At 70.0% G+C, this 57,671-nt stretch carries 51 protein-coding genes (1 of these 51 only partly in view); 36 read left to right on the top strand and 15 right to left on the bottom strand.

Annotated features, from left to right (window positions below; all coding sequences use genetic code 11):
- The 10 genes from ACFXP5_RS13020 to prfA all read left to right on the top strand — a co-directional run.
- Positions 1 to 791: the 3' portion of a transglutaminase-like domain-containing protein gene (locus ACFXP5_RS13020; protein WP_394544924.1), read on the top strand. Its footprint begins 22 nt before the window's first position; only the last 791 of its 813 coding nucleotides appear in the window; its start codon lies off the left edge, out of view; its stop codon occupies positions 789 to 791.
- A gap of 156 nt (positions 792 to 947) precedes the next feature.
- The gene (locus ACFXP5_RS13015) at positions 948 to 2,324 is read left to right on the top strand and encodes an HNH endonuclease signature motif containing protein (RefSeq protein WP_394544923.1); all 1,377 of its coding nucleotides are present in this window, start codon (positions 948 to 950) and stop codon (positions 2,322 to 2,324) included.
- Positions 2,325 to 2,408: 84 nt separating this feature from the next.
- Positions 2,409 to 4,076, top strand: a complete 1,668-nt coding sequence (gene argS, locus ACFXP5_RS13010; protein ID WP_394544922.1) for an arginine--tRNA ligase — start codon at positions 2,409 to 2,411, stop codon at positions 4,074 to 4,076.
- A 5-nt stretch (positions 4,077 to 4,081) separates the two neighbouring features.
- Entirely contained in the window at positions 4,082 to 4,882 is an 801-nt protein-coding gene (locus ACFXP5_RS13005; protein WP_394544921.1) for an LmeA family phospholipid-binding protein, read from the top strand.
- 156 nt (positions 4,883 to 5,038) lie between these two features.
- On the top strand, positions 5,039 to 6,469 hold the full coding sequence (lysA, locus tag ACFXP5_RS13000; protein ID WP_394544920.1) for a diaminopimelate decarboxylase: 1,431 nt from the start codon (positions 5,039 to 5,041) through the stop codon (positions 6,467 to 6,469).
- The gene (locus tag ACFXP5_RS12995; RefSeq protein ID WP_394528835.1) at positions 6,466 to 7,806 is read left to right on the top strand and encodes a homoserine dehydrogenase; all 1,341 of its coding nucleotides are present in this window, start codon (positions 6,466 to 6,468) and stop codon (positions 7,804 to 7,806) included. The genes lysA and ACFXP5_RS12995 overlap by 4 nt, the downstream gene beginning before the upstream one ends.
- 1 nt (position 7,807) lies before the next feature.
- A complete protein-coding gene (thrC, locus tag ACFXP5_RS12990) occupies positions 7,808 to 8,896 on the top strand; it encodes a threonine synthase (protein ID WP_394528834.1) in 1,089 nt (362 codons plus the stop codon).
- Positions 8,893 to 9,849, top strand: coding sequence for a homoserine kinase (thrB, locus tag ACFXP5_RS12985; RefSeq protein WP_394544919.1), 957 nt, complete (start codon positions 8,893 to 8,895; stop codon positions 9,847 to 9,849). The genes thrC and thrB overlap by 4 nt, the downstream gene beginning before the upstream one ends.
- A gap of 164 nt (positions 9,850 to 10,013) precedes the next feature.
- Complete coding sequence (rho, locus tag ACFXP5_RS12980) at positions 10,014 to 12,164, top strand: transcription termination factor Rho (RefSeq protein ID WP_394544918.1); 2,151 nt, start codon at positions 10,014 to 10,016, stop codon at positions 12,162 to 12,164.
- A gap of 18 nt (positions 12,165 to 12,182) precedes the next feature.
- A complete protein-coding gene (prfA, locus tag ACFXP5_RS12975; protein WP_394545417.1) occupies positions 12,183 to 13,259 on the top strand; it encodes a peptide chain release factor 1 in 1,077 nt (358 codons plus the stop codon).
- 107 nt (positions 13,260 to 13,366) lie between these two features.
- Here prfA and ACFXP5_RS12970 read toward each other — a convergent pair whose 3' ends face one another.
- The 3 genes from ACFXP5_RS12970 to cysK are packed head-to-tail and all read right to left on the bottom strand — an operon-like array spanning position 13,367 to position 16,281.
- Positions 13,367 to 14,764: an amidase gene (locus tag ACFXP5_RS12970; protein WP_394544917.1), complete on the bottom strand. Its 1,398-nt coding sequence runs from the start codon at positions 14,762 to 14,764 to the stop codon at positions 13,367 to 13,369.
- Between the two features lie 7 nt (positions 14,765 to 14,771).
- Positions 14,772 to 15,341 (bottom strand): serine O-acetyltransferase EpsC, encoded by a 570-nt coding sequence (gene epsC, locus ACFXP5_RS12965; protein ID WP_394544916.1) that lies wholly within the window; start codon positions 15,339 to 15,341, stop codon positions 14,772 to 14,774.
- A gap of 1 nt (position 15,342) precedes the next feature.
- Positions 15,343 to 16,281, bottom strand: coding sequence for a cysteine synthase A (cysK, locus tag ACFXP5_RS12960; RefSeq protein WP_394544915.1), 939 nt, complete (start codon positions 16,279 to 16,281; stop codon positions 15,343 to 15,345).
- A 118-nt stretch (positions 16,282 to 16,399) separates the two neighbouring features.
- Here cysK and prmC point away from each other — a divergent pair, with 118 nt between their 5' ends.
- The 19 genes from prmC to ACFXP5_RS12865 all read left to right on the top strand — a co-directional run bounded on the left by prmC (position 16,400) and on the right by ACFXP5_RS12865 (position 36,089).
- On the top strand, positions 16,400 to 17,290 hold the full coding sequence (gene prmC / locus ACFXP5_RS12955; protein ID WP_394544914.1) for a peptide chain release factor N(5)-glutamine methyltransferase: 891 nt from the start codon (positions 16,400 to 16,402) through the stop codon (positions 17,288 to 17,290).
- Between the two features lie 74 nt (positions 17,291 to 17,364).
- The gene (locus tag ACFXP5_RS12950) at positions 17,365 to 18,114 is read left to right on the top strand and encodes an L-threonylcarbamoyladenylate synthase (protein ID WP_394544913.1); all 750 of its coding nucleotides are present in this window, start codon (positions 17,365 to 17,367) and stop codon (positions 18,112 to 18,114) included.
- On the top strand, positions 18,111 to 19,265 hold the full coding sequence (locus ACFXP5_RS12945) for an MraY family glycosyltransferase (protein ID WP_394544912.1): 1,155 nt from the start codon (positions 18,111 to 18,113) through the stop codon (positions 19,263 to 19,265). Before ACFXP5_RS12950 ends, ACFXP5_RS12945 begins: the two co-directional genes overlap by 4 nt.
- A complete protein-coding gene (locus tag ACFXP5_RS12940; protein WP_394544911.1) occupies positions 19,262 to 19,720 on the top strand; it encodes a Cg1360 family ATP-synthase-associated protein in 459 nt (152 codons plus the stop codon). The genes ACFXP5_RS12945 and ACFXP5_RS12940 overlap by 4 nt, the downstream gene beginning before the upstream one ends.
- Before the next feature lie 183 nt (positions 19,721 to 19,903).
- Positions 19,904 to 20,680 carry a F0F1 ATP synthase subunit A gene (gene atpB, locus ACFXP5_RS12935; protein ID WP_394544910.1) on the top strand — a complete coding sequence of 259 codons (777 nt, stop codon included), beginning with the start codon at positions 19,904 to 19,906 and terminating at the stop codon, positions 20,678 to 20,680.
- Between the two features lie 43 nt (positions 20,681 to 20,723).
- Positions 20,724 to 20,963 (top strand): F0F1 ATP synthase subunit C, encoded by a 240-nt coding sequence (atpE, locus tag ACFXP5_RS12930; protein ID WP_394517867.1) that lies wholly within the window; start codon positions 20,724 to 20,726, stop codon positions 20,961 to 20,963.
- Between the two features lie 31 nt (positions 20,964 to 20,994).
- Positions 20,995 to 21,561 carry a F0F1 ATP synthase subunit B gene (locus ACFXP5_RS12925; protein WP_394544909.1) on the top strand — a complete coding sequence of 189 codons (567 nt, stop codon included), beginning with the start codon at positions 20,995 to 20,997 and terminating at the stop codon, positions 21,559 to 21,561.
- Positions 21,561 to 22,352 carry a F0F1 ATP synthase subunit delta gene (locus ACFXP5_RS12920; protein ID WP_394528822.1) on the top strand — a complete coding sequence of 264 codons (792 nt, stop codon included), beginning with the start codon at positions 21,561 to 21,563 and terminating at the stop codon, positions 22,350 to 22,352. The genes ACFXP5_RS12925 and ACFXP5_RS12920 overlap by 1 nt, the downstream gene beginning before the upstream one ends.
- A 66-nt stretch (positions 22,353 to 22,418) precedes the next feature.
- Positions 22,419 to 24,059, top strand: coding sequence for a F0F1 ATP synthase subunit alpha (gene atpA / locus ACFXP5_RS12915; protein WP_394544908.1), 1,641 nt, complete (start codon positions 22,419 to 22,421; stop codon positions 24,057 to 24,059).
- A 20-nt stretch (positions 24,060 to 24,079) separates the two neighbouring features.
- Positions 24,080 to 24,976: a F0F1 ATP synthase subunit gamma gene (locus ACFXP5_RS12910; RefSeq protein ID WP_394528820.1), complete on the top strand. Its 897-nt coding sequence runs from the start codon at positions 24,080 to 24,082 to the stop codon at positions 24,974 to 24,976.
- Between the two features lie 23 nt (positions 24,977 to 24,999).
- Entirely contained in the window at positions 25,000 to 26,457 is a 1,458-nt protein-coding gene (gene atpD, locus ACFXP5_RS12905) for a F0F1 ATP synthase subunit beta (protein ID WP_394528819.1), read from the top strand.
- A gap of 33 nt (positions 26,458 to 26,490) precedes the next feature.
- Complete coding sequence (locus ACFXP5_RS12900; protein WP_394528818.1) at positions 26,491 to 26,751, top strand: F0F1 ATP synthase subunit epsilon; 261 nt, start codon at positions 26,491 to 26,493, stop codon at positions 26,749 to 26,751.
- A 66-nt stretch (positions 26,752 to 26,817) separates the two neighbouring features.
- Entirely contained in the window at positions 26,818 to 27,567 is a 750-nt protein-coding gene (locus ACFXP5_RS12895; RefSeq protein ID WP_394544907.1) for a YaaA family protein, read from the top strand.
- A 125-nt stretch (positions 27,568 to 27,692) separates the two neighbouring features.
- On the top strand, positions 27,693 to 28,457 hold the full coding sequence (locus ACFXP5_RS12890) for a DUF5684 domain-containing protein (protein WP_394528816.1): 765 nt from the start codon (positions 27,693 to 27,695) through the stop codon (positions 28,455 to 28,457).
- A 53-nt stretch (positions 28,458 to 28,510) separates the two neighbouring features.
- Entirely contained in the window at positions 28,511 to 29,491 is a 981-nt protein-coding gene (locus ACFXP5_RS12885) for an aldo/keto reductase (protein ID WP_394544906.1), read from the top strand.
- Between the two features lie 140 nt (positions 29,492 to 29,631).
- Positions 29,632 to 30,405 carry a PP2C family protein-serine/threonine phosphatase gene (locus ACFXP5_RS12880; protein WP_394528814.1) on the top strand — a complete coding sequence of 258 codons (774 nt, stop codon included), beginning with the start codon at positions 29,632 to 29,634 and terminating at the stop codon, positions 30,403 to 30,405.
- Positions 30,406 to 30,496: 91 nt separating this feature from the next.
- Complete coding sequence (locus tag ACFXP5_RS12875; RefSeq protein ID WP_394544905.1) at positions 30,497 to 33,286, top strand: FtsK/SpoIIIE domain-containing protein; 2,790 nt, start codon at positions 30,497 to 30,499, stop codon at positions 33,284 to 33,286.
- A gap of 32 nt (positions 33,287 to 33,318) precedes the next feature.
- A complete protein-coding gene (locus tag ACFXP5_RS12870; RefSeq protein ID WP_394528812.1) occupies positions 33,319 to 34,854 on the top strand; it encodes an APC family permease in 1,536 nt (511 codons plus the stop codon).
- 11 nt (positions 34,855 to 34,865) lie between these two features.
- Entirely contained in the window at positions 34,866 to 36,089 is a 1,224-nt protein-coding gene (locus tag ACFXP5_RS12865; RefSeq protein WP_394544904.1) for a saccharopine dehydrogenase family protein, read from the top strand.
- A gap of 7 nt (positions 36,090 to 36,096) precedes the next feature.
- Here ACFXP5_RS12865 and ACFXP5_RS12860 read toward each other — a convergent pair whose 3' ends face one another.
- On the bottom strand, positions 36,097 to 37,077 hold the full coding sequence (locus ACFXP5_RS12860; protein ID WP_394544903.1) for an asparaginase: 981 nt from the start codon (positions 37,075 to 37,077) through the stop codon (positions 36,097 to 36,099).
- Between the two features lie 39 nt (positions 37,078 to 37,116).
- Here ACFXP5_RS12860 and ACFXP5_RS12855 point away from each other — a divergent pair, with 39 nt between their 5' ends.
- On the top strand, positions 37,117 to 37,590 hold the full coding sequence (locus ACFXP5_RS12855; protein WP_394528809.1) for an OsmC family protein: 474 nt from the start codon (positions 37,117 to 37,119) through the stop codon (positions 37,588 to 37,590).
- A gap of 87 nt (positions 37,591 to 37,677) precedes the next feature.
- Here the strand turns inward: ACFXP5_RS12855 and glpK are convergent, their stop codons facing one another.
- From glpK to ACFXP5_RS12840, 3 genes are all read right to left on the bottom strand, one after another.
- A complete protein-coding gene (glpK, locus tag ACFXP5_RS12850; RefSeq protein WP_394528808.1) occupies positions 37,678 to 39,192 on the bottom strand; it encodes a glycerol kinase GlpK in 1,515 nt (504 codons plus the stop codon).
- Between the two features lie 104 nt (positions 39,193 to 39,296).
- Complete coding sequence (locus tag ACFXP5_RS12845; protein WP_394528807.1) at positions 39,297 to 40,052, bottom strand: MIP/aquaporin family protein; 756 nt, start codon at positions 40,050 to 40,052, stop codon at positions 39,297 to 39,299.
- A gap of 116 nt (positions 40,053 to 40,168) precedes the next feature.
- Entirely contained in the window at positions 40,169 to 41,929 is a 1,761-nt protein-coding gene (locus ACFXP5_RS12840; protein ID WP_394544902.1) for a glycerol-3-phosphate dehydrogenase/oxidase, read from the bottom strand.
- Between the two features lie 91 nt (positions 41,930 to 42,020).
- Here ACFXP5_RS12840 and ACFXP5_RS12835 point away from each other — a divergent pair, with 91 nt between their 5' ends.
- Positions 42,021 to 43,010, top strand: a complete 990-nt coding sequence (locus ACFXP5_RS12835) for a sugar-binding transcriptional regulator (protein WP_394528955.1) — start codon at positions 42,021 to 42,023, stop codon at positions 43,008 to 43,010.
- 3 nt (positions 43,011 to 43,013) lie between these two features.
- Here ACFXP5_RS12835 and dhaM read toward each other — a convergent pair whose 3' ends face one another.
- The 4 genes from dhaM to ACFXP5_RS12815 all read right to left on the bottom strand — a co-directional run bounded on the left by dhaM (position 43,014) and on the right by ACFXP5_RS12815 (position 46,173).
- On the bottom strand, positions 43,014 to 43,742 hold the full coding sequence (dhaM, locus tag ACFXP5_RS12830; protein WP_394544901.1) for a dihydroxyacetone kinase phosphoryl donor subunit DhaM: 729 nt from the start codon (positions 43,740 to 43,742) through the stop codon (positions 43,014 to 43,016).
- A complete protein-coding gene (dhaL, locus tag ACFXP5_RS12825; RefSeq protein ID WP_394544900.1) occupies positions 43,739 to 44,380 on the bottom strand; it encodes a dihydroxyacetone kinase subunit DhaL in 642 nt (213 codons plus the stop codon). Before dhaL ends, dhaM begins: the two co-directional genes overlap by 4 nt.
- Position 44,381: 1 nt before the next feature.
- Entirely contained in the window at positions 44,382 to 45,374 is a 993-nt protein-coding gene (gene dhaK / locus ACFXP5_RS12820) for a dihydroxyacetone kinase subunit DhaK (protein WP_394528803.1), read from the bottom strand.
- A gap of 97 nt (positions 45,375 to 45,471) precedes the next feature.
- Positions 45,472 to 46,173 carry a lysophospholipid acyltransferase family protein gene (locus ACFXP5_RS12815; protein WP_394528954.1) on the bottom strand — a complete coding sequence of 234 codons (702 nt, stop codon included), beginning with the start codon at positions 46,171 to 46,173 and terminating at the stop codon, positions 45,472 to 45,474.
- Positions 46,174 to 46,344: 171 nt separating this feature from the next.
- Between ACFXP5_RS12815 and ACFXP5_RS12810 the strand changes: the two genes are divergently transcribed.
- Positions 46,345 to 47,286 carry an FKBP-type peptidyl-prolyl cis-trans isomerase gene (locus tag ACFXP5_RS12810; protein WP_394544899.1) on the top strand — a complete coding sequence of 314 codons (942 nt, stop codon included), beginning with the start codon at positions 46,345 to 46,347 and terminating at the stop codon, positions 47,284 to 47,286.
- Between the two features lie 26 nt (positions 47,287 to 47,312).
- Positions 47,313 to 48,398, top strand: a complete 1,086-nt coding sequence (gene dxr, locus ACFXP5_RS12805) for a 1-deoxy-D-xylulose-5-phosphate reductoisomerase (protein WP_394544898.1) — start codon at positions 47,313 to 47,315, stop codon at positions 48,396 to 48,398.
- Between the two features lie 9 nt (positions 48,399 to 48,407).
- Here the strand turns inward: dxr and ACFXP5_RS12800 are convergent, their stop codons facing one another.
- From ACFXP5_RS12800 to ACFXP5_RS12790, 3 genes are all read right to left on the bottom strand, one after another.
- Positions 48,408 to 50,069 (bottom strand): Mur ligase family protein, encoded by a 1,662-nt coding sequence (locus ACFXP5_RS12800; RefSeq protein ID WP_394544897.1) that lies wholly within the window; start codon positions 50,067 to 50,069, stop codon positions 48,408 to 48,410.
- Between the two features lie 113 nt (positions 50,070 to 50,182).
- Positions 50,183 to 50,872, bottom strand: a complete 690-nt coding sequence (locus tag ACFXP5_RS12795) for a YcnI family copper-binding membrane protein (RefSeq protein WP_394544896.1) — start codon at positions 50,870 to 50,872, stop codon at positions 50,183 to 50,185.
- 109 nt (positions 50,873 to 50,981) lie between these two features.
- Positions 50,982 to 51,575 (bottom strand): hypothetical protein, encoded by a 594-nt coding sequence (locus ACFXP5_RS12790; RefSeq protein WP_394544895.1) that lies wholly within the window; start codon positions 51,573 to 51,575, stop codon positions 50,982 to 50,984.
- 93 nt (positions 51,576 to 51,668) lie between these two features.
- Here ACFXP5_RS12790 and ACFXP5_RS12785 point away from each other — a divergent pair, with 93 nt between their 5' ends.
- Positions 51,669 to 52,991, top strand: coding sequence for a M50 family metallopeptidase (locus tag ACFXP5_RS12785; RefSeq protein WP_394544894.1), 1,323 nt, complete (start codon positions 51,669 to 51,671; stop codon positions 52,989 to 52,991).
- Between the two features lie 7 nt (positions 52,992 to 52,998).
- Here ACFXP5_RS12785 and ACFXP5_RS12780 read toward each other — a convergent pair whose 3' ends face one another.
- Positions 52,999 to 54,909: an anthranilate synthase family protein gene (locus ACFXP5_RS12780; RefSeq protein ID WP_394544893.1), complete on the bottom strand. Its 1,911-nt coding sequence runs from the start codon at positions 54,907 to 54,909 to the stop codon at positions 52,999 to 53,001.
- A 181-nt stretch (positions 54,910 to 55,090) separates the two neighbouring features.
- Between ACFXP5_RS12780 and ispG the strand changes: the two genes are divergently transcribed.
- Both ispG and ACFXP5_RS12770 read left to right on the top strand, forming a co-directional pair.
- The gene (gene ispG / locus ACFXP5_RS12775) at positions 55,091 to 56,242 is read left to right on the top strand and encodes a flavodoxin-dependent (E)-4-hydroxy-3-methylbut-2-enyl-diphosphate synthase (protein WP_394528795.1); all 1,152 of its coding nucleotides are present in this window, start codon (positions 55,091 to 55,093) and stop codon (positions 56,240 to 56,242) included.
- Between the two features lie 75 nt (positions 56,243 to 56,317).
- A complete protein-coding gene (locus ACFXP5_RS12770; protein WP_394544892.1) occupies positions 56,318 to 57,523 on the top strand; it encodes a benzoate/H(+) symporter BenE family transporter in 1,206 nt (401 codons plus the stop codon).
- Positions 57,524 to 57,671: the final 148 nt, after the last annotated feature.

Genomic DNA, 57,671 nt, shown 5'->3' with positions numbered 1-57,671 from the left:
AACTCGATCTCGAGCTCGCAGCATCCGCCGATCTCATCTTCCAGATCGCGACGGCGTCAGGGGTGCCTGTCGCGACCGAGCGACTTGTCTTCGCGCAGGGCGATCACCTCTACTCCCCGACAGAGATCGTCGACGTGGCGGGCAATCGCCTGCACCGCTTCACGGGGGAGAGTGGGCTCCTCACCGTCCGGTACACCGCGACCGTCTCGGGCGCCGCCGCGCCGCTGCAGACGAGCGAACTCGACACCATCACCTACCTCCGCCCGAGTCGCTACTGCCAGTCCGACGAGGTGTTCGCCCAGGCCCGGCTGCAGTTCCGCGGACTCGCCGGACGGGAACTGATCGCCGCGGTGTCGGAGTTCGTCGCATCGAGCGTCGCCTACGCGCCGGGGCTCAGTCTGGGCACCGATAGCGCCGTGACCACCCTCATGAGCGGCCAGAGCGTGTGCCGCGACTATGCGCACCTGGTCATCGCGCTGCTGCGCGCGATGGACATGCCCGCGCGGTACGCCGCGTGCTATGCCCCGGACCTCGAGCCGATGGACTTCCACGCGGTCGCCGAGGCCTACCTCGACGGCGCCTGGTACGTGATCGACGCGACGCGGCTCGCCGACCGCCGATCGCTGGTGCGCATCGCGACGGGGCGGGATGCTGCCGACTGCGCCTTCCTGAGCTACCACGGCGCGAACCTGGTGCTCGATCGCCTACACGTCGATGCGTCGGTCATCCCCGGCGAAGCCGTTGACGCGTTCGGTGCGGATGACCCGATCGCGCTCGTGCAGCTCGCCTGAGCAGTCGGCCCGGGCAGAGTCTTGTTCGCCGTGAGCGAACGCCGACCTGGCCGGCTCCTCCACCGAGGACCGGGGGCCCGCCGCACGGTTTTGGCCTGACGAGCGGTTCATTCCGCGAACCCTCCGATGTCGGAGGCCCCCCGTAAAATCGAACACATGAACCAACCTCTCGACCGCCTCACCGAAGCGCTGGCGGCGCTGCGGCAGGCCGGCGGCGGGCGCGCTGCGGAGTCGTTGACCCCCGGTGAGCTCATGGCCGTGAACGAGGCGTTCGGCAAGCTCCGACGGCAGATGGATGCTGCGTACCTCCCCATTGCACGGGAGATCAACCGGCAGTCCCGGCCCGAGCTGGGAAAGGACTCGTTCGCGAAGAAGCAGGGTTTCCGTACCCCGGCCACGCTGATCTCGGCCACCACGGGCACGAGCGTCGGCGAGGCCGTGCGCATCGTGACGGTGGGCGACGCGACGGCGCCGAGGATGACGCTGACGGGCGAGTCCACCCCGGCGAAGCATCCTTTCGTCGCCGCCGCGGTCGACGCCGGCCGGATGGGCATGGCCGCGGCATCGGCGATCATCACGATGCTCGATCGGGTGGCGTTCCGAGCCGACCGCGCGGCGCTCGAACGGGCTGAGCAGACCCTCGCGAACGCCGCTCCGGGGCTGACGCTCGACCAGTTGCAGAAGCTGGTGCAGCGGGCGGAGGCGCACCTCGATCCGGACGGCGTCGCACCGCATGAGGCCGAGCTGCGCGCGGGGCGTTCTCTGGTCATCCGCGAAGACCAGTCCGGATGGGTCGTACTGACCGGTCGCTTCGATCCTGAAACCGGCGCGCCCATCAAGGCCGCGGTCGAGGGTCTGGTGGCGGGGATGCTGCGACGACGCGACGAGAAGTCTGCGGCTGCAGCAAACGAATCCGGCGACGGAGCCGACGCCGCGTCGGCGGCGGGCGACGTCCGCTCGGTGAAGCAGATGCAGGCCGACGCCCTCTCCGAACTGTGCCGGCACGGGCAGGCGTGCGAACAGGTGCCCACCGGAGTTTCCACCACCGTCGTGGTGCGCATGAACCTCACCGATCTCGAATCGGGCGTCGGATTCGGCACCATCGACGGCATCACCCAGCCGGTTTCGGCCGCGACGGTGCGGCGGATGGCCGCCGACGCGCAGATCATCCCGTGCGTGCTCGGTGGAGACAGCGAGATCCTCGACTGGGGGCGCGCGAAGCGCCTCTTCACCCCCGCCCAGAAGCTCGCCTCGGTCGAACGCGACGGAGGGTGCGCCGGATGCGGGCTCCCGCCCTCGATGAGCGTGGTCCACCACATCCGCTGGTGGGCCAGGGACGGCGGGCCGACCGACCTCAGCAATGCCGTCGTGCTGTGCACGTCGTGTCATCACCGAATACATGACGACGGCTGGGATATCCATGTCGATGGAGCGGGAACGACGGCTGGTGTGTGGTTCATCCCGCCGCCGTGGCTCGACCCGTCTCGAACGCCGCGGCTCGGCGGCCGAGCACGGTACGACTTCGCCGCCTGACTCCGCCCCCTGACTTCCCCGCCCAAGGGAGGTGCGGGTGCGCACTCGGGCCGGAACGGCGCTCAACCGTAGACTGGAGAGGTTATGGATCCTGAAGCCCTCTCCGCCGCCCTGCTCGCCGTCGTGACCCCGCTCGCGGAGGCGCGACGCCAGGGATCGAGCGAGGGACTGACCGCGGCCGACCTGCCCCTCGAACGCCCGAAGAACCGCGACCACGGCGACTGGTCCTCCAACGCCGCTCTCAAGCTCGCGAAGAAGATCGGCGCGAACCCGCGGGAGCTGGCGAGCGAGATCGCGGCGGGTCTGGAGAACGTCGACGGCATCGCGAGCGTGGAGGTCGCGGGCCCGGGATTCATCAACATCCGCCTGGATGCTGCTGCGGCGGGCGCGCTCGCGAAACTCATCGTCGAGGCCGGAGCCGCCTTCGGTTCGAATGAGACCCAGCGCGGCAACACGATCAACCTCGAATTCGTGAGCGCGAACCCCGTGGGGCCGCTCCACATTGCGCATACGCGGTGGGCGGCCCTTGGCGACGCCATTGCGCGTCTGCTCGCGTTCAGCGGGGCGACGGTTGCCCGCGAGTATTACATCAATGACGCCGGTGCGCAGATGGATCGCTTCGGCGCTTCGATCGTCGCGTCGCTGAGAGGCGAGGAGAAGCCGGAGAATGGCTACTCGGGCGAGTACATCGACGCCCTCGGCCGAAAGGTGCTAGCAGAACGGCCGGACATCCTGGCGTTGTCGAGCGACGAACAGGTGAAGCTAGCACGCGACCTGGCTTACCCGCATCAGCTGGCCGAGATCAAGCAGTCGCTGGCGAAGTTTAACGTTGACTTCGACGTGTGGTTCTCGGAGCGCACTCTGCACGCACCCGGCGAGAACGGGGAGCCGAGCCTGATTGATCAAGCCGTCGACCGCCTCCGCGAGCAGGGGCACGTGTTCGACGAAGAGGGCGCGGTGTGGGTGCGCACGACCGACTTCGGCGACGACAAGGACCGCGTCATCCGCCGATCGAACGGCGAGTACACCTACTTCGCCGCTGACGCCGCGTACTACCTGAACAAGGGGGACCGCGGCTTCGCACACAAGATCTACCTGCTCGGCGCCGACCACCACGGCTACGTGCACCGTCTCAAGGCCCTTGCCGGCGCCGCCGGCGACGATCCGGACAAGGACGTCGAGGTGCTTATCGGCCAGATTGTATCGATCAACGGCGCGAGGCTGTCCAAGCGTGCCGGCAACATCATCGAGATGGACGACATCATCGAATGGATCGGCACGGATGCGCTGCGTTATTCTCTCGAGCGTTCGCCCGCAGATTCGCCGCTGGATTTGGATCCGGACTTGTTACGCAAGCGCACGAACGACAACCCCGTGTTCCACGTGCAGTACGCCCACGCGCGCACCCACAATGTCGCGCGCAACGCCGCAGCATCCGGCGTCGACCGCTCGCAGTTCGCCCCCGAACTGCTCACCCACGAGACCGAGTCCGCCCTGCTCGGTGCTCTGCAGGAGTTCCCCCGCACGGTCGCGTTCGCCGCCGAGGTGCGCGAACCCCACCGTGTCGCGCGCTACCTCGAAGAACTCGCCGGCCTGTATCACCGCTGGTACGACAACTGCCGCGTCATTCCGCTCGGTGACGAGCCGGTCGAGGCGCTCCACCGCACGCGCCTGTGGCTGAACGACGCGACCGGCCAGGTGCTGCGCAACGGTCTCGATCTGCTCGGCGTCAGCGCTCCCGAACGGATGTGACTGTGATGGCCGACGCGTACACGCTGCCCTTCGAACCGGCCGAGCCGCCCCGGCGCCGCAAGCGACGGGTCTGGCCGTGGCTCGTCACCCTGCTCATCGTGGTCGTGCTGCTGGTCGGTGCGGCGATCGGCGCGGAATGGCTGGCCCGTGGCGTGGTGACGGGCGGCATCCGCACCCTCGTCGTGCAGCAGCTCGGCCTGAGCGGGTCGGAGGTCGACGTGGAGGTCGAGGGCATCGTGATCCCGCAGGTGATCTCGGGCACCCTCGACGACGTCACCATCTCCTCACCTGACGTCTCGCTGGGCGAGCTGTCCGGAGACGTGTCGGTCAACATCACCGACATGCCGATTCGAGCGGATGCTGCCGCCGGCCCGGGTTCCGCTGTCGTGCGCCTCGATGAGACACAGCTGCGCGCCCTGCTCGCCACGGTCGACGGCTTCCCCGCCGATAGCGTCGGCATCGCGGCTCCCGACGTCACGGTGTCCACCGATCTCACCTTCTTCGGGGTGGGGATCCCGGTGAGCGCCGGACTGCTGCCCGGCGTCGCCGAGGGCGACCTCACGCTCACACCGCAGCGCTTCACCGTCGGCGGCGCCGAGGTGACCGCCGACGGCTTGCGCTCGCAGTTCGGCGGGATCGCCGATTCGGTGCTGCGCACCTGGGACATCTGCATCGCGCAGTACCTCCCGGCGGCGCTCAGCCTCACCGGCGTGAGCACCGAGGGAAGCGAAGTCATCGCGAACTTCGACATCGACGGAGCGGTCGTCGTCGACCCGCTGCTGCGCCAGGACGGCACCTGCTCCTGAGCCACCTCCTCCCGAGCGGCCTGCTCGGGAGAGATCACGGGGGCACGGCCCGTGTGGAGGGGTGCCCTAGACTTCATAGACCTGCGGCGTGGGGGCGACCCCACGGCATCCGTGCCGCGCGACCGACGCCGCCGCATCCGTCGATTGGCTTGCCCCGTGTCCGCGTCGCCCGCTCTCCCGTTCGCTCCCGAGTGGCTGTCCGTGCCGGACGACGCGAACGCCCTCTCGCCACGCATCTGGCCGACCTCGGCCGTCCGTGCCGCTGATGGCGCGCTCGAAGTGGCCGGCGTCTCGGCACTCGAATTGGCCGAACGCTTCGGCACGCCGCTCTACGTCGTCGACGAGAACGAGGTGCGCGCCCACGCCCGCCGCGCGCGCGACGCCTTCCGCACCGCCACCGCCCGTCACGGCGTGAGTGCTCGCACGTACTACGCCGGCAAGGCGTTCCTCTCCACCGAGATCGTCCGCTGGGTGAGCGAGGAAGGACTCTTCGTCGATGTCTGCTCGGGCGGCGAACTCGCGGTCGCCCTCGCAGGCGGGGCCGACCCCGCCCACCTCGGCTTCCACGGCAACAACAAGTCGGTCGCCGAGCTCGAGCGGGCTGTCGCCCTCGGCGTCGGCTCGATCATCGTCGACAGCCCGATCGAGATCGAACGCCTCGCGGCCATCACCGAGCGCGTCGGCGCCGTGCAGAACGTCATGGTGCGCGTGCGCACGGGAGTGCACGCCGAGACGCACGCGTTCCTCGCCACAGCTCACGAGGATCAGAAGTTCGGATTCTCGATGACGGATGCTGTGCCCGCCGTCGCGCGGATCCGCGAGGTCGCAGGCCTCCGGTTCCTGGGGCTGCACGCCCACATCGGGTCGCAGATCTTCGACGCCTCCGGTTTCCGAGAGTCCGCCTCCCGCCTGGTCGATCTGCACGCCGACCTGCTCGACGGCGGCGAGATCCCCCTCCTCAACGTCGGGGGAGGATTCGGGATCGCCTACACCGCGCACGATGACCCGCATCCGATCGAAGACATCGCGATCGGCATCGTCGACGCGGTCGCCGAGGAGTGCGCCGTGCGCGGCATCGCGATCCCCGACATCGCTTTCGAGCCCGGTCGCGTCATCGTCGGTCAGGCCGGTATCACGCTGTACGAAGTCGGCACCGTCAAGCCGGTGCCGCTCGGCGAGGACGCCGAGCGCGTGTACGTGAGCGTGGACGGCGGGATGAGCGACAACGCCCGCCCGGCCCTCTACGGCGCGCAGTACTCCGCCCGGCTCGCCTCGCGCGTCAGCGACGCCGCACCCGCGCTCAGCCGCGTGGTCGGCCACCACTGCGAATCGGGCGACGTCGTCGTGGACGCCGACTATCTTCCCGGTGACGTAGCCCCCGGCGACCTGCTGGCCGTGCCGGCCACCGGTGCCTACTGCTTCTCGCTGGCGAGCACGTACAACTACACCCCGCGGCCCGCCGTCGTCGCCGTGCGCGACGGCCAGGCGCGGGTGATCGTCCGACGCGAGAGCGTCGATGACCTCCTTTCCCGAGACGTGGGCGTCGTCGCCTCCGCCGCGGGAGAAGTCAACGAAGGGATCGCATGACCGACTACCGCCGCTTGAGGGTCGCGCTGCTGGGCGCGGGCGCCGTGGGTTCGCAGGTCGCCTCGCTGCTCCTGCGCCACGCCGACGAACTCGCCGATCGTGCCGGCGCCTCGCTGGAGCTCGCCGGTATCGCCGTGCGCGATGTGAACGCGCCGCGCGAGGTCGATCTGCCGCGAGAACTGTTCACCACCGACGCCGAGGCGCTGATCGTGGGCGCCGACATCGTGATCGAGCTGATGGGCGGCATCGACCCGGCGCGCGAGTACGTGCTGCAGGCCATCAACTCCGGAGCCGACGTCGTGACGGCCAACAAGGCCCTCCTCGCCACGCACGGCGCTGAGATCTTCGAAGCCGCCGATCAGGTCGGCGCCCAGGTGTACTACGAAGCGGCAGCGGCCGGTGCGATCCCCATCATCCGACCGCTGCGTGACTCGCTCGCCGGCGACCGCGTGCAGCGCATCATGGGCATCGTCAACGGCACGACCAACTACATCCTCGACCGCATGGACACCGAGGGTGCCGAGTTCGAGGACGTGCTCGCGCAGGCGCAGGCGCTCGGCTACGCCGAGGCCGACCCCACGGCGGACGTCGAGGGATACGACGCCGCTCAGAAGGCGGCGATCCTCGCCAGCCTCGCCTTCCACACCGCCGTCCCTCTCGACGCCGTGCACCGCGAAGGCATCACCGGCATCGACAAGGCCATGATCGACGCCGCCCGCCACGCCGGCTACGTCGTCAAGCTGCTCGCCGTGTGCGAGCGCCTCCCCGCCGAATCGGAGGGGGGCGAATCGATCTCGGTGCGCGTGTACCCCGCGCTGGTCGACCGGGCCCACCCGCTCGCGAGCGTGCACGGCGCGAACAACGCCGTGTTCGTGCAGGCCGAGGCCGCCGGAAACCTGATGTTCTACGGCGCCGGCGCCGGTGGCGTACAGACCGCATCCGCGGTGCTCGGCGATGTCGTCTCGGCGGCCCGTCGTCACGTCGCCGGGGGAGTCGGGGTGGCCGAATCCACCCGCGCGAACCTGCCGGTCTCGCCCATCGGCCGCGTCACCACCCGCTACCAGATCACCCTCGAGGTCGATGACCGGCCGGGTGTCCTCGCCACGGTCGCCGGCACGCTCAGCGAGGGTCGGGTCTCGATCGCCACGGTCGAGCAGACCGTCGTCGGCGAGCACACCCCGACCGAGGGCGACCCCACCGAATCCTCGCCGAGGGCACGCCTCGTCATCGGCACACACAAAGCACGCGAGCAGGACCTCAGCGAAACCGTCGACCGACTCGCCGCCAGCGGCGTGGTCGAGCGGGTCGTGTCGGTGCTGCGGGTAGAAGGAGACTGACATGGCACACCTCTGGCGCGGCGTCCTCCGCGAGTACGCCGATCGGCTGGGCGTCACCGACGACTCGACCGTGGTCACCCTGGGCGAGGGAGGCACCCCGCTGCTTCCCGCACCCGCGCTGTCGCACCGCACCGGTGCCGACGTCTGGGTCAAGTTCGAGGGCATGAACCCCACCGGCTCCTTCAAGGACCGCGGCATGACGGTGGCGCTGTCACGGGCCGTCGAGCACGGCGCGAAGGCCGTGATCTGCGCCTCCACGGGCAACACCTCCGCGTCCGCGGCGGCCTATGCGGCGCACGCCGGCATCACCGCCGCCGTGCTCGTTCCCGAGGGCAAGATCGCGATGGGGAAGCTCAGCCAGGCGGTCGCCCACAACGGCCGGCTCATCCAGGTGCGCGGCAACTTCGACGACTGCCTCGAGATCGCGCGCGAACTGGCGGACCACTACCCCGTGCACCTCGTGAACTCGGTGAACCCCGACCGTATCGAGGGGCAGAAGACCGCGGCGTACGAGATCGTCGAGGTGCTGGGCGACGCTCCGGACTTCCACTTCATCCCCGTCGGCAACGCGGGAAACTACACGGCCTACTCCCGCGGCTACCGCGAGGAAGAAGCCCGCGGTGTCAGCACCCGGGTGCCGCGCATGTTCGGCTTCCAGGCCGCGGGCTCAGCGCCCCTCGTCATCGGCGAGGTCGTGAAGCATCCCGAAACCATCGCGAGCGCGATCCGCATCGGAAACCCCGCCTCATGGGAGTTGGCGCTCGAAGCCCAAGCCGCCACCGACGGGTACTTCGGCGCGATCGACGATGAGCGCATCCTCGCCGCGCAGAAGATCCTCTCCGGCGAGGTGGGCATCTTCGTGGAGCCGGCCTCGGCGATCAGTGTCGCCGGTCTCCTCGAGCGCGCCGAGGCGGGCGTCATCCCCGCCGGATCTCGCGTGGTGCTCACCGTCACCGGTCACGGCCTGAAAGACCCCCAGTGGGCGCTGCGCGCCGCCGACGGCACCGAGGTCGTGCCGACGGTCGTCGATGCCGCCACCTCGGAGGTCGCCTCGGTACTCGGACTCGTCCCCGCGGGAACGACGGCGTGACCGACGCCCCGGCCTCCGAGCGTTCGCGCGGCGGGCGCGCGGTCTCCGTGCGCGTGCCGGCGACCAGCGCGAACCTGGGGCCGGGGTTCGACACGCTCGGACTCGCACTGAGCGTCTACGACGAACTGATCGTCACGACGCTCGACTCCGATCGCGTGGAGGTGCACGTGACGGGGGAGGGCGCAGCATCCGTTCCCCGCGACGGCTCGCACCTGGTCGTCCGCGCCATGGCGCATGCCTTCGCGGCGGTCGGACGGCCCATGCCGGGTGTCCGCCTCGAAGCGACGAACGTCATCCCGCACGGCCGCGGGATGGGATCCTCCGGTGCGGCTGTGGTGTCGGGGCTGCTGGCCGCGAAAGGGCTGCTCGAGGGAGAGGTCGACCTCGGGGCCGAGGTGCTCCTGCGCCTGGCGACCGAACTCGAAGGTCATCCGGACAACGTCGCGCCCGCCCTCTTCGGGGGGCTCACGATCGCGTGGATGAACGACGGATCGCCCCAGCACAAGCAGCTCATCGTGCATCGCGGTGTCTCCCCGCTCATCCTGGTGCCGGGATTCCAGATGTCCACGAGCGTGGCGCGCGGACTCTCTCCGCTGCAGGTGTCCCGCGAGGACGCCGTCTTCAACCTCTCCCGCTCGGCCCTGCTGATCGCGGCGCTGATGCAGAGCCCGGAACTGCTGTTCGCCGCGACCGAGGACAAGCTCCACCAGAGCTACCGCGCGCAGGCCATGCCCGAGACCGACAAACTCGTCCGCGCCCTGCGTGCCGAGGGCTACGCCGCCGTCGTCTCGGGAGCCGGGCCCAGCGTGCTCGTCCTCGCCGACGGGCCGGGCCGTCGCGTCGAGGCGGCGGAGCTGGCCGCCGCCGTTGCCGACACCCCGTGGGAAGCCCTCATGCTCGCCGTCGACGTGCGGGGTGGTACAGTGAGGGAGCACGCCGGGGGTACCGCGTAACCACGCGAATCTGACTCCCGCTGCAACGCAAATCTGCGAAACATCGCACGTACCCGCAACCCGACGATCGCCTCAGTGCGTCGTGAACTGCGGAGAGCTTCGGCGCCTGTCGTATCAGCGTCGTTCGCACGCGGTGTCATCATCTGTTTCACAAGGGAGCACTCGTGGAGTCCATCTCCGAGATCCACACTGCCGACGCGCCGTCCGACACCCCGGACGAGACCGTGGAAGGCACTGACACCACCGCGCCCGCCGAGGCGAGCGCCCCGGCCGACGCGCCGGAAGACGCAGCGGGCGCCGCTGCGCCCGCGGAGGCGACTGACACGGCCCCCGCGGCCGAGGCGCCGGCCGCCGAGGTCGTCGCGCCCGCCGCCGACGTCGTCGTGGAGGCGCCGCCGGTCAAGGCACCGCGCAAGCGCGCGCCTCGCCGCGCCAAGAGCGTCGAGCCGAAGCCCGAAACCGAGGCTGCGCCCGCGGCCGAGGTCACGACTGTGGTCGCACCCGCTGCGGAGCCCGCCCTCGAGGCAGCGCCCGCGGAGGCGGCTCTCGAGGCCGCCCCGGTCGAGTCCGCGCCGGTCGAAGCGGCTGCGGAAGATGCGCCCGCCGAGGACACGACTCCGGCAGCAGCCGAGTCCGCCCCTGTCGAGCCCGCTCCCGCAGACGCCGTCGTCGAGACCGCCCCGGCGGATGACGCGGCCGAGGTGGCAGCATCCGACGTGCCCTCGACCGACGCCGCACCGACCGACGCCGCAGCGAGCGACGCCGCACCGACCGACGCCGCGTCCACGGACACCGCGCCCACGGACCCCGCCGCCGATGCTTCGGCAGAGGCACCCGCCGAGGGCCAGGCCGCCGGCGACTCCGCCGAGGAGTCTTCGCCGCGCGGACGCAGCCGGAGCCGTAACCGCAACCGCAACCGCAACGGTCGGGAAGCCGGCAACGGCAACGGCAACACGGGCAACGGCAACGCCGGTGGCGGCAACGCGCCCGCCGCCGCTCAGTCGGCGCCCGAGAAGCCCGAGCCGGCCCCCGCGTCCACCGTCGAGGACGACAACGCGCAGGCCAACGGCCGCAACCGTCAGCGCAACAAGCGCCGCGGACCGCAGACCACGGGTGACGAGTTCGAGACCGAGATCGGCGATGACGACGTGCTCATCCCGATCGCGGGCATCCTCGACGTGCTCGACAACTACGCGTTCGTGCGCACCACCGGATACCTCCCCGGCCCGAGCGACGTCTACGTCTCACTCGGTCAGGTCAAGAAGTACAACCTGCGCAAGGGTGACGCCGTCGTCGGTGCCATCAAGCAGCCGCGCGAGAACGAGCAGTCGACCCGTCAGAAGTACAACGCGCTCGTCAAGGTCGACGCGATCAACGGCCTGTCGGTCGATGACGCCGCGACCCGGGTCGAGTTCGGCAACCTGACGCCGCTGTACCCGCAGGAGCGCCTGCGCCTCGAGACCGGTCCCGAGAAGCTCACGCAGCGGATCATCGACCTCGTCGCCCCCATCGGCAAGGGCCAGCGCGGCCTGATCGTCGCGCCCCCCAAGGCGGGCAAGACGATCGTGCTGCAGCAGATCGCCAACGCGATCGCCCAGAACAACCCCGAGGTGCACCTCATGGTCGTGCTGGTCGACGAGCGTCCTGAAGAGGTCACCGACATGCAGCGCACGGTGCGTGGCGAGGTCATCGCCTCGACGTTCGATCGTCCTGCCGAAGACCACACCACGGTCGCCGAACTCGCGATCGAGCGCGCCAAGCGCCTGGTCGAACTCGGCCGCGACGTCGTCGTGCTGCTCGACTCGATCACCCGCCTCGGCCGCGCGTACAACATCACGGCGCCCACCTCGGGTCGCGTACTCACCGGTGGCGTCGACGCTTCGGCGCTGTACCCGCCCAAGCGCTTCTTCGGCGCCGCGCGCAACATCGAGAACGGCGGATCGCTCACGATCCTCGCGACCGCCCTCGTCGAGACCGGCTCCAAGATGGACGACGTCATCTTCGAGGAGTTCAAGGGCACGGGCAATAGCGAACTCCGCCTGAGCCGCCAGCTCGCGGACAAGCGCATCTTCCCGGCGGTCGACGTGAACGCGTCGAGCACCCGCCGCGAAGAGATGCTGCTCTCGCCCGAAGAGGTCAAGATCACGTGGAAGCTGCGTCGCGCGCTCGCGGGTCTCGACCCGCAGCAGGCCCTCGAGGTCGTGCTCGGCAAGCTCAAGGAGACGCAGTCCAACGTCGAGTTCCTCGTGCAGATGCAGAAGTCGATCCCGGCTCCGACGGGCGGCGGCCACGGGCACGACAACAGCATCCGCTGAGTCGTGTCCGACTCGGGGATGAACGAGTCCGTTCGCGGACTCATCGATGAGCACAAAGCCGTCGAGCTCGAGCTGAACGACCCGGCGGTGCACGCCGATGCGGTGCGCGCCAAGCGGGTGAACCGGCGCTACGCCGAGCTCAACCGCATCGTGCACGCCTCGACGGCGTGGCGTGAGGCGGCCGATGACCTGGCCGCCGCACGCGAGCTCGCGAAGGACGACGAGGCGTTCGCCGCCGAGGTGCCCGCGCTCGAGGAAGCCCTCGCCGAGACGCAGGAACGCCTGCGGCGCCTGCTCATCCCGCGTGACCCCGACGATGCCCGTGACGTGATCATGGAGATCAAGGCCGGCGAAGGCGGCGCCGAGAGCGCCCTGTTCGCGGCCGACCTGTTGCGGATGTACCTGCAGTACGCAGCATCCCGAGGCTGGAAGACCGAGCTCCTCGAGCGCAACGAATCCGACCTGGGCGGATACAAGGACGTGCAGCTCGCGATCAAGGGGTCCTCGAGCGACCCCGCGCAGGGCGTCTGGGCGAGCCTCAAGTACGAGGGCGGCGTGCACCGGGTCCAGCGCGTTCCCGCCACGGAATCGCAGGGCCGCATCCACACCTCCACCACGGGCGTGCTCGTCTTCCCCGAAGTCGATGCGCCCGACGAGGTCGAGATCAGCCCGAACGACCTGAAGATCGACGTGTTCCGCTCTTCCGGACCCGGTGGCCAGTCGGTGAACACCACCGACTCCGCCGTGCGCATCACGCACGTGCCGACCGGCATCGTCGTGTCGATGCAGAACGAGAAATCGCAGCTGCAGAACCGCGAGGCCGGAATGCGGGTGCTGCGCGCGCGCATCCTCGCCAAGCAGCAGGAGGAGCTGGATGCGGCAGCCTCCGACGCCCGCAAGTCGCAGATCCGCGGGATGGATCGCTCCGAGCGCATTCGCACGTACAACTTCCCCGAGAACCGCATCGCGGATCACCGCACCGGCTACAAGGCGTACAACCTCGATCAGGTCATGGATGGCGCTCTCGGTCCGGTGATCGAATCGGCGATCGCCGCCGACGAAGAGGCCCAGCTCGCCGCTCTCGCCGACAGCTGACGTCTGCCCGGGCCCGCGCGTGCGACGTTCGCACGAGCGGTGGTGCTGGAGTTGCCCGGTGGGGTTGGCGGGGCGCCTCGCGGCCGGTCGGTCGTGCGATCGACGCGCTACCAGACCGGCGGGTGTGGCAGAGCGCCGCGCGCTGCCTCGAGCTGCGCGGCCACCGCGAGGATCGTCGCCTCGCCCCCCGGTCGGCCGATGAGCTGCACGGACACCGGATGCTGGGAGGCATCGCGCGTGAACGGCAGCACGATCGCGGGGAGACCGGCCACGTTGACGAAGCTGCTGTAGGGGGCGTACTCGACCTGGCGGGCGAACGTGCGCTCCGGGTCGAGCCCCTCGTACCACCCCACCGGCTGCGGCGGGAGCGCCAATGCCGGCGTCAGGACCGCACCGAACGGAGCGAAGGCGGCGATCGTCTCGCGCTCGAACACCCGCGCCGCGCTCAGCGCTCCGAGGAGTTCGCCGGCCGCAAGGCCCCGCCCCTGGCGCACCAGCCAGGCGGTCAGCGGTTCGACGAGCTCCAGGTCGGCCTCGGTGAGCGGGATCCTCGCCGCGCTCGCACGCCACAGCACTCGGAACAGTTCCGCGTACCCCCGCGGGGTCCAGCCGGCGTCCTCGACCTCGTGCCCGACTCCGACCAGCGCGGTCGCCGCCGCCTGTACGGCGGCCGCCGCGTCGGCGTGGAGGCGGATGTCTTCGCTCGCGTCCCACGGCGACACCGTGGTCACCCCGATCCGCAGACCGGCGGGCTCCGCGCCCACTGCCGCGAGGAACGGGCCGTCACCGGGTGCCCGGGTGGCGTAGCGGAAGGGCGCGAGGCCGACCAGCGCGTCGAGCAGGAACGCGGCGTCGGCCACGCTGCGCGCGATCGGTCCGGTCACGGCCAGCCCGTCGGGGGAGTCGAACCCCGAGCCGATCGGCAACCGCCCGCGGGAGGGCTTCAGCCCGACGACGCCGACCGTGGCGGAGGGGATGCGGATGGATCCGCCGCCGTCCGAGGCCACCGCGAAGGGCAGGAGCCCGGCGGCGACCGCGACGGCTGCCCCGCCGCTGGAGCCGCCGGCCCCGTCGGCGAGGCGCCAGGGGTCGCGGGCCGGGGCGCCCGTGCGCGGTTCGGTGTAGCCGGTGAGGCCGAACTCCGAGGTGGCGGTCTTGCCGAGGTTCACGGCTCCCGCCCCATCGAGGGCTAGGGCCAGGGGATCGGATGCTTCGGGCACGAAACCCGCGCGCGCCAGCGAACCGTAGCGCGTGGGCACACCCGCGCGGGCGACGAGGTCTTTGTCGGCGAGGGGCAGACCGTAGAGCGGCCCGCGTTCGGGCGCGGAGGCGACAGCATCCGCCCGCTCCAGGGCCGCGTCCGCCGTCACTTCGGCGAACGCCCCGAGCTCGGGGTGGCGGGCGATGCGCCGGAGGTAGTGCTCGGCCACCGCGCGCGGTCCGAGGTCGCCGGTGTGCAACGCCGCAGCCAGCTCGACCGCGCTCCACCGGTACAGCTCGGTCACCCGGGGCTCAGATCATGTACTCGGGCGCGGTGAGCAGCGCCCGGGTGTCTTCGCCGCTGCCGCGGGTGCGGGCGCGGGCGGGGACGCCCACCAGCACGCTGTCGGGAGCGGCATCCTTCGTCACCACCGCGTTCGCACCGACGACCGACCCTGCGCCGATCGTGATCGGCCCGAGGATCTTGGCCCCGGCGCCGACGGCGACGCCGTCACCGAGGGTGGGATGCCGCTTGCCGCCGTTGCGCTGACGACCGCCCAGCGTGACGCCGTGGTACAGCATGACGTCGTCGCCGATCTCGGCCGTCTCGCCGATCACGACGCCCATGCCGTGGTCGATGAAGAACCGACGACCGATCACGGCGCCCGGGTGGATCTCGACGCCCGTCAGCCAGCGGGTGAGCTGCGAGCCGAGGCGGGCGAGGAAGCGGAATCCACCCCGCCAGAGCGTATGCCAGACGCGGTATGCCCACACCGCGTGCAGCCCCGGGTACAGCAGGGCGATCTCGATGCTGCCGCGCGCGGCGGGGTCGCGCAGCCGGGCGGCGATGACGTCTTCGCGGAGGCGAGCGAGGGCCCCCACCTCAGTCTTCTTTGACGTTCTCGTACAACGCCGTCGACAGGTACCGCTCGCCGAACGAGGGGATGATCACGACGATGTTCTTGCCCGCGGCCTCGGGTCGGCGGCCGATCTCCAGCGCCGCCCAGATCGCCGCGCCGCTCGACATCCCGACGAGGATGCCGTCCTGGGTCGCGGTGTCGCGGGCGAGGCGGATCGCGTCGTCGAACTGCACGTCGATGACCTCGTCGATGACTCCCCGATCGAGGATCGCGGGAACGAAGTTCGGGCCGATGCCCTGGATCTTGTGCGGTCCGGGGTGGCCCTCGGTGAGGATGGGGGAGTCCGCGGGCTCGACCGCGACGATCTGCACCCCGGGGACCCGCTCCTTCAGCACCTGGCCGACACCGGTGATGGTGCCGCCGGTGCCGATGCCGGCGACGAGGTAGTCCACCTTGCCGTCGGTGTCGCGCAGGATCTCCTCGGCGGTCGTCTTGCGGTGGATCGCGGGGTTCGCCTCGTTCTCGAACTGCCGAGCCCAGACGGCTCCCGGGGTCTCGGCGACGATGCGCTTGGCCTCGTCGACGGCGAACGACATTCCCTTCGTGGGATCGGTCAGGTGCAGCTCGGCGCCGAAGGCCCGCAGCAGCGTGCGCCGCTCCTTCGACATCGAGGCGGGCATGGTCAAGACGACTTTGTAGCCCCGCGCGGCTCCGACCATGGCGAGCGCGATGCCGGTGTTGCCGCTGGTGGACTCCACGATCGTGCCGCCGGGCTGCAGTTCGCCGGAGGCTTCCGCCGCATCGACGATCGCGATGCCGAGGCGGTCCTTCACGCTGCCGGCCGGGTTGTAGAACTCGAGCTTCGCGAGGATGTTCGCGTCGACGTCCTCGGCGACGCGGTTCAACCGCACGAGCGGAGTGTCTCCGAATGCGGTGGTGATGTCGGGGTGGATGCCGGCCATGGGCTCGCCTTTCGCCGTCGATACGCGGAGGCCCCAGCCTAGGCGAGGAGGCCCGCGCCCGGGCCATTATGACGGGGGCCGCACCGGGAGCTTCCCCGGCGTTTAGGCTGAGGGCGCCATGCCCGAAACCGCTCTGCCGCCCGTTCCCGACGTCTCGCTCGCCGCCGTGCTGCGCGCTGCCGCCACCCGCCTCGCCGCCGCCGGCATCGGCGACCCCCTCGTCGACACCGAGCTTCTCGCGGCGCACGTGCTGGGAACCTCGCGCGGTGGTGTGCAGGGCGCCGCGATCCGCGGCGACCTCATCGGCGCGGCGGAGGCCGAGGAGCTGGAGGGTCTCATCGCGCGCCGTGCTGCCCGTGTGCCGCTGCAGCACCTCACGGGCCTGGCCCCGTTCCGCCACCTCGAGCTCGCGGTCGGCCCCGGCGTCTTCGTACCGCGCCCCGAGACCGAGATGGTCGCCCAGCTGGCCGTCGATGCCCTGCGCGCCACCGCCTCGCCGGCGCCGGTCGCGGTCGATCTGGGCACCGGCAGCGGGGCGATAGCGCTGTCCTTGGCCACCGAGGTGCCGCACGCCCGGGTCTACGCCGCCGAGAACTCCGTCGACGCGTTCGTCTGGACGAAGGAGAACGCCGCCCGTATCGGAGCGGACAACCTCACGCTCGGTTTCATCGACCTCGAACGGGCGTTCCCCGAGCTCGACGGCACCGTGTCGGTGGTGGTGTCCAATCCGCCGTACGTTCCGGATGCTGCGATCCCGCGCGACCCGGAGGTGCGGCTGTACGACCCGCCGGCCGCCCTGTACGGCGGAGCGGACGGGCTCGACGTCGTGCGCACCCTCAGTCGCGTGGGCCTACGCCTCGCGCACCCGGGCGGGATGCTCGTGCTCGAGCACGGCGAGTGGCAGGGGCCCGACATCCGCAGCATCCTCACCGCTGACGGTTGGCTCGCGGCTGCCACGCACCCCGACCTCACGATGCGCGATCGGGCCACCACGGCGCTGCACCCCTGACCGCTGTGCCGTGACCCCCTCGGCCGTGTCGCCGGGACGGGGATCGCAGGCTGCCCCAGTACACTGGCCGGGACATGTCACCCGTTTACGACACCCGTGACGAGGCGCAGCTGCTCTCCGGCATGCGGCACGCTCGGCAGGCCATCGGCCGAGGCGAACTCGTCGTCCTGCCGACCGATACGGTCTACGGCATCGCCGCCAACGCCTTCGACGCCCGCGCGGTGGAGCGATTGCTCACCGCGAAAGGTCGGGGCCGCCAGCAGCCCCCGCCCGTGCTGGTAGCCGGGGTGAGCACGCTCAGGGCGCTCGTGGCAGAAGTGCCCGAACCGGTCGAACGCCTCATCGAGGAGTTCTGGCCCGGCGGACTCACCATCGTGCTGCCGGCCCAGCCGTCGCTGTCGTGGGATCTGGGGGAGACCCGCGGCACCGTCGCGGTGCGGATGCCCGCGCAGACGCTGACCCTCGAACTGCTCGAGGAGTGCGGTCCCTTGGCCGTGTCCAGCGCCAACCTCACCGGCCGGCCGGCGGCCGTGCGCATCGACGAGGCGCGCGACATGCTCGGCGATTCCGTCGCGGTGTATCTCGATGCGGGGCCTTCCGCCACCGGAATCGCCTCGACGATCGTGGATGCGACGAGCCTCGTGGGCGGCGCGACGCCTCTCGTGCGCGTGCTCCGGGAGGGCGCCGTCGATCGGGACAGCCTGAGTCGTGTGCTGGGCGACCTTCTGGAATCCGCGGAGCCGCACGATCACGACCATCCGCACGAGCCCTCCCACGATCACGACCACCGCTCCGACGATGCCGCGGCCGGCGGGTCGGCGTGACCCAATACCTCCTCCTGGCGCTGTTCACAGCGGTCATCACCTTCGTGCTCTCGATCGCGGTCTGGCGCATCGGCCTGCGCTTCAAGCTCTACGCGGCGATCCGCGAACGCGACGTGCACAAGACGCCCACCCCCCGCCTGGGGGGTATCGCCATGTTCCTCGGCGTCGTGGCGGCCTTCGCGCTGTCCAGCGGCAACCCCTATTTCGCCGTCTTCTGGGCGGACCCGTGGCCGGTCATCGCCCTGCTGCTGGCAACCCTGCTCATCGTGCTGGTGGGCGTCGCCGATGACCTCTGGGATCTCGACTGGATGATCAAGCTGGGCGTGCAGTTCCTCGCGGCCGGCATCATCGCCTGGTTCGGCGGACTGCAGATCCTCTCCCTGCCGATCGGCGGCCTCACGATCGGATCGAGCTGGGCGAGTTTCGCCCTCACGGTGTTCGCGATCGTGGTCGTGATGAACGCGATCAACTTCATCGACGGTCTCGACGGTCTCGTCGCGGGTGTCTGCCTCATCTCGAACGGCGTCTTCTTCGCCTACTCCTACCTGCTGGTGCGCGACACCGGGGCGAGTTCGTACTTCAACCTCGCGTCCTTCATCGCCGCGATCCTCGTGGGCGCCTGTATCGGCTTCCTCCCGCTGAACTGGAGTCCGGCACGGCTCTTCATGGGCGACGCGGGCGCGCTGATGCTCGGGCTGCTCATGGCGACATCCGCGGTGGCGATCACCGGGCAGCTCGATCCGGCGGTCCTGGATCCCGAACAACTCGGCCGCTCGCAGTTGCTGGGTGCCTTCATCCCGATCCTGTTGCCGATCGTGGTCGTGCTGTTGCCGCTGCTGGACTTCGGTCTCGCGGTGTTCCGGCGTGTGCAGGCGGGTAAATCCCCGTTCTCGCCCGACCGCAAGCATCTTCACCACCGCATGCTCGACATGGGTCACACCGACCGCGAAGCCGTGCTGATCTTCTACGCCTGGACGGCCGTGGTCGGTCTCGCCTTCCTGCTGATGTACATCGGAACCCAGCAGAGCTGGCCCGGGGACTACCTGCTGGGCGTCGCCTTCGGCGTGCTCGGCGTCGCCGCGTGCCTCGTCATCACTCTTCTTCCCTCGCGGCGCACCCGCCGTCGCCCTGCCCTTCAGGAGCCCTCATGAGCCCGAACCCCGTCTCGAGCAACCCCGTCCTGCAGACCGTGCTGCGGTGGGGGATCACGGTCGGCGTCGTCGTCATCGTGGCTGCCGCCGTGATCGGGTTCGTCGTGGCAGCCGGGGCGGGTCTCTGGAGCGGTGTCATCGGAGCGCTGGTCGGGGTGGTGTTCCCGGCCCTGACGGCCGTCAGCATCCTGGTGGCGAACCGGTGGTTCGGTACGCCCAACTACATCCCGATCTTCTTCGGCATCGTGATGGGCGGCTGGGTCCTGAAGTTCGTCGTCGTGATCGTCGCGCTGCTGATCCTCTCGCGCGTGGAGTGGATCGTCGCGCCGGTGTTCTACTTCTCCCTCGTGGCGGCGGCGATCGCTTCGCTCGTCGTCGACTTCGTCGTGCTGTCGCGGATGCGTCTGCCCGGTGTCTCCGACATCTCCCTTCCGCAGACCAACCCCGAAGATTGAGACGGATCCCGATGCATGGCGGGCCGGACGCCTGACGTTTGATAGGCTAAGAAAACCCTTTACGGCTGGTGTGCAGCGGCGACGCTGAGGCCCCGTAAAAGATCTTTCTCACTCTTACCGAGCTGGTTCAGGCTGGCACGAGAAGCTGGAGCCAATCCGTTGACTCAAGCGACGATGATCGCCATGGCGGCAGACAACGAGTTCCACCCGCCTTCAATCAGCGATTTCTTCCCGCCGGCGTTGCTGTTCGACGGCACGCCCTTCGCCATCACCCGCGTCACGCTGATCCAGCTGCTCGCCACGGCGATCCTGGTGCTCATCCTGGTCGTCGGCACGCGGAAGCTCTCGGTCGTCCCGGGGCGCTTCCAAAGTGTCATCGAGCTGGGCTTCGGCTTCGTCCGTGAGCAGATCGCCTACCAGGTGCTCGGCGAGAAGGACGGCCGGCGGTTCCTTCCGATCCTCACCGCTCTGTTCTTCGGCATCCTGGCGCTGAACCTCACGGGCGTCATCCCGGGGCTCAACATCGCGGGCACGTCGGTGGCGGGTGCACCACTCGTCGTGGCCCTGATCGCGTACGTCGTGTTCATCTATGCCGGCATCAAGAAGCACGGCGTAGGCCGCTTCATGAAGAACTCGCTCGTGCCCAGCGGCGTGCCGATCGTCATCGTGCCGCTGATCGCGCTGATCGAGCTCATCTCGGTGTTCATCGCCCGTCCGTTCTCGCTCTTCCTGCGGCTCCTGGCGAACATGATGGTCGGGCACCTCATGCTCGTGCTGTTCTTCGCCGCAACGCAGTTCTTCCTCTTCAGCTTCAACTGGTTGTCACCTCTGGCAGCCGGCACCCTGGCGCTCGGCTTCGCGTTCACGCTCTTCGAGATCTTCGTCGCCGCGCTCCAGGCCTACATCTTCACGATCCTCACCGCGGTGTACATCCAGCTCGCGGTCGCGGAAGAGCACTGACGAACAGCCGATCGGCTGTTCGCCCAACGAAAGGAAAACACCAGTGGACGCAACGACGGTTCTCGCGGAGCTCGAGGGAAACATCGCGACCGTGGGTTACGGCCTCGCGGCCATCGGCCCGGCCATCGGCCTCGGCATCATGATCGGCAAGACGATCGAATCCACCGCCCGCCAGCCGGAGCTCGCCGGACGCCTGCAGGTGACCATGTTCATCGGTATCGGCCTCATCGAGATCCTCGCGCTGATCGGCATCGCCACGCCGTTCATCTTCAACGCACTTTGAGCTCGACGCGACTCACCCATAAGGAGGCAGGATGCTAAACGCTCTTGTCACGCTCGCGGCCGAGCACGAAGAGACCAGCGGGAACCCGCTGTTTCCGGCGGCCTATGACATCGTCTGGTCGGCGGTCTGCTTCGTCATCATCGTGCTCGTCGTCTGGCGTGTGGCCCTGCCGCGCGTGACGAAGATCCTCGACGAGCGCAGCAACGCCATCGAAGGAAACATCGCCAAGGCCGACGAAGCTCAGCGTGAAGCCGAAGCTGCTCTCGAGCAGTACACGGCGCAGCTCGCTGACGCACGCAAGGAAGCCGGTGACATCCGCGAGGCCGCCCGTGAGGACGGCAAGAAGATCGTCGCCGAGGCTCGGGACAACGCTTCCACGGAAGCCGCTCGCGTCACGGCAGCCGCGCAGACGCAGATCGAGGCCGAGCGTCAGAGCGCTCTGGTGTCGCTGCGCAGCGAGGTCGGCACGCTCGCGATCGACCTGGCCGGCAACGTCATCGGTGAGACCCTCACCGACGACCAGAAGGCATCGGCCGTCGTCGACCGCTTCCTCGCCGACCTCGAGAAGTCCGAGACCGCGGGAAGGGCTTCTTCCTGATGGGTAGCGCGACCACTCAGGCGCTCGCGGCCACGACCGCGACGCTGGATGCCGTGTCCGGCGTGGACATCGACGTCGCCGGCGAGCTGTTCGCCGCGGCGCGTGCCCTGGGCGGCTCCTCGGCACTGAGCGGCGCGCTGGCCGATTCCGCGGCGAGCCCCGCTTCGCGGACCAAGGTCGTGACCGACGTGTTCGGTCCCGCCCTGAAGCCCGAGACGGTCGCGCTGTTGAGTGCCGCCGTGGTGCAGCGCTGGTCGCGCGCCGCCGACCTCATCGACGCGATCGAAGAGCTCGCGGTGCGCGCGACGGCGATCGCCGACCCCGACGCCGATATCGAGGGCGACCTCTTCCGCTTCTCGCGCACCGTCGCCGAGAACGGGGATCTCGAGCTCGCTCTCGGCATGCGGATGGGCGAAACCTCGGCGAAGGGCGCGCTCGTCGCATCCCTCCTGGAGGGTCGGGCGGCAGCATCCTCGATCCTCATCGCCTCCTCGCTCGTGCAGCAACCGCGCGAGCGACGGGTGCGTTCCCTGCTGGATTGGGCGATGCACCTCGTCGCCGACCAGCGCGGCCGCACGGTCGCGACCGTGGTCTCGGCTGCGCCGCTCAGCGAAGCGCAGGCCACCCGGCTCGCGACGGCACTGTCGGCGCGCTACGGCACCGCAGTCATGCTGAACACCGTCATCGACCCGAGCGTCGTCGGAGGGCTGCGCGTGCAGATCGCCGACGACGTGATCGACGCGAGCATCTCGACCCGACTCGCCGACCTCCGCCAGCGACTCGCTGGCTGACAGATGTTGCCGTCCGACTCGGACGGAGATCTTGGGGGCTCCGGCCCCCCAACAAGAAGGAAGACCATGGCAGAACTGTCCATCAGCCCCGACGTCATCCGTGACGCGCTGAAAGACTTCGTCGCCGCTTACGAACCCACGGGTGCGGCCGCGAACGAGGTCGGCACGGTCATCGACGCCGCCGACGGCATCGCCCACGTCGAGGGACTCCCCGGCGTGATGGCCAACGAGCTCGTCACCTTCGAGGACGGCACGCTCGGCCTCGCCCAGAACCTCGACGAGCACGAGATCGGTGTCGTCGTCCTCGGCGAGTTCTCCGGCGTCGACGCCGGTCAGCCCGTGACCCGCACCGGTGAGGTGCTGTCGGCGCCCGTCGGCGACGGCTTCCTCGGTCGCGTCGTCGACCCGCTCGGAAACCCCATCGACGGCCTCGGCGAGATCGTCGCCGAAGGACGCCGCGCCCTCGAGCTGCAGGCGCCCGGCGTCATGCAGCGCAAGAGCGTGCACGAGCCCCTGCAGACCGGCATCAAGGCGATCGACGCCATGATCCCGATCGGACGCGGACAGCGTCAGCTGATCATCGGCGACCGCCAGACCGGTAAGACCGCGATCGCGATCGACACGATCATCAACCAGAAGGCCAACTGGGAGTCCGGAGACGTCGACAAGCAGGTGCGCTGCATCTATGTCGCCATCGGTCAGAAGGGCTCGACGATCGCTTCGGTCAAGGGCGCCCTCGAGGACGCCGGCGCGATGGAGTACACCACCATCGTCGCCGCCCCCGCCTCCGACCCGGCCGGCTTCAAGTACCTCGCCCCCTACACCGGTTCTGCCATCGGCCAGCACTGGATGTACGGCGGCAAGCACGTGCTGATCATCTTCGATGACCTGTCGAAGCAGGCCGAGGCCTACCGTGCCGTTTCGCTGCTGCTGCGTCGTCCGCCGGGCCGCGAGGCATACCCCGGTGACGTCTTCTACCTGCACTCCCGTCTGCTGGAGCGTTGCGCGAAGCTGTCCGACGAGCTGGGCGCGGGATCGATGACGGGCCTGCCCATCATCGAGACCAAGGCCAACGACGTGTCGGCCTACATCCCGACCAACGTGATCTCGATCACCGACGGGCAGATCTTCCTGCAGTCCGACCTCTTCAACGCCAACCAGCGTCCCGCGGTCGACGTGGGCATCTCGGTGTCGCGCGTCGGCGGTGACGCCCAGGTCAAGTCGATCAAGAAGGTCTCCGGCACGCTCAAGCTCGAGCTCGCCCAGTACCGCTCGCTCGAGGCGTTCGCGATGTTCGCGAGCGACTTGGATGCTGCCTCCCGCCGCCAGCTGGCACGCGGTGCGCGCTTGACCGAGCTGCTCAAGCAGCCGCAGTACTCGCCGTACCCCGTCGAGGAGCAGGTCGTGTCGATCTGGGCCGGCACGAACGGCAAGCTCGACTCGATCGAGGTGTCCGATGTGCTGCGCTTCGAGCGGGAGCTGCTGGACTACCTCCGCCGCAACACGACGATCCTCACCACGCTCCGCGACACGAACGTCCTCACCGACGAGATCCTCGCAGAGCTCACGGCGAAGACCGACGAGTTCCTGCTGGAGTTCCGTTCGGGCGAGGGTCAGTCGATCTCCGCTCCGGGCAGCGACACCGCGACCGATTCGACCGAGCCCGAAGACGTCAACCAGGAGCAGATCGTCAAGGGCCGCCGCTAAGGCGACGCGAGAACAGGATCATGGGCGCACAACTACGGGTCTACAAGCAGAAGATCAACTCTGCTCAGACGACCAAGAAGATCACGAAGGCGATGGAGCTCATCGCGGCTTCGCGCATCCAGAAGGCGATGACGCGTGTGCGCGCGGCCTCGCCGTTCGCGCGGGCTGTGACGCGGGCCGTCTCCGCGGTCGCGACCCACTCGGGCGTCGACCACCCGCTGACCACCGAGCGCAGTGAGATCCGTCGCTCGGCGGTCGTCATCTTCGCCTCGGACCGCGGTCTCGCGGGTGCGTTCAACTCGCAGATCCTCCGCGAGGGTCTCGAGGTGGGCAACCTCCTCCGCTCTCAGGGCAAAGAGGTCGCGTACTACCTGGTCGGTCGCAAGGCCGTCGGCTACTTCCAGTTCCGACGCATGCAGACCGTCGAGGAGTGGACGGGCGACACCGACACCCCGCAGTTCAGCACGGCCGAGAAGATCTCGTCCGCTCTGATCGACGCGTACCTCCGCGGGGGAGCCGAGGGTGGGGTCGATGAGATCCACCTGGTGTACAACCGTTTCGTCAGCATGATGACCCAGAGCCCGGAGTCGGTGCGCCTGCTTCCGCTCGAGGTCGTCGATGCGGCGGATTCGGCCACCTCCGAGGTGTACCCGCTGTACGAGTTCGAACCCGATCCGGAGACGGTGCTGGACGCGCTCCTGCCGGTGTACATCCAGAGCCGCGTGTTCAACGCTCTCCTGCAGTCGTCGGCGGCCAAGCACGCCGCGACGCAGAAGGCGATGAAGTCCGCCAGCGACAACGCCGACAAGCTCATCACCGACTACACCCGCCTGCGCAACAACGCGCGTCAGGCGGAGATCACGCAGCAGATTGCCGAGATCGTCGGCGGCGCCGACGCCCTGGCGTCCGGCAGATAGACCTAACGAGGAGAGAAGAAGCCATGAGCCTCACCGCCGATAAGGCCGAGAAGGCCGAGACCACGGTCGTCGGACGCGTAGCCCGCGTCACCGGCCCGGTCATCGACATCGAGTTCCCCCACGACTCGCTGCCCGACATCTACAACGCCCTCAAGACCACGATCACGATCGACGGCGAGTCGAACGAGATCACGCTCGAGGTCGCCCAGCACCTCGGCGACGACCTCGTCCGTGCGATCGCGCTCAAGCCCACCGACGGTGTGGTGCGCGGTCAGGAAGTGCGCGACACCGGCGGGCCGATCACGGTTCCCGTCGGCGACGTCACCAAGGGCAAGGTGTTCAACGTCACCGGTGATGTGCTCAACGCCCAGCCGGGCGAGACCATCGAGATCACCGAGCGTTGGGGCATCCACCGCAAGGCCCCGGCCTTCGACCAGCTCGAGTCCAAGACCCAGATGTTCGAGACGGGCATCAAGGTCATCGACCTGCTCACCCCGTACGTGCTCGGCGGAAAGATCGGGCTCTTCGGCGGTGCCGGTGTCGGTAAGACCGTGCTCATCCAGGAGATGATCCAGCGCGTCGCGCAGGACCACGGTGGCGTGTCGGTGTTCGCCGGTGTCGGCGAGCGCACCCGTGAGGGCAACGACCTCATCCACGAGATGGAAGAGGCCGGCGTCTTCGAGAAGACCGCCTTGGTGTTCGGCCAGATGGACGAGCCGCCGGGAACGCGCCTGCGCGTCGCCCTGTCGGCCCTCACGATGGCGGAGTACTTCCGCGACGTGCAGAACCAGGACGTCCTGCTGTTCATCGACAACATCTTCCGCTTCACGCAGGCGGGGTCCGAGGTCTCGACGCTGCTCGGTCGCATGCCGTCCGCGGTGGGCTACCAGCCGAACCTGGCCGACGAGATGGGTGTGCTCCAGGAGCGCATCACCTCGACTCGCGGTCACTCGATCACCTCGCTGCAGGCGATCTACGTCCCGGCCGACGACTACACCGACCCCGCTCCCGCGACGACGTTCGCCCACCTCGACGCCACGACCGAGCTCTCGCGTGAGATCGCGTCGAAGGGTCTGTACCCGGCCGTCGACCCGCTGACCTCGACGAGCCGCATCCTGGACCCCCGCTACATCGGTGAGGACCACTACCGCGTGGCCACCTCGGTGAAGCAGATCCTGCAGAAGAACAAGGAACTGCAGGAGATCATCGCGATCCTCGGTGTCGACGAGCTCTCGGAAGAAGACAAGATCGTCGTCTCCCGCGCCCGCCGCATCCAGCAGTTCCTCTCCCAGAACACCTACATGGCGAAGAAGTTCACGGGTGTCGAGGGTTCGACGGTTCCGATCAAGGAGACCATCGAGTCCTTCGACGCGATCGTGAAGGGCGAGTACGACCACGTGGCCGAGCAGGCGTTCTTCAACGTCGGCGGCATCGGTGACGTCGAGGCCAAGTGGGCTCAGATCCAGAAAGAGAACGGCTGACGTGCTTGTACTGAGCGAACGAAGTGAGTCGAAGTGACGCTTCAGGTGAGCCTCGTCTCCGCGGACGCGGAGGTGTGGACCGGAGACGCGACGCTCGTCGTCGCGCGCACGGTCGAGGGTGAGATCGGCATCATGTCCGGTCACGAACCGTTGCTCGCGATCCTCGCCGAGGGCCAGGTGCGCATCACGCTCGCCGACGGCTCGAAGATCGAGGCCACGGCGAACGATGGCTTCCTCTCGATGGAGAGCGACGTCCTCACGATCGTGGCAGGTCACGCGGCTCTCGCCTCCTGATCGTCGTTTCTTCCATCGGCCGGTCCTTCGGGGCCGGCCGATGGTGTTCGAGCGGAAGGATCTCGGATGCTGGTGCTCCTGCCCCCGTCGGAGACGAAGCGAACCGGCGGGACGGCGCGGGCCGTGCGGCTCGACGATCTCGCCTTCCCCGAGCTGCGCCCGCAGCGTGAGCTGATCGTCGGAGCCCTCGTCGCGCTGTCGGCCGACACGGCGGCGGCCCTGCGTGTGCTCAAGCTCGGCGAACGCCAGCGCGCCGACCTCGCCGACAACCTCGCGTTCTCGAGCGCACCGACCCTGCCGGCGATCGAGCGCTACACGGGCGTCCTCTACGACGGGATCGACGCATCCACCCTGGATCCCGCGGCCCGGCGGTGGCTCGGCGCGCACGTCGCCATCCACTCCGCCCCCCTCGGACCGGTGGCGGCGCTCGATCGGATCCCGTCCTACCGCCTCGCTGCCGGCATCACCCTGCCGGGTGTCCCGCCGCTCCGGCGCGTCTGGCGGGACGCGGTGACGGCCGCCCTGGCGGCGGCTCGGCCGCGGTTCGTGCTCGACTTGAGGTCGGAGGCGTACACGGCACTCGGCCCCGTCCCGGCCGGGACCGACAGCGTCTACGTCCGCGTGGTCACCGACGGCGAGGACGGCACGGCGCGCGCGCTGAACCACTTCAACAAGCATGCGAAGGGCGAACTCGTGCGCTCCCTCGCCCTCGCGCGCCCGCGGATCTCGCGCCGAGAGCAGTTCGAGGAGTGGGCGCGCGGCGCCGGGTGGGACGTCCGGACGGGCGCGGCGGGCGAGCTCCAGCTGGTCGTCTGACCGCCTCGCCGGTCGTTCGCGGTCTGCTTCCCCCAGGAAACACTCAGGATCGGTAGCATGTGTGCGGTGGGGCAGGTGTCCCGCGGCGTGGAGACACGCCACCGATCCTTCTCGAGAGGACGCACATGTTCTTGGCTCAATACTCCGACTATTCCGGATACTCCGACGGAGGTGCCGGCGCGCTGGGGGCGTTGATCGCGCTCGCCATCCTGCTGCCGATCCTCGCCATCGGCTATGTCATCGGCTCGCTGCTGTTCATGAAGCTGTTCGAGAAGGCGGGCGTCCAAGGCAAGTGGCGCGCCTGGGTTCCCGTCTACAACACGCTCATCTTCGTGAAGCTCGGCGATCTCAGCCCGTGGTGGCTGCTGATCCTCTGGGGTGGCACGATCGTGCTCGGTTGGGTACCGGTGATCGGCTGGCTCCTCGGCCTCGCCGTCTACGTCTACCTGGTGCTGGCCGCCTACCGCGTGCAGACGAAGCTGCAGAAGGAGGGTCCCTGGATCATCCTCTACATCTTCCTGGCCATCGTCTGGCTCGCCATCATGGCGTTCGACCGCTCGCGGTGGAACCTGCAGGTACCGCCCGCGTCGTGGTCGAACAGCTTCCTCGCCGACAAGACCTCCTGGCAGGGCATCCCCGCACAGACGTCCGTCGGCGGTGGCTACGGCGGCCCCGGCTACCCCGCAGCACCCGGTTACCCGGCCGCTCCCGGGTACCCCGCCGCCGGCTACCCGGCACCCGCCCAGCCCGGCGCCTACCCGCCGCCCCCGCCCGCCGGCTACGCACCGCCCGTCGGTTCGCAGCCGCCCGCGGGTCCGGTACCGCCGGCCCCCGGCGAGCCGCAGCCCCCGACGGCGCCTCCCGCCGCTCCCGAGCCGCCGCGCCCGTGATCACAGAACCCCCCGCTCCGGCGGGGGGTTCTTCGTCGCGTTAGCGTGGTCGCATGGCTTCTTCTCTTCCCCAGCGCCGCGTCGGCGCCTCCGGGCTGCTCGTGTCCGCCGTCGGCCTCGGGTGCAACAACTTCGGTCGGAGTGGCACCGCCATCGAGTCGCTCGACGGCACGCGAGAGGTGCTGGCCGCGGCGATCGACGTCGGGGTGACGTTTCTGGACACCGCCGACATCTACGGCAAGCAGTTCGGCGTCTCCGAGACGCTCATGGGGGAGGCGTTGCGTGGCCGCCGGCACGAGGTGATCCTCGCCACGAAGTTCGGTCACGCCGATTTCGCCGAACCGACCTTGGGCGGTGCGATGGGTTCTCGCCTGGCGGTGCGGCGCAGCGTCGAGGCCTCGCTCCGACGGCTGCAGACCGACTGGATCGATCTCTACCAGCTGCACACGCCCGACCCGGCGACCCCGATCGATGAGACCCTCGACGTGCTCACCGACCTCGTGCGGGAGGGCAAGGTGCGCTACCTCGGTCAGTCGAACTTCGCCGGGTGGCAGATCGCGGAGGCCGAGCTGCGCACCACGCGCGGCGTGCGATTCGTCTCCGCTCAGAACCAGTACAGCCTGCTCGCCCGCGCGGCCGAACGCGAGGTGCTGCCGGCCGTCGAGCATTTCGGTCTGGGCTTCTTCCCGTTCTTCCCGCTCCACAACGGTCTGCTGACGGGGAAGTTCACCCGGGAGGGCGGCCCGGCGTCCAGCCGGATCATGCGCCAGCGTTCGCACGTCTGGCGCGATGCCCCGTGGGACGCCCTCGACGCCTATCGGACGTTCTGCGAGGAACGCAACCTCACGATGCTCGAGGCGACCTTCGGCTGGCTGCTGTCGCGCCCGGCCGTCTCCAGCGTGATCGCCGGCGCGACGAGCGTCGAGCAGGTCACCGCGAACGCGGCGGCCGCGACCGCGTGGCTCCCGAGCCCCGACGACCTCGCCGCTATCGACGCGCTGTTCCCCCTCGTGCGCGATCCCGCGGCCGGCTGAGCCGACGACCGGGCCGCCGCGCGGCCGTTCTCATCACGGCGCGGCCGCGCCCGTCACGGCGTGGCCGGGGCCGGTCCTCTAGGATGTGAGGGCGCCGGATGCTTGATCCGGCTCTCCAGTCGACCACGGGAGGTTGTGGCGTGCCCGAGGTGACGACCAGTTCGCGGACCGTACCGGTGCCCGGTGGCGTGGTGGAGTTGTCGTGGGCCGAGGCGACCGACACCGGCCGCCGCCGGGAAGTCAACCAGGACGCCGTGCTCGCCAGCTATCCGCTGTACGTGGTTGCCGACGGCATGGGCGGACACATCGGGGGCGAGATCGCCAGTGCCAGCACCGTCGACCGGCTCCGCAGCATGGTCGACGCCGGGGGAGTGAGCCCGAAGTCGATCGAGAAGGCCCTGACCCGCGCGGTCAAGGACATCGTGTCCCACCCCGAAGCCACCGACGACGGGACGGGAACGACGCTCACCGGCGTGTTCTTGGACGCCACCGAGAACCCGCCGCACTGGGTGACCCTGAACATCGGCGACTCGCGCGTCTACCTGTTCCGCGATGACGAGATCGTGCAGATCACCACCGACCACTCCGTCGTGCAGGAGCTCATCGCCTCCGGGAGATTGAGCCCGGAGGAGGCCGAGAACCACCCCTACGGCAACGTCATCACCCGAGCGGTCGGTCCGACCGAGAGCGTCAAACCCGACTATGTGCGCCTCGACGTCGTCGACGGTGACCGCTTCGTGATCTGCTCCGACGGTCTGACGAAAGAGCTCACGGATTACGGCATCCGCCATTTCCTCGAGACCAACGCCGATCCCGCCGACGCCGTCCGCGCCATGCTGGATGCCGCGCTCGAGAACGGTGGGCGCGACAACATCACGGTCATCGTGCTCGACGTGGCGCGCCGCACGGCCTGACCTCTCCTGCACAGCGGCCGGTCGCGCAGACTTCTCCTCAGGTCGCTGGGTTCTCCCCCTGACGCCCGCGGTTTCGCGATGAGCTAGGACGATGAGCTCCGGCTTCGTCCCCGCCCTCGCGCCGCGCCTCGACACCGACCCGTCGCCGCTCGCCCTCCCGCCTGCTCCGTCGCCGGCGCCGCGGCCGGGCGTGCCCTGGCTCGCCTCGGCCGTCCCCGTGGTGGGCGCGCTCGGACTCTGGGCAGTGACGGGGTCGGTCTTCGCGCTGTGGTTCGCGGTGCTCGGCCCGGTGATCGCCGTTGCGGGCGTGCTCGACGGCCGCCGCTCGACGAAGCGGGTGCGGCGGGCCGCGGCCGAGGAAGCTGCCGTCGTTCGCGCGCGTGCCGGCGTGCAGATCGACGAGCGTCATGCCGCGGAGCGGGCGGCGCTGCGTGCCCGCCATCCCGACGTCGCGGGCTACCTCCGACATCCCGAGCAGATCTGGCGGGCCGTCCCCGAGCGGGTCGGCACTCTCGTGGTGGGGGCCGGCCGGGTCGCGAGCGCCGTGCGGGTGACCGGTGGCGGGGGAGAGGAGGATGCTGCGCTTGTTGCGCGCGCCCGGGAGGTGGCGGCGGCCCCCGTCACGGTGGCGCTCGGATCGGGCATCGCGGTGGTGGGGCCGCCCGTGCTGGCCGACGCCGTGGTGCGCGCCCTCGTCCTGCAACTGGCTCTCGCCGGGCCGCCGGGGGAACTCGCGCTGGTCGGGGGAGAGACCGCGTGGCTGCGGGAGCTGCCGCACGCCGGAGCGGCCGCTGGGTTCCGCGTCGCCGTGGGCCGAGTGGGCGAAGGGGAGGGCGAGCTCGATCAGGACAGTGAGCTCGTGATCGTCTCCGCTCGCACCGCAGACGCCCTCCCGCCACGGTGCGGCACGGTGATCTTCCTCGTCTCCGCCGCGGAGGCCCGCGTGGAGATCGGGGGTGACGTGGAACTGGTCAGCGTGGAGGCGATCTCCGAGCTGCAGGCCGCAACCCTCGCGAACGAGCTCGCCGCGCGGGCATCTCGCATGCGGAGGGCCCCGCGCGAGGCGAGCGCGGTGCGGCTCGCAGAGCTCGGCATCGGGCGCCGGGGCGGATCGCCGCCCCTCTCGCTGAGTGTGCCGGTAGGACTCTGCGCGTCCGCGCCCGCCTCGCTCGACATCGTCAGCGACGGCCCCCACGCGGTGGTGACGGGGATGACCGGTGCCGGCAAGAGCGAACTGCTGGTGACGTGGGTGGTGGCGCTGTGCACCGCGTACGACACCTCGGCGGTGTCGTTCCTGCTGGCCGACTTCAAGGGTGGCACCGCCTTCGACGCGCTCGCCCGCCTCCCGCACGTGACGGGGGTGATCACCGACCTCGACAGTCGCGTTGCGCGTCGCGCGATCGAGAGTCTCCGCGCCGAACTGCGTCACCGCGAGGCGGAGCTCGCCCGTTCGGGCGTGCGCGACATCGGCCAGACCGACCTGCCGCGGCTGATCATCGTGATCGACGAGTTCGCCGCCCTGCGCGAATCGCATCCTGAACTCGAGGCGCTCTTCACCGACATCGCCGCCCGCGGTCGTGCGCTGGGCATGCACCTCATCATCGGCACCCAGCGGGCGGCCGGCGTCCTCCGCGACAGCCTGCTGGCCAACTGCCCGCTGCGGGTGAGTCTGCGGGTCGCGGATGCCCTCGACAGTCGGGCCGTGGTCGGCACCGACGAGGCGGCCCGCCTTCCGGGCGGCGCCGAGGGGCGCGGGGTCGCGGTCGTGCGTCGAAGCGCAGACGCGCGCACCTCTCGGGTGCGGATGGCTCTCACCGACGCGACCGACATCGCCGCGGTCGAACACCGGGGCGGGGCGGCTCCCCGCAGGCCGTGGCTGCCCGCCCTGCCGCTCACGCTCGATCTCGCCGACCTCCCGCCGGCGATCGACGGGGCGCTGCGCCTCGGCCTGGTCGATGAACCCGATCACCAGCGGCAGGCGGCGTGTCTCATCGCCGACCGAGCCCTTCTGGTGGTGGGAGGGGTCGGTGCGGGCAAGACCACGGCGCTGCGGACCCTCGCCGCCCAGGTACCCCGCGCTGCCCGGCTGTGGATCGGCCCCGACTCCGAGGCCGCGTGGGATGCGCTGGCCGCCGGAACGCCCCCCGTGCCGGGCACGACGGTGTTCGTCGACGACGTCGACGCCCTGGCCGGCCGGCTCAGCGGAGACTACGCCCGAGCCGCCTCGGAGGAGCTCGAGCGGTGGATCCGCGGCGCGGGAGACCTCGGGATCCGCATCTTCGCCAGCGCGCAGCGACTCACCGGCGTTGCCGGCCGGCTCGCCGATCTGTTCCCGCGCCGTCTCGTCCTCGCCACCGCCTCGCGTGCCGACCACCTCGCGGCGGGTGGGGAGGGAGCAGACTTCGTCGCCGATCTGCCTCCCGGGCGAGGAACCCTCGATCGCCGCACGGTGCAGGTCGCGGTGACGGATGCTGGGGACGCACCGGCCGCGGTTCCCGCGACGGCGAGCTGGGATCCCCCGCCCGGGGTGACGGGGTACGTCGTGCGCCACGCACCGCCGGGTCTCCTGGAGCGGTGGGAGCGCACCGGGGTGCGCTTGCGCGCCGTCGACGGGGCGGGCGAGGTCACCGAAGCCGAACCGGGCGGGCGGGTCGTGGTCATCGGCGACCCCGAGCAGTGGATGAGCCACCCCCGGCTGCTGACGCAGGTGCGCAACCTCCACGTTCTCGTGATCGACGTGTCGTGCGCGGCCGATTACCGGCTGCTGACCGGCGACCGGGAGCCGCCGCCGTACTGCGCCCCGGGCCGCGGCCGGGCGTGGGAGTGCCCGGCCGGGCGACGGGTGCGGCGCGTCGCCCTGACCGGGGCACTCGGAGCTTGACCGGGCGTGGTCGCCGCCTCTACGGTCACTCCATGACGACCACGATGCCGCGAGCCGGCGAGGGCAAGGGGCTGGCGGCGGGGACGCTCGGACTGTGGGGGTCGGTGGTCATCGGACTCGCCTCGACGGCGCCGGTGTACTCCCTCGTGGCGACCCTCGGTTTCGTGGTGCTGGCGGTCGGTGCGCAAGCTCCGATCGCTTTCATCATCGCCTTCGTGCCGATGCTGTTCATCGCCTTCGCCTACCGCGAGCTCAACAATGCGGTGCCCGACTGCGGCACGACCTTCACCTGGTCCACGAAGGCGTTCGGGCCGTGGGTGGGCTGGCTCGGGGGATGGGGCGTGGCCGTCGCCGGCATGATCGTGCTCGCCAACCTCGCCCAGGTGGCCGGCATCTACCTGTGGTCGCTCGTGGGAGACGGGACTCTCGCCGAGAACGTTCCGTTGGTCACGGCCACGGGCGTGGCCTTCATCGCGCTGATGACCTGGATCAGTTGGCGCGGCGTGCAGGTGGGGGAGCGGGTGCAGAACGTGCTGCTCGCCGTGCAGTACGCCGTGCTGGCCCTGTTCTTCGTCGTCGCGCTGTGGAAGTTCTTCGACGGCAGCGCACCCGATCCGACCCCCTTCGACTGGGCCTGGTTCAATCCCTTCGGCTTCACCGACGGAGCGGGTTTCACCGAGGCGGTGCTGCTGGCGCTGTTCATCTACTGGGGCTGGGACACGTGCCTCGCCCTCAACGAGGAGACGAAGGATCCGAAGCGGATCCCCGGGCGCGCCGCCGTGCTCACCACCGTCATCCTGCTCTTCACCTACGTCGGTGTGACGGTCGCCGCGATGATGTACGCGGGTCTGGGCGAAACCGGAACGGGGCTCGGTAACGAGGCGGGCGCGGACGACGTGTTCCTGGCGCTGAAAGACGGACTGTTCGGCCCGTTCGCGTGGATCCTCGTCGTCGCCGTGCTGATCTCCGCCGTCTCCTCGACCCAGACGACGATCCTCCCCACCGCGCGGGGCACCCTCGCCATGGCGGCGTACCAGGCGCTGCCGAAGCGGTTCCGCACCGTGCACCCGCGGTATCAGACGCCGTCGTTCTCCACGATCGTGATGGGGATCGTCGCGATCCTCTACTACGTGGGCATGACGCTCATCAGCGACAACATCCTGCAGGACTCGATCCTCTCGCTCGGCCTCGCGATCGCGTTCTACTACGCCCTGACCGGCTACGCGTGCGTGTGGTACTTCCGCCGCGACCTCTTCACCTCGGCTCGCAACCTCGTCTACCGGGGCATCCTTCCCCTGGCCGGGGCCGTCATGCTCACCTACGCGTTCGTGCAGTCGGCGATCGACATGTACGACGTCGACTACGGCAACTCCGAACTGCTCGGCATCGGGGGCACCTTCGTGGTCGGCATCGGCTCCCTCGCGGCCGGAGTCGTGCTCATGCTGCTCTGGTTCGCATTCCCCGGCTCGAAGCCCTTCTTCCGGGGAGAGAGCCTCAACCGCGAGACCCCCGTCCTCGTTCCCGAGGAGCCGATCACGTACCCCCGCTCGGTCGACGGCGGAATCTGACCGGGGCCCCGATGCGCATCCTGATCATCGGCGCCGGTGGCGTGGGGTCGGCGGCCGCGCGGATCGCGGTGCGGCGAGACTTCTTCACCGCCCTCGTGCTCGCCGACTACGACCCCGCCCGACCCGCCGTCGTCGTGGCCGAGCTCGACGATCCGCGCCTGGCAGCGGCGCAGATCGACGCCTCCGATGCCGAATCCGTCGCGGCGCTGATCCGCGCGCACGACATCACCCACGTCCTGAACGCCGTCGACCCCCGGTTCGTGATGCCGATCTTCGAAGGCTGCTTCGCGGCCGGGGCGACCTACCTCGACATGGCCATGAGCCTGTCGTCTCCCCATCCCGACCAGCCCTACGCGCTCACGGGCGTGATGCTCGGCGACGAGCAGTTCGCTCGAGCACCCCGCTGGGAGGTGGAGGGCCGGCTCGCTCTCGTCGGGATGGGGGTGGAGCCCGGCCTCTCCGACGTCTTCGCCCGGTACGCGGAGGACGAGCTGTTCTCCGAGATCGACGAGCTGGGGGTGCGCGACGGGGCCAACCTCGTCGTCGAGGGATACGACTTCGCGCCGTCGTTCTCGATCTGGACCACGATCGAGGAATGCCTGAACCCGCCCATCGTGTACGAGCGCGAGCGGGGCTGGTACACGACGGCGCCGTTCAGCGAGCCGGAGATCTTCGACTTCCCCGAGGGGATCGGACCGGTGGAGTGCGTCAACGTGGAGCACGAGGAGGTCATCCTCATGCCGCGGTGGACGGGCGCGCGGCGGGTGACGTTCAAGTACGGTCTCGGCGACGAGTTCATCCAGGTGCTTCAGGTGCTGCACAAACTCGGGCTCGATCGCACCGAGAAGGTGAGCGTCAAGGGCGTCGAGGTGTCACCGCGCGACGTGGTCGCCGCGTGCCTGCCCGACCCGGCGACCCTCGGTGACCGGATGACGGGGAAGACTTGCGCGGGGGTGTGGGTGCGGGGAACGGGCAAAGACGGCGCACCGCGTTCGACGTACCTCTACCACGTCGTCGACAACGAGCAGACGATGGCGGAGTACGGTTGCCAGGCCGTGGTCTGGCAGACGGCGATCAACCCGGTCATCGCGCTCGAACTGCTGGCGAGCGGAGTGTGGACGGGGGTCGGAATCCTCGGTCCGGAGGCCTTCGACGCCCGCCCGTTCCTCGACCTGCTCGCAGCTCCCGCGCCCCGCGGTTACGGTTCGCCCTGGGGGCTGCAGGAGAAGGACTGAGGCGGGCTCAGAACGAGGCGCGGATCGAACCAACGTCGCGTCCGCCGCCGAACACGGTCAACGGCAGGGCGCGCAGCGTGTTGGCCACCTCGCCCGGGTCGAGGGCGCCCGCCCGTTCGAGCAGCCGCAGCGCGACCGCGGTCGCCGCCCGGCCGCTGCCGTCGGCGATCTTCAGCGCAACGGTGGTGCCGTCCGGAGCGACCATGACCATGACGCCCTCGGCGCCGCCCTTCGCGAAGACCCCGAGGCGCTCGATCACGATGGTGTCCGCTCGCCCGGGCCCGTCGATCGTCCACGGGTGTTCCCGCACGGCGCTCACGAGGGCGGCGGCACCCCGGTGCAGCGCGAACGGCGAGCGTTCCGCCGCGGTGCCGATGCGGTGAACCGCCCGGGCCAAACCCGCGTGACTCATCGCGTAGACCGGGGCACCGCATCCATCGATGGCCGTCGCGCCGATCCGCTCACCGGTGAGTCGCTCGATCACCTCGCGGATGTGCACCTGGAGGGGATGCTGCGGGTCGAGGTAGCCGGCGGTCTCCCACCCCTTCGTGACGCAGGTCAGCAGCATCGCCGCGTGCTTGCCCGAGCAGTTCATGCGGATGCGCGCCGGCTCCGACCGCTCGCGGACGAGCTCGTCGCGGGTGGGTGTGTCGCCCGGCCAGGCAGCCGGGCACTCGAGGTCGTTCTCCCCGAGGCCCGCGGCATCGAGGATGGCGCGCACGCCGGCCACGTGCCGGTCGGTACCCGAGTGGCTCGCGGTGGACAGCGCGAGACTCACCCCCTCGAGCGGGGCACCGGCGGTGAGGCACGCCAGTGCCTGCATGGGTTTCATGCTGGAGCGCGGGAGGAACGGGGCGGCAACGTCGCCGAGCGCGTCGACGATCGTGCCGTCGGGGGCGAGCACGATCGCTCGACCGGTGTGGCGGGATTCGATGAAGCCGCTGCGTTCGACGACGGCGAGTTCCACGGTGTCGGCAGGGGTCGGCATCCTGTCATTTTACGGGGCGGCCGGTGCGAGACTGGGGCAATGAACCCTGAGCACACCTACCGACTTCGCGCGACGTGGACGGGAGATCGGGGGAGCGGCACCAGCGGGTACCGCGACTACGACCGCAGCGTCACGCTCGACGTCGTCGGCAAGCCCGTCCTCCTGGGATCGGCGGACGTGCCGTTCCGCGGCGACCCCGACCGGTGGAACCCGGAAGACCTGCTCCTCGCCTCGCTCGCGGAGTGCCATCTGCTGTCCTACCTCTACGCGTGCGTGAAGGTCGGCGTCGTCGTGGTCGGCTACGAGGACGACGCTTCGGCCACTCTCGTGGAGGACGGCCGAGGGGGCGGAGCGTTCACGGAGGTGGTGCTGCACCCGCGCGTCACGGTGGCCGACGCGTCGATGGTGGATGCTGCCACTGCCGCGCACGTGCAGGCCAACGAGTGGTGCTTCATCGCCAACTCGGTCAACTTCCCCGTGCGCCACGAGCCGATCACCCTCGTCGCCCCCTGACCCCCCACCCGACATGCGGGGTTGCCCGGAAACGGCGATGCCCCGCCCCGGCGGGTGGCCGGGGCGGGGCATCGGGTGAAGCGGGCGTCAGTCGACGTCGGCGTCGACCCAGTCGAACGACTTGGTCACGGCCTTCTTCCACTGGCGCAGCAGGCGGTCGCGCTCCTCGGGGGCGAGGTTCGGCTCCCAGCGCTTGTCCTCCTGCCAGTTCGCGCGCAGGTCGTCCAGGTTGTCCCAGAAACCGACCGCGAGGCCGGCGGCGTACGCCGCGCCCAGAGCGGTGGTCTCGGCGACGACGGGGCGCACCACGGGCACACCGAGGATGTCGGCCTGGAACTGCATCAACGCGTCGTTGGCGGTCATGCCGCCGTCGACCTTGAGCTCGGTCAGGTCGACGCCCGAGTCGGCGTTGACGGCGTCCAAGACCTCGCGCGACTGGAAGGCGGTGGCCTCCAGCGCTGCGCGGGCGATGTGGCCCTTGTTGACGTACCGGGTCATGCCGACGATCGTGCCGCGGGCGTCGGGACGCCAGTACGGTGCGAACAGGCCCGAGAACGCCGGAACGAAGTACACGCCGCCGTTGTCGTCGACTGTGCGGGCGAGGGCTTCGACCTCCGGAGCACTGGAGATGATGCCGAGCTGGTCGCGCAGCCACTGGATGAGCGAACCGGTCACCGCGATCGATCCCTCGAGCGCGTAGTGGGCCGGTCCGTCGCCCAGCTTGTACCCCAGCGTGGTGAGCAGCCCGTTCTTCGAGCGCACGATCTCCTCGCCCGTCTGGAAGATCAGGAAGTTACCGGTGCCGTAGGTGTTCTTGCTCTCACCCGGGTCGTACGCGGCCTGACCGAAGGTGGCCGCCTGCTGGTCGCCCAGGATGCCCGCGACCGGGGTCTCGCGTAGCAGCGACGAGGACTCGGCGTTGCCGTACACCTCGGAGGACGAACGGATCTCGGGCATCATCGAGCGCGGAACGCCGAAGATGTCCAGGATGTCGTCGCGCCACTCGAGCGTCTCGAGGTCCATGAAGAGCGTGCGGCTGGCGTTGGTCACGTCGGTGGCGTGGATGCCGCCGTCGATGCCGCCGGTCAGGTTCCACAGCACCCACGAGTCGGTGGTGCCGAAGATGAGGTCGCCCGCTTCGGCACGCTCGCGCGCTCCCTCGACGTTCTCGAGGATCCAGACGATCTTCGTGCCGGAGAAGTACGTGGCCAGGGGCAGGCCCACGATCTCCTTGAAGCGGTCCTCACCACCGTCGGCCGCGAGGCGGTCGACGATCGGCTGGGTGCGGGTGTCCTGCCACACGATGGCGTTGTAGACGGGCTTGCCGGTGTTCTTGTCCCACACCACCGCGGTCTCGCGCTGGTTGGTGATGCCGATCGCGGCGAGGTCGTGGCGGGTGACGTCGGCCTTCGCGAGCGCGATACCGATGACCTCCTGCACGTTGCGCCAGATCTCGGCGGGGTCGTGCTCGACCCAACCCGGCTTCGGGAGGATCTGCTCGTGCTCCTTCTGACCGACGGAGACGACATTTCCCTTCTTGTCGAAGATCATGGCGCGGCTCGAGGTCGTGCCCTGGTCGATAGCGAGGACGTAGTCAGCCATTACGTGGACTTCCTTGTCTGTTTCGTTGCGGGGTTGTGGTGATGGTGATGAGGGAAGAGCGGATGCTGGCGCCGGGGCGGCGAGCCGGCATCCGCTCTTCTCGGTCAGGCTGCGAGACCCAGGAGGGCCGGTGCTGCGAGGGCCGCGAGCGCCCCACCGATGAGCGGGCCGACGACCGGCACCCAGGCGTAGGACCAGTCGCTCGTGCCCTTGCCCTTGATGGGCAGGATCGCGTGGGCGATACGGGGGCCGAGGTCACGAGCCGGGTTGATCGCGTAGCCGGTCGGACCACCGAGCGAGGCGCCGATACCGACAACGAGCAGCGCGACGGGGACGGCAGACAGGCCACCGAGGCCGCCGGGGGTGCCGATGTCGGCAACGCCGTAGTCCGCGAAGCCGAAGATGACGAACACCAGCACGAAGGTGGCGATGATCTCGGTCAGCAGGTTCCACCCGTACGAGCGGATGGCGGGGCCCGTGGAGAACACACCGAGCTTGTTGGCCGGATCGGGCTCGTCGTCGAAGTGCTGCTTGTAGGCGGCCCAGGCCAAGACGGCGCCGATGATCGCACCGAGCAGCTGCGCGGCGATCGCCACGAAGAACTGCGCGACGGTGATCTTCGCGGCGAGGACCAGACCCAGCGACACCGCAGGGTTCAGCTGCGCACCGGAGTAAGCCGAGACCAGCACACCGGCGAACACCGCGAGGCCCCAGCCCCAGTTGACCATGAGGAAGCCGCCGGCATTGCCCTTCGTCTTAGCGAGGGCGACGTTGGCGACCACGCCACATCCGAGCAGGATGAGCATCGCGGTTCCGACCAGTTCTGAAAGAAAGTACAAACCCAGATTGACTTCTTGCATGTCGACATTGACCTTTCACTGACGAGCCGCTCTTCGCGTTTTCGCACGGCCGCGGTGACCGTATCCGAACCTAGGGTGATTCGGGCGCGCGCGCACGGCGCCGCGCCCGCCGATGATCAAGCGTGCGCGGTGCCGACCTCCTCGAACTCGACCAGGTGCGCGGTGCGGAGGATCTCCACGGTCTGCGCGACTTCTTCGGCCTGACGGTCGGCGTCCCACCCGAGCGGTGCGGCGACCGCTTCGGCGACCTCGCGCAGCGTCTGCTCGCTCATGCCGCCGACGAAGGCGAGCGAGGTGCGTCGCAGCAGCACGTCGATGAGGTGCACGACCTGCTCGGTCTCGGCCAGGTGAGCCAGCTCTTCGCGGTAGTACGTCGGTGCGTGCTCGAGCGGCTGGGCGCCGACGGGCAGTACGGCCAGGATCTCGGTGGCCCGGGTGCCGTAACGCACGAGCATCTGCTCGACGAGCTCGATCGAATGACCAGCGGCGTGGGTCTTCGCCCAGCGCTTGCGAGCTGCGGCGCCCTTCGGGAAGCCCGCTCCACCGCCGATGGGCAGCCCCGCCGTGCTGACACGGTGGGGGAGGCCGATGACCTCGAGCGTCTTGGTGCTGAGGTTCTCGGCCAGGGCGCGGAAGGTGGTCCACTTGCCCCCGACGAGGCTGAGCACGGGGGTCTTGTCGTGGGTCTCCTGCACGATGCGGTAGTCGCGGGACACGAACCCGGGGGCGGTGTCGTCGTGGCGGGGGAGGGGACGGATCCCCGAGAAGGTGTAGACGATCTGCGAGCGGTCGACCGGGATCTTCGGGAAGACGTGCCCGATCAGCTCGAAGAAGTAGTCGATCTCCTCATCGGTGGTCACGACGGGCTTCGCGGGGTCGGCGTCGATGTCGGTCGTACCGACGAGCACGCGGCCCTTGAGCGGGTAGATGAGCACGATGCGGCCGTCGGAGTGCTCGAAGAAGATCTCGCGCCCCTTGGTGGCCTCCAGCAGCTCCGCGTTCTCGAGGACGACGTGCGAGCCCTTCGTGCCGCCCATGAATTTCGTGGGCATGCCGATGGCGTCGTTGGTGAGGTCGGTCCACGGTCCGCTCGCGTTGACGATCACCTTGGCGGCGACGTCGAACTCCTCGCCCGACAGTTCGTCGCGCATCCGGACGCCGCGCTCGGAGGAGCCGATCGCCGAGACGTAGTTGACCGCCGTGGCCCGGCCGTCACCGGCGACGATGCCGTCGTGCATCACGTCGAGCGCGAGGCGCTCGGGGTCGTACATCGACGCGTCATAGTAGGTCGCGGTGTACTTCAGGTCGGGATTCATCTCGGGGAATTCCGCGAGCGACTTCTTGCGCCCGAGGAACTTGTGCCGCGGCACCGTTCCGCCGCCGCGGGAGAAGGTGTCGTAGATCACGAGGCCGATCTTGATGAGGACCGCGCCGCGCTCGTTGGGCTTGCCGCGACCGTGGGTCACGAGCAGGCGGAAGGGAGCGGACAGGATCCCGGAGAACGTCTTGTAGATCGGGATGGTGGTCTGCAGCGGTCGCACGTAGTGCGGCGCGGTCTTCAGCAGACCGTTGCGCTCGGTGACGGCTTCCTTCACAAGACGGAACTCGCCGTTCTCGAGGTAACGGATGCCGCCGTGCACCATGTGGCTCGAAGCGGAGGAGGCGCCGGAGACGAAGTCGCCGCGTTCGACGAGGGCGACGCTCACGCCCTGCAGTGCGAGGTCGCGGAGAGTGGCGAGGCCATTGATCCCCCCGCCGATGATGAGCACGTCCACCTCACCGCGATCGCGGAGGGTCTGAACGTCCGGACGGATGGAGGTGGTCGGCGTCGACGGGGTCACTTCTACGGCCTTTCGTGGGGTTACGAGACACAGCATGCTCCCGAATGAACGTCCTTGCAACTGCCCTGCACAAACGTGCAGGATAGGAGGGCGCCGTGTGCCGTCGCACGCGTGGGAGGACGAGTCGATGACAGCGGATGCTGCGGCCAGTCGTGAACAGGAGGCGCTGCGCGCGGCGCAGCTGTACTACCTGCAGGACCTCACGATGGACGCCATCGCCCATGAAATGCGCCTCTCGCGCTCGTCGGTGAGCCGATTGCTCGCTCACGCGAGGGACGTCGGCCTCGTCACGATCTCGGTGCACTCCCCGCAGGACGCGCGGAGTCTCGTCGAACGGCGCCTGACGGAGCGGTACGGCATCACCGCCCACGTGGTGCCGACTCCCGAGCACATCGGCGAGGCCGAGCGCCTCGAACGAACGGCCTTGTCCGCTGCACGAATTCTCACCGCGCGACTCGGGTCGTCGATGACGATCGGGATCGCGTGGGGCGCGACGCTGTCGGTGGTGGGCCGCCACCTCCCCTCCAAGGCCACCCACGACAGCCACATCGTGCAGATGAACGGGGCAGCGAACGTTCGGAACTCGGGCATCCCCTACGCCGGGGAGATCCTCGACCGCTTCGGTGAGGCGCTGTCGGCGTCGGTGCACCAGTTCCCGGTGCCCGCGCTCTTCGACGATCCCCTGACCAAAGAGGCGATGTGGCGCGAGCGATCGGTGCGAGCGGTGCTCGACATCCAGGAGCGCGCGAACATCTTCATCTTCGGGCTGGGATCCCCGCACGCCGACGTGCCCTCCCACGTCTACTCGGGGGACTACTTCGACGATGCCGACCTCCAGGCGATCGAGAGGGCGGGCGTCGTCGGAGACTGCGCCACCGTGTTCTACCGGCTCGACGGCTCCAGCGACGGCATCGAGGTGAACACCCGCTCGAGCGGCCCGGACCTCGAGAGCGTGCGGCGCATCCCGACGCGCTTCTGCGTGGTGTCCAGCCTCTCCAAGCTGGATTCGCTGCGCGGGGCGCTCGCGGCCGGCATCATCACGGAGCTGGTGGTCGAGGAATCCCTCGCCCGCCGTTTGCTGCAGGTCGACGCGCGTCGGGCGGCCGCGCCGCGCTGAGCGTCACTCCTCGCCGAACCCGTCTTCGACGAGCACGCGCAGTTCGTCGATCGCCGCCTGCGCCTCGGGACCGCGTGCCTGCACGCGCACGCGGGTGCCGGGTCGGATGCCGAGCGCCATCAGCGAGATGAGGCTGCGCGCCGAAGCGGCCTCCCCGCCGTGGTCGAGGTCGACGATGTCGATCTCGGCGTCGTGTCGGGAGGCCGCCTTGACGAACAGTGCCGCCGGGCGGGCGTGCAATCCGGAAGGGTTGCGGATCACGGCATCGAAACTGAGGGATGCTGCGCCTTGCGCGTCTGCCGCCGCTTCGCTCGGTGCCGCGGCGGGCGCGGACTCCGCGAGTTGCGTCTGCTTCGCCGCCAACGCGCCCCGCGCTTCGCTCGCCACGGTCGCGAGGTCGGCGCCCGTGCTGGCCAGCACCACCGCGGCGACCAGCCCCTCCACGAAGGGCGCCGGACTCAGGACGACCTCGGTCGTCGAGGCGGCGAAATCGAGGGCCATCTCGGCGCTGAGCAGGGCCGAACCCAGATCCATGATCACGAGTACGCCCTCAGCGGCGTCGAGACGGTCGACGGCTGCCGCGATCGCGACGGCGTCGGTGCCGAACCCGCCCTCCGCGATCCCCGCGGCGATCTCGACCGGCGGAGGTGTCGCCCCGCCCATCTGCAGGGCGAGGTGCACCGCCGCCTCCGCCAGCGCACGACTGTGCGAGACGACCACGATCCCGATCACGACGGCGCCGCCAGGGCGTCGCGGAGGGCTCCCACCAACAGGGCCGTCGAGGTGGCACCCGGGTCGAGGTGCCCCGCGCTGCGCTCGCCGAGGTAGCTGGCGCGACCCTTGCGAGCCACCAGGGGGATCGTCGCATCCCGCCCCGCGTCGGCCGCCGCCGACCCGGCTGCCGCCGCGGCCGCGAGATCGGCGCCGTCCGCCACAGCCGCCTCCCACGCGAGCACCGCCGGATCGAGGGCGTCGATCATCGTCTTGTCGCCCGGTGCGGCCTTACCGCGCGCGACGACCCCGTCGAGTCCGGCCCGAAGGGCTGCCGCCAGCGCTGCGGTGTCGAGCGTGACCGCCGCCCCCGCCGACGTTCCGAAACGGAGGAAGAACGTGCCGTACAGCGGCCCGCTCGCCCCGCCCACCGTCGACACCAGGGTCATCCCCACGGTCTTGAACAGCTCGCCGACGTCGGCGATCGGCGATGCCTCGATGCGCGCGAGCACCGCCGCCATGCCGCGGGACATGTTGGCGCCGTGGTCGGCGTCACCGATCACCGAATCCAACTCGGTGAGTTCGGCGCGGTGCTCTTGGACCGCCTCGCCGAAACGCACCACCCAGTCGCTCAGTTGCGCTGCCGTCGCATCCGTCACCTCATGCACCCCACCGCAGGCCCGGCGTGACGACCGGCGCGTCCCACAGACGCAGCAGCTCCTCGTCGGCCTTGACTACCGTGAGCGCGATGCCGGCCATGTCGAGGCTCGTGATGTAGTCGCCGACCAGGCACCGGCGGATGTCGACGCCGGCGGCGGTGAGCAGCGGCGCGACTTCGCCGTACATGACGTACTGCTCGATCAGGGGTGTCGCCCCCAGTCCCGACAGCAGCACGATCGCGGGGCCGGTCGCGTCGAAGTCCGCGAGGATCGGGTCCACGAGCATGGCGGCGATGTCGTGCGCGGACGCGAGCGGCACCCGGGATCGGCCCGGCTCGCCGTGGATGCCCACCCCGACCTCCATCTCGTCGTCGGGGAGGTCGAAGGTCGGCTTCCCCGCCGCGGGAACCGTGCAGCTGGTCAGGGCGATCCCCATCGAGCGCCCGTTCGCGGCGACCTTCTGGGCGAGGGCGAGGATGCCGGCGAGGTCGGTGCCTTCTTCGGCGGCGGCGCCCACGATCTTCTCCAGCACCACGGTGGTGCCGACACCGCGGCGTCCCGCCGTCCAGGTGGAGTCCTGAACCGCGACGTCGTCGGCGACGACGACGGATTCGACGCGGATGCCGTCGGCCGCAGCCAACTCCGCCGCCATCTCGAAGTTCAGCACGTCCCCGGTGTAGTTCTTCACGATGTGCAGCACGCCCGCGCCCGAGTCGGCGCCTTTCGTCGCCGCGAGGATCTGATCGGGAGTCGGCGAGGTGAAGACCTCGCCGGCGGCAGCGGCATCGAGCATCCCCTGGCCGACGAAGCCGCCGTGCATGGGCTCATGGCCTGATCCGCCGCCGGAGACGAGAGCCACTTTGCCCGGGGGCGTCGCGGCGCCCCGGAAGATGACGCGGTTGTCGAGGTCGACGCGCACTTCGGGGTAGGCGGCCTGAATCCCTCGGAGGGCGTCGGCGAGAACGGCGCCCGGGTCGTTGATGAACTTCTTCACGGTGACTCCTCCATCGTTCCCCGCAGCGTCGCGGGGGTCTGGGGAGAATCTCCCGCGCACCGCCCGACGTGTCAAGAGTGGGGGGCGCTCGGGGCGGTCAGAGTCGCTCGTGGGGGAGTGCGCGCTTGATGCGTTCGAGGGGATTCTGGGCGGGGACCTCGTTGTAGACCCCCGCGAGCTCCTGACCGGAGAGGCCGTGGATCGCGGCCATGATCTCGTCGGTCGCCGCGCGACGTGCCCGCCCCGAGTCGGCGTGTCCGTGTCGGGAGAGGTCAAGCGGCGCGCCGAATCGCACGGTCACCCGCTCGCTCATCGAGGGGAAGCGAGCGCCCACCGGCATCACCACGTCGGTGCCGACGAGGCCGACCGGCACGACCGGTGCGCCCGTCTGCAGCGCGAGGAAGGCGACGCCCGTCCGGCCCTTGTACAGCCGCCCGTCGAGCGACCGCGTGCCCTCGGGGTACAGCGCGACCGCGCGTCCGTCCATCAGGATGCGGCGCTGCTGGTCGAGGGCATCGAGGGCGGCCTGGCCTGCGCCGCGCTTGACGGCGATGGCGCCGATCGCGGTGAAGAACTCGCGCGACGCCCATTTGTCGAAGTAGCTCGACTTCGCGAGGAAGTGCACCGGGCGAGGGGCGGCGATTGGGATCGCGACCGAGTCGATGAACGAGAGGTGGTTGCTCGCGAAGATGACCGGGCCCGTTCGGGGAACGTTCTCGCGGCCCTCGACCCGCGGGCGGTAGAGCATGCGGGCGAGGGGAGCGATGACGAGGCGACCGAAGGCGTAGGTGGCTCCCATGCGGGCGGCGGGGGCTGCGGCGTCGTCCTCGGGCACGGCGGGAACGTCGTCGGTTGTCACCCGTCGAGGATAATCCGCATCCCATGCGCCATCGCGCATGCGCGCTCACAGCGCAGCCAAAGCCCGATGGGGGAGGATGAAGCATCCCCACCGCATTCCGAGAGGTCTCCCGTGCGCTTCCGCCCGATCGCTTCCCTGTCCGTCGTCGCCGCAGCCGTGCTGCTCATGGCGGGCTGTTCCGCCGGCACCGGAGAAGACACCAACGCCACCCCGGCGGCCGATGATCTGTGCGCGGCCGTGGCCTCGCCCGGAGCGGCGTCGGACGCGGTCACCGTCGGGGGCGACTTCGGCGCCGCGGCGACCGCCACCTTCTCCACCCCGTTGCAGGTCGACGACCTGGAGCGCACCGTCGTGACCGAGGGCGACGGCCCGCAGGTCAACATCGGGGACTACCTCTCGTACGGCCTGACGGCGTTCGACGCGACAACGGGTGAGCAGTTGGGCACCGCCGGTTACGCCGACGCCCCGCTGCAGCCGCAGCAGGTCACGGCCGACAGTGCGGTGGGTCAGCTGTTCGGCTGCGCGACCGTGGGCTCGCGGATCGTCGCGACCCTCCCTGCCAGCCAGGACGGCGGCGCACAGATCTACGTCTTGGACGTGCTGGACACGACCCCCGGCGCCGAGTGGTGCACCGCGGGGGACTTCGCCGCCGCGCCGCCCGAGGTGACCTTCGCGGAAGACGGGCGCCCGACGATCACGATTCCGCAGACGCCGGCGCCCGACACTGTCTCGCTCGACGTCCTGCAGGAGGGCGACGGCGACGTCGTGGCGCCCGGCGACACCGTCGACGTGAACTACGTGGGAGTCAAATGGTCGGACGGCACCGAGTTCGATTCCAACTGGGACAGCAGCGAACCGGCGCCCTTCGTGACCAACCAGGTCGTGGCGGGGTTCCAGCGTGCCCTCGAAGGTCAGAAGGTCGGCTCGACCGTGCTCGTCGCGATGCCGCCCGCCTGTGGTTACGGCGTCGCCGGGGAGTCCACGAACCCCCTCGCGGGCGAGACCCTCGTGTTCGTGTTGAAGATCATCGGCACCCAGCCGACCGAGGGATGACCGAGAGCCGCGGATAGGCTGGCCCGATGCGGCGCGTCCTGATCCTCGGCTCCACCGGTTCGATCGGCACCCAGGCGCTCGAGGTGATCCGGGCGCACCCCGACCAGTTCGACGTCGTCGGCCTCGCCGCGGGGCGCGACCGGGAGGGCCTGGCCGCTCAGGCGGCGGAGTTCGGGGTGACCTCGACCGCCCTCGGCGCCGTCGACGCCGAGCAGCTGGTGCGCGACGTCGAGAGCGACGTGGTTCTCAACGGCATCACCGGATCCGTCGGTCTCGGTCCGACACTCGCCGCCCTCGAAACGGGCGCGACCCTCGCTCTCGCGAACAAGGAATCCCTCATCGTCGGAGGCGATCTGGTGCGGGCGATCGCCGCCCCCGGTCAGATCGTGCCGGTCGATTCGGAGCACTCCGCCATCGCGCAGGCGCTGCGCAGCGGTACCTCTGACGAGGTGCGCCGCCTCGTGCTGACCGCGTCGGGCGGCCCGTTCCGCGGCCGGACCCGCGCGCAGCTCGCGGCCGTGACCCCCGCCGAGGCGCTCGCGCATCCGACGTGGAACATGGGACGCGTGGTCACCACCAACTCCGCCACCCTCGTCAACAAGGGGCTCGAAGTCATCGAGGCCCACCTGCTCTTCGACGTGCCCTACGACCGGATCGACGTGGTCGTGCACCCCCAGTCGGTCGTTCACTCCATGGTCGAGTTCGTCGACGGCTCTACGATCGCCCAGGCGTCGCCGCCGGACATGCGGTTGCCGATCTCGCTCGGGCTCGACTGGCCGCATCGGGTCGCCGGCGTCGGCGTGCCGATCGATTGGACCGCCGCGACGGCGTGGACCTTCGAGCCCCTCGACGAGGCGGCGTTCCCCGCCGTCGCGCTGGCCAAGAAGGTCGGGCGGGCGGGGCGCACCTACCCGGCCGTCTTCAACGCCGCGAACGAGCAGGCGGTGGATGCTTTCCACGACGGGCGACTGTCGTTCCTCGGGATCCTCGACATCATCGAACGCGTCGTCGACTTCCACGACGCGCCGGACGAGCTCACCCGCGCCTCCCTCGCCGAGGCGGAGTCTTGGGCGCGCACCGCCGCGGATCGCGCGATCGCGGCAGCATCCTGACCTGACCTCTCAGGGGGAGGGGAAGGGGCGCTCGGGGTCGGAGCTCGGCGATACGTCGTCGGGGTAGGGCACGGGCCAGTGCGGCTCGGGTACCGGCCAGCCGGCGGCCCGCAGTGCGCGGCGCGACAGCTCGCGAGCGGAGTAGGGGGTGCGGACGCCCCGGATGTCCCGGTAATCCTGGTGCCCCGGGCCCGCCCAGAGGATCGCGTCGCCCTCGCCGACGAGGGCTACGGCTTCGACGATGGCTCGTTCGGGGGGCGAGTATTCGCGGATGTCGGCGTCGGGGCGAGCCCGGCGCGCCCCCTCGACGAGGGTCGCCCGGATCGAGTCGGGGTTCTCGTTGCGCGGGTGGTGGTCGGTCACGACGAGGATGTCGCTGCCCTCCACCGCCGTCCGCCCCATGTCGTAGCGTTTCGTCGCGTCGCGATCACCGTCCGCGCCGAAGAGCATGACGACGCGCCCCGGGGTCACCCGCCGGACCGCGGCGAGCGTCTTCTCGAACGCGTCGGGGGAGTGACCGAAGTCCACGTACACGGCGGGGCCGCGCTCTCCCGATACCCGCTGGGTGCGGCCGGGCAGATAGGCGTCGATGCGCCCACCGTCGAGGGCGGCGGTCAGCGCCTCCCAGGTGTAGCCGGCCTCGAGCATCATCACGATCGCGAGTCCCGCGTTCGAGGCCATGTGCCGCCCGATCGTGGGAACGGTCGTCGTGAGGGTGCGTCCATCCCGCGAGCGCAGTGCGAATTCGGTGCCGTCCTGGCGCTCTTCGACGATGTCGACGACCCAGTCGGCGGCGCGCGCGGCGGCGGCATCGTCCGCGATGTCGGGGGTCGCGACCGTGACGACGGGAACCTCGGCGCGCTCAGCCACCTCGGCGCCGGCGGCGGAATCGAGCGAGACGACGGCCCGCCGGGCGCGATCGGCGAGGAACAACGGCAGCTTCGCTTCGAAGTACTCGCGCATGTCGGCGTAATCGTCGAGGTGATCGTGCGACAGGTTCGTGAAGGCGGCGACATCGAACACGATGCCGTCCACGCGGTGCCGGCTGAGGGCCTGTGCGCTGACCTCGACCGCCACGGCCTCGACGCCCCGTTCGCGCATGAGCGCCAGGAGGGCGTGGAACTCGGATGCTTCGGGAGTCGTCAGGCGCGAGACGATGACCTGACCGGCGATGTGGCGCTCGGCGGTGGAGGACAGCCCGGTCGTCACACCCAGCTGGGAGAGCATGCCTTCGAGAAGGTGGGAGACGCTCGTCTTGCCGTTCGTGCCGGTGGTGCCGAACAGGACGGGGAGCGCGTCGCCCGGCCCGGTGCCGTAGACCCAGGCCGACAGATCGCCGAGCAGCGCCCGCGGGTGATCCACCACGATGACGGGCAGTCCGGCATCGGCCGCGAGGGCCGCGCCCTCCTCGTCGGTGACGACCGCGACCGCACCCTTCTCTGCGGCAGCCCGCGCGAAGCGGGCGCCGTGGTTGTTCACACCGCGGATGGCGACGAACACCTCGCCCGCACGCAGGTCGGCCGTCGCGAGGGTGAGCCCGTTGAGCTCGATCCCGGCGATCTCGCCGTCGACGCGCGCGGCGAAGCGCTCGGCGAGTTCGGCGAGGCGCCGCGTCGGCGGGTGCTCGGGTCGGAGGACGGGAGGCAGGTTCGAGGCGGCGTCGGTGGGCATATTGCCTCCATTCTGACATCTCGCGCCCCGCGGCCCGGGCTCAGCGCTGTCCCCGTCCTCTGTCCCTCGTGCGCGGTGCCGCGGCCGCCGGACGGCGACCGCGGCACCCGTTCTCAGGCGCGGCGGCGCACCAGCGCGGTGACCGCGACCCCGAGCGCGATCACGCCGAGCACGAGACCCGCCCCGCCGAGCCAGACGGCGGTCGGATCGGTGGCGGCAGCTGTCGGCGCAGCATCCGTCATCTCCGACTCCTCGTGATCGGCGGTGGCGGCGTCGTGGTGGTCCTCACCCTCAGTCGCGACGGTGCCGACCGCGACAACCGGTGCGGGCGATTCGGGCTCGGCGGCGCCTTCGGCGGCGACCTCGGTCCATGCCGTGGAGCCCTGGACGCATTGCTGCGTGACGGGGAAGGCCACGTCGGTGTCGGCGAGGGCGGCGTCGAAACGGGCGTCGAAGCTCACCTCGCCCTTGAGTCCCGACTCGACCGGCTGCGCGGCCGTGTAGGTGATGCGGCTGACGGTGCCGTTCGCGGCGACGTCACGGGCGATGCTCCAGCCGGCATCGATCACCGGGGTCACGTTGGTCACGCCCTCGGGGATGTCGATGACGAGCGCCGTGGTCGGCGACTCCTCGCAGCCGTGGCTGAAGGAGAACGTCAGCGTCGTGGACGCGTCGGCGGAGGCATCCTCCGGGGTGACGTGAATGTGGGCGGATGCCGCCAAGGGCAGGGCGACGGCGAGGACGGCGCCGGCGAGGACGCCGACGGTGAGACGGGCGCGGGTGCGCGGGGAAACAGTGGTCATGGTTCGCTTTCGTGTTCGCGGGCGAGCCCGCTCGCGCGCGCACGGGCGCGGATCGAGCAGGGTCGCCGAAAAGGGGATGCTGCGGCCGCAGCCGCAGAGAAAGCCGCGCTCAGGCGGCGGAGGGGACCGGAAGCGCTCGAGGCGGACCGCGCCGACCGAGCCCGGGCGGGAAGACCCGGGACGCGGGCGGACGCTCGGCGGGGACGGTGCGCACCGCCGCGCGGGGGCGCAGCACCGGGGCGTCTGCCGTCGAGGCCGCGCGGATGATCCACGCCCGGATCGCGGCGATCAGCGCCTGCCCGTGACGGACGAGGAGGATCGTCGCGAGAGCGGCCAGGACGTGCGCGAGCGTCATGTCGGCGTGCGCCGGAGCGGCAGCATCCGCCATCGCCCCCATCGAGGCCATCGCTGCCGCGCCGTGCACGTGCGGGCCGGTGGCGGCGCTCCAGCCCGGATCGCCGATGACGGTGAAGGCGGCGTGGAAGAGCGCCTGGCTCACCCCGACCGCGGCGGCCGTGCGCCAGAGCGAAGGCCGGGGAACGGCGAACGCGGTGGCGAAGGGCGTCGCAAGAGCGAACAGCACCAGGCAGAACATCGGCGACGGTGCGACACCGCCGCCGAGAGTGTGCGCGGTCGCGGCGATCAGCGTCGCCGTCGCGGCCAGGGCGCCGCCGCGACGAGCGCGCACCGCCCGACCGTTCATCGGGCCAGGATATCCCGGGGGATCGGCACAGCCCTGCCGTCGGGCACGCCCGTGCACGGCCGATTCAAAGACGGGCAGGGGTACCGTGTCGCTGTGACCGCCCTCGCCTTCCTCATCGGAGTCGTGCTGCTCGTCGTCGGCCTCGCCGTCTCGATCGCGCTGCACGAGATCGGGCACCTCGTGCCCGCGAAGCTCTTCGGCGTGCGCGTCGGGCAATACATGGTCGGTTTCGGTCCGACGCTGTGGTCGCGCAAGATCGGCGACACCGAGTACGGCGTCAAGGCGATCCCGCTCGGCGGTTACATCTCGATGGCGGGGATGTACCCGCCCTCGCCCGCGGAGACCGCAGGAAAGGGTCCGGGACGAGTGCGGCGGCTGTTCGCCACCATGGTGCAGGACGCCCGCGCCGCGAACGACGAGACGCTGGCCGGCGCCGACGACCGCGTCTTCTACAAACTGCCGGTCTACAAGCGCGTGATCATCATGCTGGGTGGCCCGGTGATGAACCTGCTCCTCGCCGTGGTGCTGTTCACCCTGCTCTTCAGCGGCATCGGCGTGCAGACCGCCACGACCACCGTCGCCTCGGTCAGTGAGTGCGTGATCCCCGCCGACGCCGGCCGCACCGACTGCACGCCCACCGATCCCGCGGCCCCCGCCGCCGAGGCCGGCGTGCTCCCGGGCGACGTGATCGTCTCGGTCGACGGCACCCCCGTCGCCACCTTCGCCGAGGCGAGCGCGATCATCCAGGAATCCCCGGGCCAGGCGCTGCCGCTCGTCATCTCGCGCGGTGGCGAGGAGCAGACGCTGTCGCTCACCCCCGCGCTCACCACACGCGCCGTCACCGACGACCTCGGCCGAGAGGTCACCGATGCCGACGGCGCCGTGCAGACGGAAGAGGTCGGTTTTGCGGGCGTGCGCTCGCAGGTGGCGCTCGTGCCCCAGCCCCTCTGGGCCGGACCCCAAGCTGCGGCCGACAACGTCGGCGCGGTCGCCGGCATCATGACCCAACTGCCGGTGCGCGTCTACGACACCGCGGTCGATCTCTTCACCGGCGCGGAGCGCGACCCGAACGGGCCGCTGAGCGTGGTCGGCGCCGGACGTCTGGCGGGCGAGGTCGCAGCGACCGATGCGCCGGTGATGGACCGTGTCGCCGGACTGCTCGGGCTGCTCGCCTCGTTGAACATCGCCCTGTTCGTATTCAACCTCATCCCGCTGCTGCCCCTCGACGGCGGCCACGTGGTCGTGGCGTTGTGGGACGGCATCAAGCGGATGTGGGCGAAGCTCGCGGGGCGCGTGGCGCGGCCGGTCGACGCGACCAAGCTCGTGCCGGTGACCTTCGTCGTGGTGATCCTGCTGGTCGGGATGGGCGGCATCCTAATCCTCGCCGACCTGTTCAACCCGGTCTCGATCCTCTGAGCCGTCCTCAGGCCAGGGCGTGGCCGACGAGACGTTCGAGCGTGCGCAAGCCGTCGCGCGAGAGGATCGATTCGAGGTGCCCCTGCACCGAGGCGAAGCCCGGGCCCCGCAGGGCGTAGACGTCGCCCGCAGCGTCCGACGCGATCTCGGCGTCGACAGCCCCGGCGCCGCCCGCGGGGATGCGAGCGGTGAAGGTGTTGTAGAAGCCGATCGAGGCGAGCTCGCCGAAGACGTCGACGGTTTTCTGCAGCCCCTGGTGCGGCCGCTCGAGCGGGGCGAGGTCGAGGCCCAGCCCGTCCGCGAGGATCTGGTGGCTCAGGCACACCGCCAGGAGCGGGCCGCCGCTCTCGCGCCGTCGCGCCACCACCTCGCGCATGCGGCGGATCCGGTCGTTCGTCTCGTCGCGCGGATCGCCCGGACCCGGCCCGGCGATGATCAGCTCAGCCTGATCGGCCTGCGCGTCGGTGATCTCCGACCACGGGGCGATGCTCACGCTCAGCCCGAGGTGGCGCAGCTGGTGGGCGAGCATCGTGGTGAACCGGTCTTCGGCATCCACGACGACGGCGGTGCGCCCGGCGAACGGGCCCGAGCCGTCGGGGTCCTGCGGATTCATCCAGAAGGGCGCGAGGCGGGCGTTGCGCGAGGTGAGCAGCGCGGCGATCTCGGGGTCGTCGCCCAGCGCGGGGCGCTCGGGCGTCGGCGCATCGGGGTCGACGGGCGGGGCGGATGCTGCGGTGTCGCGCGGGATCGCTCCGATCGCCCCGAGGATCCCGGCCGCCTTGCCGTGCGTCTCGCCGACCTCGCCGTCGGGGTCGGAATGACGCACGAGCGTCGCACCGACCGGAACCCGCAGCATCCCGTCGACCAGGTAGGCCGTGCGGATGAGGATGGGCGCGTCGAGGTCGTGGGAGGGGCCGGCCGCGCTCGGCGTACTCACCGGGGTGAAGAGGGCCGCGACGCCGGAGTAGTAGCCGCGCGGGGCACGCTCGTGCCGACGGATGACCGTGCAAGCGTTCTGCATGGGGGATCCGGTGACCGTGGGCGCGAACATCGTCTCGCGGAGGATGTCGCGCGGGTCGAGCGTGCTCCGCCCGCGCAGGACGTACTCGGTGTGGGTGAGTCGGGACATCTCCTTGAGGTGGGGCCCGGTGATGCGGCCGCCATCGGAGCAGACCGCGCTCATCATCTTGAGTTCCTCGTCGACGACCATGAAGAGTTCCTCGGTCTCCTTGGTCGATTCGAGGAAGCTCGTCAAGGTGGCCGCCGTCGCCCCGCCCGCGGGGTGTCGGAAGGTCCCCGAGATCGGGTTCATCGTCACCACGCCGCCCTGGGCGCTCACGTGGGCCTCGGGGCTGGCGCCGACGGCGACGAGACCGGGGGTGATCACGGCGAAGGTCCAATAGGCACCGCGTTCGTGCTCGAGCAGCGCTCGGAACCAGGTCAGCGCAGCCGTCCGCTCGTCCTCCGCGACGCGGGCGGTGAAGTCGCGGCGGATGACGAAGTTCGCTCCTTCGCCGCGGCCGATCTCGTCGGCGATCACGCGGCGGACGATGTCGGCGTAGTCCTCGTCGGAGATGTCGAACCCGGCATCCGCCAGCGAGACGGGCGCCGAGGGGAGAGCGGCGAGCACCTCCTCGCGTCCGACCGTCAGGTGCTCCTCGACGACGAGGCACCGCAGGGGTGCACCGTCGTCGTGGCACGCGAAGCCGCGCTCGCGCACCTGGCGGAAGGGCACGAGGGCGAGCACTTCGCGGTCGACTCCTGCCGCGTCGGTGAGCGGAATGTCGGCGAGGAGGTCCACATCGACGATGTCCCCGGTGAGGATCTCGACATGCGAGCCGTCACGGGCGATCAGCGCGAACGGCTCGGTGCCGGCAGCGAGTTCTCGCAGGCGGGTGAGGGGGGAAGGGCCGGTCATGAGGGGTCTTTCGTTGGAGGGGCGGTCGCCCAACGAAGAAGACCGCCCTCGGGGGACGGTCTGAAAGCGCGAACGCCACCGCCTAGAGGGTGGGCCACCAGGAGAGGTTCGCGGACATGGGCCGAAGTTACCACACCCCGTTTCGGGCCTCCTCGCAGACTGCCCGGCGTAGTGTGGAGACGTGCCCGCAGTCAATATCGGGATGCCCCGCATCCCCGAAGTACTTGCGCCCCGGCGTAAGAGCCGTCAGATCAAGGTCGGAAAGGTCCTCGTCGGTGGCAATGCCCCGGTGAGCGTCCAGTCGATGACCACGACCCCGACGACGAACATCAACGCGACCCTCCAGCAGATCGCCGAGCTGACCGCCTCCGGTTGCGAGATCGTGCGCGTCGCCGTGCCGTCCCAGGACGACGCCGACGTTCTGCACATCATCGCGAAGAAGAGCCAGATCCCGGTCATCGCGGACATTCACTTCCAGCCGAAGTACGTGTTCCAGGCGATCGACGCCGGGTGCGCGGCCGTTCGCGTCAACCCCGGCAACATCCGCAAGTTCGACGACCAGGTCGGCTCGATCGCCGCTGCCGCGAAGGCCGCGGGGGTGTCGCTGCGCATCGGTGTGAACGCCGGATCGCTCGACCCTCGACTGCTCGAGAAGTACGGCAAGGCGACACCGGAAGCGCTCGCCGAGAGCGCGCGCTGGGAGGCCAGCCTCTTCGAGGAGCACGACTTCCACGACTTCAAGATCTCGGTCAAGCACAACGACCCCGTGATCATGGTCAAGGCCTACCGTCTGCTCGCCCAGATGGGCGACTGGCCGCTGCACCTCGGCGTCACCGAGGCGGGCCCGGCGTTCCAGGGCACCATCAAATCGGCGACGGCGTTCGGCATCCTTCTCTCCGAAGGCATCGGCGACACCATCCGCGTCTCCCTCTCCGCGCCGCCGGCCGAAGAGGTCAAGGTCGGCCACCAGATCCTGCAGTCGCTGAACCTGCGTGAGCGCAAGCTCGAGATCGTGTCGTGCCCGTCGTGCGGCCGCGCGCAGGTCGATGTCTACACGCTCGCCGACGACGTCACCGAGGGTCTCAAGGACATGACCGTGCCGCTGCGCGTGGCCGTCATGGGCTGCGTCGTCAACGGCCCCGGTGAGGCTCGCGAGGCCGACCTGGGTGTCGCCTCCGGCAACGGCAAGGGGCAGATCTTCGTCAAGGGCCAGGTCATCAAGACCGTGCCCGAGTCGGAGATCGTCGCGACGCTCATCGAGGAGGCCAACCGCTTGGCCGACGAGATGGGCCCCGACGCCGCCCTCGGCACCGCCCAGGTCATCACCGCGTAACACGGTCGCTCTCCTCGAGCGCGAATGCACGTCGTGCACTCGAGCGGGTGGTGAGGTGCGATAGCGTTCGGGACCATGCCCGATGCGCCGTCGCCCGTGCCCTCCGCCCCACCCGCGTCGGTGTCGCTCTCGCGTCCGATCATCGCCGGGGTGGTCACCGCCCTGGTCGGATTCACCAGCACCTTCGCGGTCGTTCTCACGGGCCTTCGGGCGGTCGGTGCGACACCGGGCCAGGCTGCGAGCGGGCTGCTCGCCATCACGCTCACCGTGGGCATCGGGTGCATCGTGCTGGCGTCGCGCTACCGCATGCCGATCACCGTCGCCTGGTCGACCCCCGGTGTCGCACTGCTCGCAGCCACCGGCGCGGTCGAAGGCGGGTGGCCCGCCGCCGTCGGAGGATTCCTGGTCGCGGCCGTGCTCATCCTGCTCACCGCGCTCTTCCCGCCCATCGGCGCGCTCATCGCGCGGATTCCGCCCTCGATCGCCCAGGCGATGCTCGCCGGAGTGCTGCTGCCGCTGTGCGTCGCACCGTTCACGGGTCTCGTCGCCAACCCCTGGGACGTGGCGCCCGTCATCCTGGTGTGGCTCGTCTTCTCCCGCCTGCTGCCCCGCTGGGCCGTGCCGCTGGCATTCCTGGCAGCCACTGTCGTGGTCGCGATCGAGCTCGCCCGCACGGGTGCGGGCACGGATGCGGCCGCGCTGCTGCCGCGTATCGAGCTGACCGCTCCGACGTTCACGCTGGGTGCGGTGATCGGGATCGGCCTGCCCCTGTTCGTCGTCACGATGGCCTCGCAGAACGTGCCGGGCGTCGCCGTGATGCGCAGTTTCGGCTACGAGATCCCGTGGCGCCCGGCGATGCTCGTCACGGGCCTGGGCACCGCGGTCGCGGCGACGGCAGGGGGCCACGCGATGAACCTCGGCGCGATCAGCGCGGCCATCGCCGCCGGGCCCGACGCGCACCCCGATCCGAAACGCCGCTGGGTGTCGGGCGTCTCGGCCGGGTCGACCTATCTCGTGCTCGGCGCCCTCTCGGCCGCGTTCGCCGCTCTCGTGCTTCTCGCCCCGTTCGGCGTGATCGCGGCGGTCGCCGGGCTGGCGCTGTTCGGCGCCTTCGGCTCGGCCATCCAGCAGGCGATCGATGACCCGGGCGAGCGGCTGCCCGCGGTCGTGACGTTCCTCGTGGCGGCGTCGGGGATCGCCGTCTTCGGCATCAGCGCCGCGTTCTGGGCGCTCGCCGCCGGCCTCGTCGTGCGCGCCGTCCTCCACCTCGGACGCCGCTGACCCGCACTCTCGCCGCCGCGGCGTGGGTGGTGCGACGTTTGCACGACCGGTGGGGCTGGTGTGCACGAGAGGGGCGGGTGAGGCAGGGCCGGCCGGGTCGGCCGTGCAGACGCAGCACGCCCGACCACGCCGCGCCGGCTCCTCCCCA

Source organism: Microbacterium hanjuni, assembly GCF_043556395.1.
GTDB lineage: Bacteria > Actinomycetota > Actinomycetes > Actinomycetales > Microbacteriaceae > Microbacterium.
The sequence above is the reverse complement of the archived record's forward strand: the minus strand, read 5'-3'. Positions and strand labels throughout refer to the sequence as shown.

Coding starts and splice junctions, on each gene's coding strand:
- argS (WP_394544922.1), top strand. CDS start 2,409: ATGGATCCTGAAGCCCTCTCCGCCGCCCTGCTCGCCGTCGTGACCCCG.
- ACFXP5_RS13015 (WP_394544923.1), top strand. CDS start 948: ATGAACCAACCTCTCGACCGCCTCACCGAAGCGCTGGCGGCGCTGCGG.
- glpK (WP_394528808.1), bottom strand. CDS start 39,192: ATGGCTGACTACGTCCTCGCTATCGACCAGGGCACGACCTCGAGCCGC.
- ACFXP5_RS12995 (WP_394528835.1), top strand. CDS start 6,466: ATGACCGACTACCGCCGCTTGAGGGTCGCGCTGCTGGGCGCGGGCGCC.
- ACFXP5_RS12840 (WP_394544902.1), bottom strand. CDS start 41,929: ATGCTGTGTCTCGTAACCCCACGAAAGGCCGTAGAAGTGACCCCGTCG.
- dxr (WP_394544898.1), top strand. CDS start 47,313: ATGCGGCGCGTCCTGATCCTCGGCTCCACCGGTTCGATCGGCACCCAG.
- ACFXP5_RS12885 (WP_394544906.1), top strand. CDS start 28,511: ATGGCTTCTTCTCTTCCCCAGCGCCGCGTCGGCGCCTCCGGGCTGCTC.
- atpB (WP_394544910.1), top strand. CDS start 19,904: ATGGCGGCAGACAACGAGTTCCACCCGCCTTCAATCAGCGATTTCTTC.
- ACFXP5_RS12800 (WP_394544897.1), bottom strand. CDS start 50,069: ATGCCCACCGACGCCGCCTCGAACCTGCCTCCCGTCCTCCGACCCGAG.
- ACFXP5_RS12855 (WP_394528809.1), top strand. CDS start 37,117: ATGAACCCTGAGCACACCTACCGACTTCGCGCGACGTGGACGGGAGAT.
- ACFXP5_RS12815 (WP_394528954.1), bottom strand. CDS start 46,173: ATGGGAGCCACCTACGCCTTCGGTCGCCTCGTCATCGCTCCCCTCGCC.
- ACFXP5_RS12940 (WP_394544911.1), top strand. CDS start 19,262: ATGAGCCCGAACCCCGTCTCGAGCAACCCCGTCCTGCAGACCGTGCTG.
- ACFXP5_RS12780 (WP_394544893.1), bottom strand. CDS start 54,909: ATGACCGGCCCTTCCCCCCTCACCCGCCTGCGAGAACTCGCTGCCGGC.
- atpA (WP_394544908.1), top strand. CDS start 22,419: ATGGCAGAACTGTCCATCAGCCCCGACGTCATCCGTGACGCGCTGAAA.
- prmC (WP_394544914.1), top strand. CDS start 16,400: ATGCCCGAAACCGCTCTGCCGCCCGTTCCCGACGTCTCGCTCGCCGCC.
- ACFXP5_RS12895 (WP_394544907.1), top strand. CDS start 26,818: ATGCTGGTGCTCCTGCCCCCGTCGGAGACGAAGCGAACCGGCGGGACG.
- ACFXP5_RS12790 (WP_394544895.1), bottom strand. CDS start 51,575: ATGAACGGTCGGGCGGTGCGCGCTCGTCGCGGCGGCGCCCTGGCCGCG.
- ACFXP5_RS12845 (WP_394528807.1), bottom strand. CDS start 40,052: ATGCAAGAAGTCAATCTGGGTTTGTACTTTCTTTCAGAACTGGTCGGA.
- ACFXP5_RS12865 (WP_394544904.1), top strand. CDS start 34,866: ATGCGCATCCTGATCATCGGCGCCGGTGGCGTGGGGTCGGCGGCCGCG.
- cysK (WP_394544915.1), bottom strand. CDS start 16,281: ATGGCCGGCATCCACCCCGACATCACCACCGCATTCGGAGACACTCCG.
- atpD (WP_394528819.1), top strand. CDS start 25,000: ATGAGCCTCACCGCCGATAAGGCCGAGAAGGCCGAGACCACGGTCGTC.
- ACFXP5_RS12920 (WP_394528822.1), top strand. CDS start 21,561: ATGGGTAGCGCGACCACTCAGGCGCTCGCGGCCACGACCGCGACGCTG.
- ACFXP5_RS12835 (WP_394528955.1), top strand. CDS start 42,021: ATGACAGCGGATGCTGCGGCCAGTCGTGAACAGGAGGCGCTGCGCGCG.
- ACFXP5_RS12925 (WP_394544909.1), top strand. CDS start 20,995: ATGCTAAACGCTCTTGTCACGCTCGCGGCCGAGCACGAAGAGACCAGC.
- ACFXP5_RS12910 (WP_394528820.1), top strand. CDS start 24,080: ATGGGCGCACAACTACGGGTCTACAAGCAGAAGATCAACTCTGCTCAG.
- prfA (WP_394545417.1), top strand. CDS start 12,183: ATGAACGAGTCCGTTCGCGGACTCATCGATGAGCACAAAGCCGTCGAG.
- ACFXP5_RS12870 (WP_394528812.1), top strand. CDS start 33,319: ATGACGACCACGATGCCGCGAGCCGGCGAGGGCAAGGGGCTGGCGGCG.
- ACFXP5_RS12950 (WP_394544913.1), top strand. CDS start 17,365: ATGTCACCCGTTTACGACACCCGTGACGAGGCGCAGCTGCTCTCCGGC.
- thrC (WP_394528834.1), top strand. CDS start 7,808: ATGGCACACCTCTGGCGCGGCGTCCTCCGCGAGTACGCCGATCGGCTG.
- ACFXP5_RS12890 (WP_394528816.1), top strand. CDS start 27,693: ATGTTCTTGGCTCAATACTCCGACTATTCCGGATACTCCGACGGAGGT.
- ACFXP5_RS12770 (WP_394544892.1), top strand. CDS start 56,318: ATGCCCGATGCGCCGTCGCCCGTGCCCTCCGCCCCACCCGCGTCGGTG.
- ACFXP5_RS12795 (WP_394544896.1), bottom strand. CDS start 50,872: ATGACCACTGTTTCCCCGCGCACCCGCGCCCGTCTCACCGTCGGCGTC.
- ACFXP5_RS13005 (WP_394544921.1), top strand. CDS start 4,082: ATGGCCGACGCGTACACGCTGCCCTTCGAACCGGCCGAGCCGCCCCGG.
- ACFXP5_RS12875 (WP_394544905.1), top strand. CDS start 30,497: ATGAGCTCCGGCTTCGTCCCCGCCCTCGCGCCGCGCCTCGACACCGAC.
- ACFXP5_RS12860 (WP_394544903.1), bottom strand. CDS start 37,077: ATGCCGACCCCTGCCGACACCGTGGAACTCGCCGTCGTCGAACGCAGC.